This is a genomic window from Paenibacillus sp. FSL R7-0026, from assembly GCF_038004485.1.
In the GTDB taxonomy this organism is placed as follows: domain Bacteria; phylum Bacillota; class Bacilli; order Paenibacillales; family Paenibacillaceae; genus Paenibacillus; species Paenibacillus xylanexedens_A.
Window position 1 is genome coordinate 1,557,132 of sequence record NZ_JBBORG010000001.1, and the last position, 57,671, is coordinate 1,614,802.

The 57,671-nt window shown below is 46.1% G+C and carries 49 protein-coding genes and 1 riboswitch (2 of these 50 cut by a window edge); of the genes, 40 read left to right on the forward strand and 9 right to left on the reverse strand.

The genetic code is table 11. The annotated features are described in order from the left end of the window. From MKY44_RS07090 to MKY44_RS07105, 4 genes are all read left to right on the forward strand, one after another. Positions 1 to 638: the 3' portion of a phosphodiester glycosidase family protein gene (locus MKY44_RS07090; RefSeq protein ID WP_341006574.1), read on the forward strand. 469 nt of this gene lie to the left of the window's left edge; 638 of the gene's 1,107 nt are visible here — the last part of the coding sequence; its start codon lies off the left edge, out of view; the stop codon is at positions 636 to 638. 31 nt (positions 639 to 669) lie between these two features. Beyond that, the gene (locus MKY44_RS07095) at positions 670 to 1,356 is read left to right on the forward strand and encodes an MOSC domain-containing protein (protein ID WP_341006575.1); all 687 of its coding nucleotides are present in this window, start codon (positions 670 to 672) and stop codon (positions 1,354 to 1,356) included. Positions 1,357 to 1,428: 72 nt separating this feature from the next. Then, complete coding sequence (locus MKY44_RS07100) at positions 1,429 to 2,307, forward strand: ROK family protein (protein ID WP_341006576.1); 879 nt, start codon at positions 1,429 to 1,431, stop codon at positions 2,305 to 2,307. Positions 2,308 to 2,483: 176 nt separating this feature from the next. Next, positions 2,484 to 3,485: an HRDC domain-containing protein gene (locus MKY44_RS07105; RefSeq protein ID WP_341006577.1), complete on the forward strand. Its 1,002-nt coding sequence runs from the start codon at positions 2,484 to 2,486 to the stop codon at positions 3,483 to 3,485. A 69-nt stretch (positions 3,486 to 3,554) separates the two neighbouring features. On the opposite strand, the gene corA is transcribed toward MKY44_RS07105, so the two are convergent. Continuing rightward, positions 3,555 to 4,490, reverse strand: a complete 936-nt coding sequence (gene corA / locus MKY44_RS07110; protein ID WP_062833460.1) for a magnesium/cobalt transporter CorA — start codon at positions 4,488 to 4,490, stop codon at positions 3,555 to 3,557. A 451-nt stretch (positions 4,491 to 4,941) separates the two neighbouring features. Beyond that, positions 4,942 to 5,065: riboswitch (SAM riboswitch) on the forward strand. Positions 5,066 to 5,301: 236 nt separating this feature from the next. Here corA and metA point away from each other — a divergent pair. From metA to MKY44_RS07140, 6 genes are all read left to right on the forward strand, one after another. Further along, positions 5,302 to 6,219: a homoserine O-acetyltransferase MetA gene (metA, locus tag MKY44_RS07115; RefSeq protein WP_036610071.1), complete on the forward strand. Its 918-nt coding sequence runs from the start codon at positions 5,302 to 5,304 to the stop codon at positions 6,217 to 6,219. A 24-nt stretch (positions 6,220 to 6,243) separates the two neighbouring features. Continuing rightward, positions 6,244 to 7,431 (forward strand): PLP-dependent transferase, encoded by a 1,188-nt coding sequence (locus MKY44_RS07120; RefSeq protein WP_253507012.1) that lies wholly within the window; start codon positions 6,244 to 6,246, stop codon positions 7,429 to 7,431. Next, on the forward strand, positions 7,428 to 8,600 hold the full coding sequence (locus MKY44_RS07125) for a trans-sulfuration enzyme family protein (RefSeq protein ID WP_341006578.1): 1,173 nt from the start codon (positions 7,428 to 7,430) through the stop codon (positions 8,598 to 8,600). The genes MKY44_RS07120 and MKY44_RS07125 overlap by 4 nt, the downstream gene beginning before the upstream one ends. 241 nt (positions 8,601 to 8,841) lie before the next feature. Beyond that, positions 8,842 to 9,978, forward strand: coding sequence for a cyclic dehypoxanthinyl futalosine synthase (gene mqnC / locus MKY44_RS07130; RefSeq protein WP_074096829.1), 1,137 nt, complete (start codon positions 8,842 to 8,844; stop codon positions 9,976 to 9,978). Positions 9,979 to 10,209: 231 nt separating this feature from the next. Further along, on the forward strand, positions 10,210 to 11,187 hold the full coding sequence (locus MKY44_RS07135; RefSeq protein WP_341006579.1) for an aldo/keto reductase: 978 nt from the start codon (positions 10,210 to 10,212) through the stop codon (positions 11,185 to 11,187). Next, a complete protein-coding gene (locus MKY44_RS07140) occupies positions 11,184 to 12,197 on the forward strand; it encodes a zinc-binding alcohol dehydrogenase family protein (protein ID WP_341006580.1) in 1,014 nt (337 codons plus the stop codon). Before MKY44_RS07135 ends, MKY44_RS07140 begins: the two co-directional genes overlap by 4 nt. An 84-nt stretch (positions 12,198 to 12,281) precedes the next feature. Here MKY44_RS07140 and MKY44_RS07145 read toward each other — a convergent pair whose 3' ends face one another. From MKY44_RS07145 to MKY44_RS07160, 4 genes are all read right to left on the reverse strand, one after another. Then, entirely contained in the window at positions 12,282 to 13,187 is a 906-nt protein-coding gene (locus MKY44_RS07145) for a YitT family protein (protein WP_051447155.1), read from the reverse strand. Positions 13,188 to 13,300: 113 nt separating this feature from the next. Then, on the reverse strand, positions 13,301 to 14,539 hold the full coding sequence (locus MKY44_RS07150; protein WP_036610060.1) for a cation:proton antiporter: 1,239 nt from the start codon (positions 14,537 to 14,539) through the stop codon (positions 13,301 to 13,303). 4 nt (positions 14,540 to 14,543) lie between these two features. Then, positions 14,544 to 15,038 carry a cation:proton antiporter regulatory subunit gene (locus MKY44_RS07155; RefSeq protein ID WP_036610059.1) on the reverse strand — a complete coding sequence of 165 codons (495 nt, stop codon included), beginning with the start codon at positions 15,036 to 15,038 and terminating at the stop codon, positions 14,544 to 14,546. Between the two features lie 293 nt (positions 15,039 to 15,331). Next, the gene (locus MKY44_RS07160; protein WP_051447154.1) at positions 15,332 to 15,736 is read right to left on the reverse strand and encodes a hypothetical protein; all 405 of its coding nucleotides are present in this window, start codon (positions 15,734 to 15,736) and stop codon (positions 15,332 to 15,334) included. A gap of 180 nt (positions 15,737 to 15,916) precedes the next feature. Between MKY44_RS07160 and MKY44_RS07165 the strand changes: the two genes are divergently transcribed. The 16 genes from MKY44_RS07165 to MKY44_RS07240 all read left to right on the forward strand — a co-directional run bounded on the left by MKY44_RS07165 (position 15,917) and on the right by MKY44_RS07240 (position 34,160). Beyond that, the gene (locus MKY44_RS07165; RefSeq protein WP_341006581.1) at positions 15,917 to 16,861 is read left to right on the forward strand and encodes a putative sporulation protein YtxC; all 945 of its coding nucleotides are present in this window, start codon (positions 15,917 to 15,919) and stop codon (positions 16,859 to 16,861) included. A gap of 415 nt (positions 16,862 to 17,276) precedes the next feature. Then, complete coding sequence (gene thrS / locus MKY44_RS07170) at positions 17,277 to 19,214, forward strand: threonine--tRNA ligase (RefSeq protein WP_341006582.1); 1,938 nt, start codon at positions 17,277 to 17,279, stop codon at positions 19,212 to 19,214. A gap of 427 nt (positions 19,215 to 19,641) precedes the next feature. Further along, complete coding sequence (locus MKY44_RS07175) at positions 19,642 to 20,181, forward strand: 3D domain-containing protein (protein WP_081595013.1); 540 nt, start codon at positions 19,642 to 19,644, stop codon at positions 20,179 to 20,181. Positions 20,182 to 20,292: 111 nt separating this feature from the next. After that, positions 20,293 to 20,508, forward strand: coding sequence for a hypothetical protein (locus MKY44_RS07180; protein ID WP_036610057.1), 216 nt, complete (start codon positions 20,293 to 20,295; stop codon positions 20,506 to 20,508). A 198-nt stretch (positions 20,509 to 20,706) separates the two neighbouring features. Further along, the gene (gene liaF / locus MKY44_RS07185) at positions 20,707 to 21,735 is read left to right on the forward strand and encodes a cell wall-active antibiotics response protein LiaF (protein ID WP_341006584.1); all 1,029 of its coding nucleotides are present in this window, start codon (positions 20,707 to 20,709) and stop codon (positions 21,733 to 21,735) included. 3 nt (positions 21,736 to 21,738) lie between these two features. Next, positions 21,739 to 22,764, forward strand: a complete 1,026-nt coding sequence (locus MKY44_RS07190; RefSeq protein WP_036669825.1) for a HAMP domain-containing sensor histidine kinase — start codon at positions 21,739 to 21,741, stop codon at positions 22,762 to 22,764. An 18-nt stretch (positions 22,765 to 22,782) separates the two neighbouring features. Continuing rightward, positions 22,783 to 23,445, forward strand: a complete 663-nt coding sequence (locus MKY44_RS07195) for a response regulator (protein WP_017689597.1) — start codon at positions 22,783 to 22,785, stop codon at positions 23,443 to 23,445. A 148-nt stretch (positions 23,446 to 23,593) separates the two neighbouring features. After that, positions 23,594 to 25,258 (forward strand): S1C family serine protease, encoded by a 1,665-nt coding sequence (locus MKY44_RS07200; RefSeq protein WP_341006585.1) that lies wholly within the window; start codon positions 23,594 to 23,596, stop codon positions 25,256 to 25,258. 176 nt (positions 25,259 to 25,434) lie between these two features. Next, positions 25,435 to 26,124, forward strand: a complete 690-nt coding sequence (locus MKY44_RS07205; RefSeq protein ID WP_036610048.1) for a response regulator transcription factor — start codon at positions 25,435 to 25,437, stop codon at positions 26,122 to 26,124. Between the two features lies 1 nt (position 26,125). After that, entirely contained in the window at positions 26,126 to 27,586 is a 1,461-nt protein-coding gene (locus tag MKY44_RS07210; protein WP_341006586.1) for a sensor histidine kinase, read from the forward strand. 67 nt (positions 27,587 to 27,653) lie between these two features. After that, complete coding sequence (locus MKY44_RS07215) at positions 27,654 to 28,607, forward strand: 4-hydroxy-3-methylbut-2-enyl diphosphate reductase (protein WP_091032713.1); 954 nt, start codon at positions 27,654 to 27,656, stop codon at positions 28,605 to 28,607. 290 nt (positions 28,608 to 28,897) lie between these two features. Continuing rightward, positions 28,898 to 29,962, forward strand: a complete 1,065-nt coding sequence (aroF, locus tag MKY44_RS07220; RefSeq protein ID WP_036610039.1) for a 3-deoxy-7-phosphoheptulonate synthase — start codon at positions 28,898 to 28,900, stop codon at positions 29,960 to 29,962. 414 nt (positions 29,963 to 30,376) lie between these two features. Next, entirely contained in the window at positions 30,377 to 31,801 is a 1,425-nt protein-coding gene (gene glnA, locus MKY44_RS07225; RefSeq protein ID WP_062833480.1) for a type I glutamate--ammonia ligase, read from the forward strand. Between the two features lie 239 nt (positions 31,802 to 32,040). Beyond that, positions 32,041 to 33,129: a 3-phosphoserine/phosphohydroxythreonine transaminase gene (gene serC / locus MKY44_RS07230; RefSeq protein WP_074094319.1), complete on the forward strand. Its 1,089-nt coding sequence runs from the start codon at positions 32,041 to 32,043 to the stop codon at positions 33,127 to 33,129. 141 nt (positions 33,130 to 33,270) lie between these two features. Continuing rightward, entirely contained in the window at positions 33,271 to 33,738 is a 468-nt protein-coding gene (gene trmL / locus MKY44_RS07235) for a tRNA (uridine(34)/cytosine(34)/5-carboxymethylaminomethyluridine(34)-2'-O)-methyltransferase TrmL (RefSeq protein WP_211081130.1), read from the forward strand. Positions 33,739 to 33,905: 167 nt separating this feature from the next. After that, the gene (locus tag MKY44_RS07240) at positions 33,906 to 34,160 is read left to right on the forward strand and encodes an AbrB/MazE/SpoVT family DNA-binding domain-containing protein (RefSeq protein ID WP_036610032.1); all 255 of its coding nucleotides are present in this window, start codon (positions 33,906 to 33,908) and stop codon (positions 34,158 to 34,160) included. A gap of 90 nt (positions 34,161 to 34,250) precedes the next feature. On the opposite strand, the gene MKY44_RS07245 is transcribed toward MKY44_RS07240, so the two are convergent. Beyond that, entirely contained in the window at positions 34,251 to 35,168 is a 918-nt protein-coding gene (locus tag MKY44_RS07245; RefSeq protein WP_341006587.1) for a serine hydrolase domain-containing protein, read from the reverse strand. A 473-nt stretch (positions 35,169 to 35,641) separates the two neighbouring features. On the opposite strand from MKY44_RS07245, the gene MKY44_RS07250 reads away from it, so the two are divergent. The 6 genes from MKY44_RS07250 to MKY44_RS07275 all read left to right on the forward strand — a co-directional run bounded on the left by MKY44_RS07250 (position 35,642) and on the right by MKY44_RS07275 (position 43,305). After that, the gene (locus MKY44_RS07250; RefSeq protein WP_341006589.1) at positions 35,642 to 36,406 is read left to right on the forward strand and encodes an alpha/beta hydrolase; all 765 of its coding nucleotides are present in this window, start codon (positions 35,642 to 35,644) and stop codon (positions 36,404 to 36,406) included. Between the two features lie 11 nt (positions 36,407 to 36,417). Further along, the gene (locus tag MKY44_RS07255; RefSeq protein WP_017689585.1) at positions 36,418 to 37,377 is read left to right on the forward strand and encodes an ABC transporter permease; all 960 of its coding nucleotides are present in this window, start codon (positions 36,418 to 36,420) and stop codon (positions 37,375 to 37,377) included. Between the two features lie 18 nt (positions 37,378 to 37,395). Beyond that, positions 37,396 to 38,298: a carbohydrate ABC transporter permease gene (locus MKY44_RS07260; RefSeq protein WP_341006590.1), complete on the forward strand. Its 903-nt coding sequence runs from the start codon at positions 37,396 to 37,398 to the stop codon at positions 38,296 to 38,298. Positions 38,299 to 38,351: 53 nt separating this feature from the next. After that, complete coding sequence (locus tag MKY44_RS07265; protein WP_074094322.1) at positions 38,352 to 39,947, forward strand: ABC transporter substrate-binding protein; 1,596 nt, start codon at positions 38,352 to 38,354, stop codon at positions 39,945 to 39,947. A 98-nt stretch (positions 39,948 to 40,045) separates the two neighbouring features. Further along, a complete protein-coding gene (gene bglX, locus MKY44_RS07270; protein ID WP_341006591.1) occupies positions 40,046 to 42,211 on the forward strand; it encodes a beta-glucosidase BglX in 2,166 nt (721 codons plus the stop codon). A gap of 77 nt (positions 42,212 to 42,288) precedes the next feature. Beyond that, positions 42,289 to 43,305, forward strand: a complete 1,017-nt coding sequence (locus tag MKY44_RS07275) for a LacI family DNA-binding transcriptional regulator (RefSeq protein WP_341006592.1) — start codon at positions 42,289 to 42,291, stop codon at positions 43,303 to 43,305. A 298-nt stretch (positions 43,306 to 43,603) separates the two neighbouring features. On the opposite strand, the gene MKY44_RS07280 is transcribed toward MKY44_RS07275, so the two are convergent. Further along, positions 43,604 to 44,668, reverse strand: a complete 1,065-nt coding sequence (locus MKY44_RS07280) for a phosphodiester glycosidase family protein (RefSeq protein ID WP_341006593.1) — start codon at positions 44,666 to 44,668, stop codon at positions 43,604 to 43,606. Next, positions 44,665 to 45,075 carry a uroporphyrinogen-III C-methyltransferase gene (locus MKY44_RS07285; RefSeq protein ID WP_017689578.1) on the reverse strand — a complete coding sequence of 137 codons (411 nt, stop codon included), beginning with the start codon at positions 45,073 to 45,075 and terminating at the stop codon, positions 44,665 to 44,667. The genes MKY44_RS07280 and MKY44_RS07285 overlap by 4 nt, the downstream gene beginning before the upstream one ends. 439 nt (positions 45,076 to 45,514) lie before the next feature. Between MKY44_RS07285 and MKY44_RS07290 the strand changes: the two genes are divergently transcribed. From MKY44_RS07290 to MKY44_RS07300, 3 genes are all read left to right on the forward strand, one after another. Continuing rightward, positions 45,515 to 46,171: a response regulator transcription factor gene (locus tag MKY44_RS07290; RefSeq protein WP_341006594.1), complete on the forward strand. Its 657-nt coding sequence runs from the start codon at positions 45,515 to 45,517 to the stop codon at positions 46,169 to 46,171. Between the two features lie 136 nt (positions 46,172 to 46,307). After that, on the forward strand, positions 46,308 to 47,531 hold the full coding sequence (locus MKY44_RS07295; protein WP_338593042.1) for an aminotransferase-like domain-containing protein: 1,224 nt from the start codon (positions 46,308 to 46,310) through the stop codon (positions 47,529 to 47,531). A gap of 190 nt (positions 47,532 to 47,721) precedes the next feature. Further along, positions 47,722 to 48,348: an FMN-dependent NADH-azoreductase gene (locus MKY44_RS07300; protein ID WP_036610012.1), complete on the forward strand. Its 627-nt coding sequence runs from the start codon at positions 47,722 to 47,724 to the stop codon at positions 48,346 to 48,348. Between the two features lie 112 nt (positions 48,349 to 48,460). Here the strand turns inward: MKY44_RS07300 and MKY44_RS07305 are convergent, their stop codons facing one another. Then, positions 48,461 to 49,306: a DUF2161 domain-containing phosphodiesterase gene (locus tag MKY44_RS07305; protein WP_341006595.1), complete on the reverse strand. Its 846-nt coding sequence runs from the start codon at positions 49,304 to 49,306 to the stop codon at positions 48,461 to 48,463. Positions 49,307 to 49,667: 361 nt separating this feature from the next. Here MKY44_RS07305 and MKY44_RS07310 point away from each other — a divergent pair, with 361 nt between their 5' ends. The 5 genes from MKY44_RS07310 to MKY44_RS07330 all read left to right on the forward strand — a co-directional run. Beyond that, a complete protein-coding gene (locus MKY44_RS07310) occupies positions 49,668 to 51,563 on the forward strand; it encodes a PrkA family serine protein kinase (protein ID WP_036610009.1) in 1,896 nt (631 codons plus the stop codon). 243 nt (positions 51,564 to 51,806) lie between these two features. Next, on the forward strand, positions 51,807 to 52,814 hold the full coding sequence (locus MKY44_RS07315) for a globin-coupled sensor protein (protein WP_341006596.1): 1,008 nt from the start codon (positions 51,807 to 51,809) through the stop codon (positions 52,812 to 52,814). Positions 52,815 to 52,943: 129 nt separating this feature from the next. After that, on the forward strand, positions 52,944 to 53,948 hold the full coding sequence (locus tag MKY44_RS07320; protein WP_017689571.1) for a LacI family DNA-binding transcriptional regulator: 1,005 nt from the start codon (positions 52,944 to 52,946) through the stop codon (positions 53,946 to 53,948). 273 nt (positions 53,949 to 54,221) lie between these two features. After that, entirely contained in the window at positions 54,222 to 57,044 is a 2,823-nt protein-coding gene (locus MKY44_RS07325) for an endo-1,4-beta-xylanase (RefSeq protein ID WP_341006597.1), read from the forward strand. Positions 57,045 to 57,465: 421 nt separating this feature from the next. Continuing rightward, a protein-coding gene (locus MKY44_RS07330; RefSeq protein ID WP_445670678.1) for a diguanylate cyclase domain-containing protein crosses the window boundary here: on the forward strand, positions 57,466 to 57,671 show its start. It continues 1,303 nt past the right edge of the window; 206 of the gene's 1,509 nt are visible here — the first part of the coding sequence; the start codon lies at positions 57,466 to 57,468; the stop codon falls past the right edge of the window.

Consider the following 57,671-nt stretch of genomic DNA (forward strand, 5'->3'; position numbering starts at 1 on the left):
AATCACGGAGTTGGTATGCAACCTTTATTAATCGAACACCTTCAGCGAACGCAAGCATCACGATGCTGTATACGCCTGAACGAGGTGCCACAGTTGGATTCAAAGGTGGCACTGCGGTTGTTATGGAGAAAGGTATTGTGACCAAAAAAGTGCCCAATACAAATGTAGCGATTCCTAAGAATGGCTCGGTACTGGTCTTCACAGGTAACCAGAAGTCTTCTTCGGATCGTTTCACCGTTGGTTCGACCGTAGAAATGAATTATAAGTATACGAACGCAGCAGGCAAAGAGATCCCTTGGCAAGATGTAGTGACTGCTGTGGGAGCAGGACCCCGTCTGGTGAAAGACGGCAAGGTAGCTGTAAATCCGACGAGCGAAGGTTTCAAGGATGCCAAGATTCTTAATGCTTCCGGAGCCAGAAGTGGTATTGCGATCATGGCGGACGGTTCTGTTATGCTGGCTACCGTTTCCGGGGCAACAATCAAGGAGTGGGCAGCGGTTATGCAGAAGCTTGGTGCCAAACAGGCCATGAATCTGGATGGCGGTGCTTCCTCGGGTATGTATGCCGGGGGCAAAATGCTGACTTCTCCAGGCCGGCTCTTGAGTAATACACTCGTATTTGGTGGCTCTGTGCGTTAAAAGAAAGTGATTATGGGAGGTATGATGCCAAATGACACTCACATCTGATCGAAAGCCAGGGGAGGGCAATACAGCTGTTCTGGCCATTAATGTAGGACTGCCGCAGCCGCTCCCTGGGCAGAAGCGTGAAGTGCTGAGCGGCATTGTGAAACATCCTGTATCCGAGGCGGTTTTCCTGTCATTCACTGGAATGACAGGGGACGCGCAGGCGGATCTGGTGCATCATGGCGGCCCTGACAAAGCCGTTTGTGTATACGATTACAGTCGTTATCCGGCGCTGGAACAACTGATGGATCGCCAGCTGGATTGGGGAGCTTGTGGAGAAAATCTGACGGTTGAAGGCTGTGCCGAAGAAGACGTCCGGATTGGTGATGTGTACGAGTTGGGCGAAGCCACAGTGCAGGTCAGTCAGCCCAGACAACCTTGCTTCAAGCTGGGTGCGAGGTATGACTATAAGGAGCTACCTGTTTATTTTCAGGAGAGTGGATATACCGGCTTTTACTTTCGTGTACTGCAAGAAGGTGAGGTAGGGCCTTCATCGATATTTCGACGGATCAGCACCGATCCAGCCTCAATGACGGTTCTTGAAGCCAATCGAATCATGCATCAGGGGAAAGAAAATGTCGAAGGTATTCAGGCGTTGCTAGCCATTCCTGCGCTGTCAGACAGCTGGAGGCAAACGTTAATGAAACGATTGTCCAAGCTGGAGAACAAGTAGCAGGGTAATTATAGTGTCATCAAGTAAAGCAATTCGAATTCCTTTTTAAACTAACTTGGGAGTGTGACTAACATGACGATCTTAGGCGCAATTGAAGCAGGCGGAACCAAATTTGTATGTGGTATTGGCACAGAAAACGGAGAAGTTCTGGAACGCGTAAGTTTTCCAACAACAACACCGGAAGAGACCATGGCTCAAGTGATTTCATATTTTGAAGGCAAAGGCATTGAAGCTCTGGGTGTAGGTTCATTCGGTCCGATTGATCCGATTGAAGGAAGCCCAACATATGGCTATATCACAACAACACCAAAACCACATTGGGGACAGTATAACGTGATTGGCAAGCTCAAGGAGCATTTTGATGTGCCGATGACATTTGATACGGATGTGAATGGTGCGGCACTTGGAGAGGCAACCTGGGGCGCTGCACAAGGTCTTGAGAGCTGTCTGTATATCACTGTGGGTACAGGTATTGGTGCTGGTGCTGTGGTTGGCGGTAAAATGGTCCATGGATTGTCACATCCAGAGATGGGACATATCATTGTGCGGAGACATCCGGAGGATACATACGAGGGTTTCTGTCCGTATCATGGTGACTGCCTCGAAGGCCTTGCAGCAGGACCGGCCATTAACAAACGTTGGGAGCAACCGGCTTATGAGCTGCCTGCGGATCATAAAGCTTGGGAGATCGAAGCACATTACCTGGCACATGCACTGATGAATTATGTTCTCATTCTCTCTCCGCAGAAAATCGTCATGGGTGGCGGAGTAATGAAGCAGGAGCACCTGTTCCCGATGGTTCGTAGCAAACTGCAGGAGTTGCTGGCTGGATACGTTCAGCATCCTGCACTTCAATCCGAGATTGACCAGTATGTTGTTTCACCAGGACTAGGTGACAATGCGGGCCTGTGTGGTTCGCTGGCGCTTGCCAAGTTGGCATTGAATAAGTAGGTCATTAAGGGATTGACGAATTTTACCATTGTGGTATGATATGGGCAACAGCATAGTACGGTTAATGAGGAAGCACCTCTCTTGCATGGATTTTGCAGGAGAGGTGTTTTTTGTGCTGCCTGCAGGTAGCGTAACTAACCCGTATAGGCTGAAATGTTAAAGGGAGGGAACGGAGAATGGAAGTCATTTTCATGAACAGATTGTCCAGAATGTCAGATCAGAATGCAGAGTATGCACAGTTATGGATTGGGGAAGAGGAAGATAGTTGGCAACTGGGATGGAGTCGCTACGAGGAAGGAGAGCGTGAGGACAGCATCTGGTATGAAGGAACTTCTTGGGAGGAGCTGCTTCATATTTACCGTCATCAGCTTGCCACACAGATGAGTGAGGGGTACCGACCGCAGTTGCAGGGGTTATTTCATGAGAATGATGATCTGAAGTCACGCAGTTATGGTGGACAGCGGCTCCATTGTTACAGTGAGTTATACGGCAATGAGCAATTATATATGGATCTGTGCACATGGCGCAGGAAGAGAGCTGTGTCTGACCGGAAGGCACCGTATTTTATTGCAACAAATCGTCTGCTGCGTTTGATCAGTGCCTTTGTTCCGCAATCGCTGGATGAACTGATGCAACTGCCGGGCGTAGGAGAGAGCAAAGCAACTGAGTATGGTACGGAATGGATGGAGATTACAAACGGGTTGGAACGTTCAACGACATTCCCGCTGGACTGGGTATACACGGCACTGAAGGAAGAAGAGTATGAGAGTTGGTTATACAAGCAGAGAGAGCAGAAGTACAAGCAGGAACTTGATAAGTTCACCACGCGTAAGCAGGTGCTTGAAGGCATGAAGGAAGGGTATACGTTAGAGGAGATTGTTAATCGATCTGGATTATCCCGACGCGAGTTGGTTGAGCTGTTAGAGGCACTGGATCACGAAGGCTATGACACCGATTGTCTTCTTGATGTAGAGCTGGCAGTGATGCCAGAGAACGAACAAGAGGCCGTATGGAGTGCGTATGAGGAGCTGGGAGATACGTTCCTGAAGCCAGTATTACATAAGGTGTATGGAGGAGAGAAACCCGAAGGAGGAAGTCTGGAGCAGGTCTATGAAAGACTGCGCATGATTCGAATCCGCTTTCGTCGGCACGCAGAGACAGAGAAGAATGTTGGTTAATAATCAGAAATGAAAAAAGACGAGGCGTTTCCCCGGAGGAGCGCTTCGTCTTTGTTATTTCATACGAGTTTATACCCAGTCTTTCTTGCGGAAAATGAAGAACATGCTCAGGCCCAGGGTAACCATCAGGCCAATCACAACAAAATAGCTGTATTTCCAGTTAAGCTCTGGCATATTCGTAAAGTTCATGCCGTATATACCGGTAATGACTGTCAGCGGCATAAAGACCGTGGTAATGGCGGTAAATACACGCATGATCTCATTCGCCCGGTTCGCAATACTGGATTGGTAGGCTTCTCGCAAGTTGCCCATCAGGTCGCGATAAGTCTCAAAGGTTTCAGATATTTTTACAGCATTCTCATAGATGTCACTGAAATACTTTTGCAGTTGATCATCGATGAGACGCAGATCTTTTTTATTCAAGGTGTTAATGACCTCTTTCTGAGGTCCAAGGACTTTTTTCAGCCACAGAATCTCACTGCGTAGCCCGATAATTTCATTCAGATGTGACTTTTTGGTGTGCATCAGAATGTCTTCCTCAAGCTTCTCGATCCGTGCTTCAATTCGGTCACCTACGGTGAAATAATTATCAACAATCAAGTCAACCAGCAAATACAGCAGACGATCCGGTGTACTGATTTCCTGTTCCCACAGGATGGGTTTCAGTGTGCGCAATTCGCTGACCTTTTGCTTCGTAACACTAATAATGAAATGTCTGCCGAGGAATAAGTTCACCGCACGTAGAAATATCTCTTCATCATCAAAACGGATGCTATTAATCACAATAAAATAATGGTTCTCATAAATTTCAATCTTCGGACGTTGTTCTTCGTCACTGAGACAGTCTTCCACAGCCAGATCATGCATCAAGAACAGCGGCTGAAGTACCGCCAAATCGTCTACGTCTGCATCAATCCAGTAAAATCCTTCCGCTGGTGGAGTCAGCGCCTGCTGAATGTCGTCCACCGGAATAAATACACCGTTGTTTACCAACCGGATTTTCATCGTTAATCTACTCCTTCTGCACCCGCCAACTTGGCGGATATTATCATAATGGGCGCAAAAAGAACAAATCAGCCGGTCGGCAGCGGAGCCTGGAGATCAGGGCTGCGTTCACTATATAATCAAACGGAAGTCACGTCCCGCTGCCGGCATGCTAATGTCAATTCTCTATGCAGTTTGTCGGAATTCGGCTGCCAGTCAGGCCTCGGGTCGCCATCCATTTAATATGTCACCTCTCACATAAGGGTTTATAACACCTTGTTTAGTATACCGCTGCTACAAGGTGCTTTCAAGCGCAAAAATGTGTCTATTTCGCGCCCTGAGGCAGTGTATGACGACGGATGATGAACGGTTCCGATCTGGGAAGCAGACATCGAACTGCAACTTGACGTGAGGGCATTAATGTAATAAAGTAGACGGTGAACCATATTAAATTACAATCTAATACAGCGAAATCTTATCAAGAGTAGGTGGAGGGACTGGCCCGATGAAACCCGGCAACCGGCGGTATACCGCACGGTGCTAATTCTTGCAGCGACTAAGTGTCAAGTGGCACTGTTGTAACTGAGAGATGAGAGAGGCGCATATCTATTTTACATATGACCTTTCTCGAAATCCGAGGAAGGTCTTTGTCATATGCCCCGACTTCTCAGCAGTGATTTTCGCTAAGGAACTTGAGGTTGTTTGTAACGTTGGATGAGAGCGCAATTCAATGTTTTTACAAGCTCAAGGCAGTCTATAACTGTATTGATGTGAAGACATCAAGCCAGGGGTGGCTGCATCTATTTATGCACAAGGAGGAGTTAGACTTACTATGCCAATCAAAATACCCGATACTCTACCAGCAAAAGAAGTACTTGAAGGAGAGAATATCTTCGTCATGGATGAAACTTCTGCATATCAGCAGGATATTCGTCCACTCCGTATCGCTATATTAAACCTGATGCCCACAAAGGAAACGACCGAAACACAATTGCTTCGTCTGGTGGGAAACACGCCTATTCAGGTGGATGTCGTTCTTGTACATCCCAAATCCCATACGTCGAAGAATACGTCTCAGGAGTATTTGGATCTGTTCTATAAAACCTTCGATGAGATTGAGCACCGCCGTTTCGATGGAATGATTATTACGGGTGCCCCGGTGGAACAGATGGATTTCGAAGACGTGAACTATTGGAATGAAATCCAGGAGATCTTCGAATGGACCAAAACCAATGTGACTTCAACCCTCCACATATGTTGGGCTTCCCAGGCAGGTTTATACCATCATTTTGACGTACCTAAGGTTGCACTTGATGAGAAGTGTTTTGGCGTTTTCCCACATACCATCAATAAACCACATGTTCCGTTGTTGCGTGGATTTGATGAAGTATTCAACGTTCCACATTCCCGTCATACGGAAGTGAGACGCGAAGATATTGAAAAGAATGAGAATTTAGAGATCTTGGCTGAATCCGAGGAAGCGGGTATCTTCCTGGTTGCTACCAAAGACGGTAAACAGATTTTTGCCACAGGACATGCCGAGTATGACCCGTTCTCATTAAAGTGGGAGTATGACCGGGATGCAGCCAAAGGGTTGGATATCGCATTGCCTAGACATTATTATCCGAATGATGACCCTTCCCGTGTGCCACCAGCTACTTGGCGCGCTCATGCCAACTTATTATTCTCTAACTGGCTCAATTACTATGTGTATCAAGAAACACCTTACGATATTGGCCCGCAAATCTAATCGAGATTACAGGAGGATGCAGCAATGGAAGACAACAACAAGTTGAAAATCGAAAGCCGCTTAGCACAAATTGGGTCCATCAATGAACCGGTAACAGGCGCCATTAACTTTCCGATCTATCAATCCACTGCGTTTCGCCACCCGAAGCTTGGACAAAGCACGGGGTTTGATTATATTCGTACGACTAATCCAACCCGTAAAGTATTGGAAGAAGCCGCCGCAGCACTGGAGTCCGGTGATGCAGGGTTTGCCTGTAGCTCGGGAATGGCCGCGCTGCAAACGATTTTTGCCATGTTTGGTCAAGGGGATCATCTGATTGTATCGCTGGATCTGTATGGTGGAACCTATCGTCTGCTTGAACGCATCTTGTCCCGTTTCGGCGTAACTGCAAGTTATGTGGACACGAATGACCTAGCAGCACTGGAGAAGGTTCGTCAACCGAATACGAAAGCTGTATTTATTGAGACACCAACCAATCCACTGATGATGATCACCGATGTGGAAGCCGTTGCTTCCTGGGCGAAAAGTTACAACCTGTTGACCATTGTTGACAACACGTTGTTGACTCCATTTTTCCAACGTCCGATTGAACTGGGTGCCGATATCATCATTCATAGCGCTACCAAATATCTGGGCGGACACAATGATGTGCTCGCTGGACTAATTATTACCAAAGGTGAGGCGTTATCTGCAGAGATGGCGTTCCTGCATAATTCCATTGGAGCGGTATTATCTCCAAGTGACTCCTACCAGTTGATGAAAGGTATGAAAACGCTGGCTCTTCGCATGGAGCGTCATGAGCACAATGCAATTACTATTGCCAAATACTTGCTTGAGCACCCAGCGGTGGTTGAAGTGTATCATCCAGGTCTATCCGATCACCCGGGGTATGAGATACAGAACAAACAATCCACGGGTAATACAGGTATCTTCTCTTTCAAAGTGAAGGATGCACGTTATGTTGAACCGTTGCTGCGTCATATCAAACTCATTGCTTTTGCCGAAAGTCTCGGCGGAGTCGAATCACTTATGACTTATCCGGCAGTACAAACTCATGCGGATATTCCGCTTGAAATTCGTGAAGCCGTAGGTGTGGATGACCGTTTGCTCCGGTTCTCTGTAGGCATTGAACATGCGGATGATTTGATTGCAGATCTCGGCAATGCTCTGACAGCTGCACAACAGGAAGTGGAAGGAGGCGTGCACTCATGAGTGAGTCCAATAACAAGCCCAATTCCGAGTTGAAATTTGATACCAAATTGCTCCATTTTGGCGATGAAATTGACAAAACGACTGGAGCCTCCAGTGTACCGATCTACCAAGCATCAACCTTCCATCATTTTGATATCTTCAATCCGCCTCAACATGATTACAGTCGTTCAGGTAATCCGACACGTCAGGCTTTGGAAGATTACATCACATTGCTGGAGGGCGGCGCACGAGGCTTTGCCTATTCTTCGGGGATGGCTGCGATATCAAGCGTGTTCATGATGTTCTCCGCAGGGGATCACATGATTGTAACGGAAGATGTATATGGAGGTACGTATCGTTTGCTTACTTCCATATTAAGCCGTATGCAGATCGAGACAACCTTTGTAGACATGACCAATATAGATGAAGTAAAAGCGGCACTCAAGCCAAACACCAAGGCAGTTTATATGGAAACACCGTCGAACCCTACACTGCGAATTACGGATATCGCTGCTGTAACTGACTGGTCGAAGGAACATGACCTGATCACGATTCTGGATAACACCTTTATGACACCGTACTATCAGCGTCCAATTGAGCTTGGTGTGGACATCGTCGTACATAGTGCTACGAAGTTTCTTGGAGGTCACAGTGATGTACTGGCAGGGTTAGCCGTTGCTCGCACGGAATCACTTGGCGTACAACTGAAACAGTTGCAAAATGGACTTGGAACTGTACTCGGGGCACAAGAATCCTGGCTTCTGATGCGCGGGATGAAAACCTTGGGGGCTCGCATGGCTCATAGTGAACGGAGCACAGACAAACTGGCGGCATGGCTTAATGAGCGCAGTGATATTACCGCTGTCTTTTATCCTGGACTGGAGGATCATCCGGGCCGTGAGGCACATGAGCGCCAGTCCACAGGATATGGAGCTGTCGTTTCTTTTGACGTCGGCTCAGGTGATCGTGCAAAAGCAGTTCTTAACCGGGTGAAGCTACCCATAGTTGCTGTAAGCTTGGGAGCTGTGGAGAGTATTCTGTCCTACCCAGCGATGATGTCTCATGCGGCAATGCCGGCTGAGGTTCGCCGTGACCGTGGCATTACAGATGGGTTGCTGCGCTTCTCCGTAGGTCTGGAAGATATCGAAGATCTGATTGTAGATTTGGAGCAAGCACTTCAGGAATCCTAACAAAAGAGGATGCCCGAATACGCCGACCCGTATCACTTAAGTTCGAATAAATTCCATTCCATATGTAAAAATTTTTACTTATTTTTAAAGCACCTGAACATAAGGTGCTTTTTTTCACATGTAACCTGTGTTACGATATGTGGAGTACAGAAATACGATGTTGCCACCAGAACTTGCTTCTCTTGAACAAGTTGGGACGGATCGTTATATAATTTCTCTTCATGAGGGAGGCTTTTTTACGATGAGTACGGTAGACCGTATCTTAGATAAAGCCCTTCGGGGCGAACGTTTGGACTTGGAAGACACGATTCAGTTATTTGAATCCAATGAAGTGGACAAAATCGGGGCAGCTGCTAATGTCATTATGAAACGCATGCACCCTGAACCATACAGAACATTTGTAATTGGGCGTAACGTCAACTACACAAACGTGTGTGATGTGTACTGCCGTTTTTGTGCTTTCTACCGCAGACCTGGTTCGGATGAAGGTTATGTGCTTCCAGACGAAGTTATTTTCCAGAAGATTCAGGAAACGGAAGATGTGAATGGTACCGAAATTTTGATGCAAGGTGGAACGAATCCAAACCTGCCTTTCAGCTATTATACAGACCTGTTGAAAGCCATCAAAGAGCGTTTTCCAAACATCACGATGCACTCTTTCTCCCCAGCGGAGATTATGAAAATGGTTGAAGTATCCGATGGCCTTACATTGGAAGAAGTTGTTCGTGCCATTCACGAAGCTGGACTGGATTCCTTGCCTGGCGGCGGCGCTGAAATTCTGGATGACCGCACACGTCGGAAAATCAGCCGTTTGAAAGGTTCATGGCGTGATTGGATGGACGTTATGCAAACTGCACACCGCATCGGTATGAACACCACGGCAACGATGGTTATCGGCCTTGGTGAATCGATGGAAGAGCGTGCATTACACTTGCTCCGCGTACGTGAAGCTCAGGACGAATGTATTGCGAACAAGTATGACTCCGAAGGTTTCCTGGCGTTCATTCCATGGACTTTCCAGCCAGACAATACAAACCTTAAGCTGGAGCGTCAGACTCCGGAAGAGTACTTGAAAACTGTAGCTATCAGCCGACTGGTGCTGGATAATATCAAGAACATTCAATCCTCTTGGGTAACGATGGGTCCTGAGATCGGTAAGAAGTCGCTTGAATTTGGCTGTAATGACTTCGGTAGCACGATGATTGAAGAGAACGTTGTATCTGCTGCTGGTGCAACATATAAAGTTAACATTGAATCCATTCTCCGTTTGATTCGGGAGTCCGGTTATATCCCGGCACAACGTAACACCCGATATGACATCGTGCGTATGTTCGACGAAGAGAATGCCGTGCATGAAGATTTCGTAATGCAGAACTAATCCTGATTATTTCAATACTACTCTCATAAATGCTGATCGTTAGATAAGTATTTATGAAGCCAAGCCCGCTGACTACTCCGTTTGGAGAGACGGCGGGCTTTTTGATTTGTTTCTGCAGATCGAGGTCATCAAACAGTACATGTTACGCAATTGGCGATATTTTATATTGAAATTGAACTGTTACAATGAAAGGGAACTTGTGTAGTCAGACACGCTGGAAGGGGTAAACCGATGAAGAGAAGAATACTTGGCAAGACGGAACTGGACGTACCTGTATTGAGCTTTGGAGCATCCTCACTCGGTTCTGTATTTCGTGACATTGACCGGGACGAAGGGATTCGCACTGTACATGCAGCCGTAGATGCGGGGATGAATTACATAGACGTTTCGCCTTACTACGGGCTGACAAAAGCGGAGACCGTGTTGGGTGAAGCCATCCGCAGCTTGCCGCGTAGTTCATATATGTTATCAACCAAAGCTGGACGGTATGGGGAAAATGAGTTTGATTTTTCACGTCAGCGGATTCTGGAGAGTGTGCAAGAGAGCCTGGATCGATTGCATACAGACTATATCGACATTCTGTTTCTGCATGATATTGAATTTGTGCCAGCAGAGATCATTATCGAAGAAGCTTTTCCAACGTTGCTGCGTCTGAAAGAGCAGGGAGTTATACGACATGCGGGCATTTGTGGATTGCCCTTACCGTTGTTCGAGGAGGTTCTGCCACAGATCGATGCGGATGCGATCATCTCGTATTGTCATTATTCATTGAATGATACCTCATTATTATCTTTATTGCCCTTGTTGGAAAAAAAAGAAATTGGCCTTGTGAATGCTTCGCCTCTTTCTATGGGCTTGTTGAGTACCCGAGGGGCTCCTGCCTGGCATCCGGCAGATGATCGGGTGAAACAGCTCTGCCTGAAGGCTGCCCGCTTCTGTGCAGAACAAGGCAGTGACATTGCCAAGCTGGCCGTGCAATTCTCCACATCGAATGAACGGATTCCGACAACACTGGTGAGCAGTGCCAGCCAGCGCAATATTCTCAATAATGCAGCTTGGATAGAGGAACCGATGGATCAGAGCCTGCTGGATGAAGTGCTGCGCATTCTGGCTCCATTGCATAACGAGACGTGGTCAAGCGGACGACCTGAATATAATACGAAGCCAAGCAACACGACAGCAGAAGCATCCAAGGGGGAACAACGATGAGAGCCATTGTATGTGAAGATATAGATCAATTGAAGCTCCAGGACCTGCCTCAACCGGAACGAGCAGAAGGAGAGGCGTTGGTTACCATTCGGCGGATTGGGATCTGTGGAACGGATCTGCATGCGTACAAAGGCAACCAACCTTTCTTTACCTATCCTCGTGTTCTGGGTCATGAACTGGCGGCTGTTATTGAAGAGATCGGTCCGAACGAGGCAGGATTACAGCCTGGGGATCAGGTAAGTATTATTCCGTATCTGCACTGCGGTCACTGTATTGCATGTCGCAGTGGAAAAACCAATTGTTGTGCGTCCATGCAAGTCATGGGTGTGCACGTAGACGGAGGCATGAGAGAAAAAATCAGCGTGCCTGTCTCACATCTGCTCTCAGCAGAAGGTTTGACGCTGGATGAGACGGCAATGGTAGAACCATTAAGCATTGGAGCCCATGCCGTCAGAAGAGCAGGAATTAAACCTGGTGAGCATGTGGTTGTGATTGGAGCTGGACCCATTGGATTGGGTGTGATGGCATTTGCCAAACAGGCGGGGGCGCGTGTTATTGCCGTTGATCGTAATCTGGACAGGCTGGAGCTTAGCCGGACTTGGGCTGGAGCGGATGACCTGGTACAGGCCAATGAACATTCTGTACAAAAAGTGGCTGAAATTACGGGAGGCGACTATGCTACAGCTGTCTTCGATGCAACAGGTAATGTGAATTCCATGAATGAGGCCATTCAATATGTGGCGCATAGTGGTCAACTTATTTTCGTGGGACTGGTGAAAGCGGATATTACCTTTCATGACCCCGAATTTCACAAGCGGGAGATTAGCATCCTGGGTAGTCGAAACGCAACCCGTGAAGACTTTGAACAAGTCCTGTCGACCTTGCGTCAAAAGAAATTAAGCATGGATGGGTATATCACACACCGCGTGGAATTTGATGAGTTACCTACTGCAATAGATCAATGGTTATTGCCAGATTCACATGTAGTCAAAGCTATCGTTGAACTATAATATCAATTAATTATAATAACAGAAAAAACGCTCTCTGACCTTGTTGGACAATACTGTCCATCCATAGGGGAAGAGAGCGTTTTTTTATTTTTCCGGATTTGTCACAATACCCGCATGTGGATCTATGTGACGTACAATGGACTTCAACCAGATCATCTCCAGCACATGTACCTCATAATAAAGTGCACCCGGGATTTGCCTGATCCATCCTTCCGCCATCGCGAGTTGTGTTGAGTCAGAAGTGGCTTCCAGAATTCCAGGTTCACGGCGAAGCCGTTTGCGTACAGCTTTTTCAACTTGAGAGCTTTGTGTGGTCAAAATGCATACTTTGCGTTTGGAAGAGAAACCCCTGAACGCAATGTACACCATTTCATAAGCAATAAGGTAGGCGATTACGGAATACATCGCTTGGTCCCAGCCAAAGACAACACCAGCGGCTGTCAGTATCAACAAGTTAAGCAGCATGATTATTTTTTCGATAAGCATCCGTTTTCCGCTAAATACACGTTCAGGTGGGCGGGAAGACGGATCACCGATTTCCAGCGTATCCAGTGTCCCGCCATACCGCACGACGAGCCCAATTCCGAGTCCGAGGCATAATCCGCCAAACATGGCGGCAGCCAGCGGATGCTCTACAAGTGGCGGCATGGGATGAAGCACAATGGCACCGATCGAAAAGACAACCAGACCTAGAACAGTAACCAGTACAAATTTCTTCTGCACAATCTTGTAAGACAGAAATATAAACGGAACATTGAATAAAAATAGGAACAATCCAATCCTCATTTCGGTCCAGTGGGCGAAGAGTGAGGAAATGCCTGTAATGCCTCCAATAATAATCTTATTGGGGTGTAAGAACAATTCAAGTCCCACGGAGGCCAGAATTCCGCCCGCAATAACGAGAAACAGGTTTAACCAGCGGCGGGTAGATGATATCCTGGTCTTGGCGGTGTTTGGCACCGGATTAGCCGATATCAGAGGTGCTTTCATAGGTCATCCTCCTTAGTGCGGCTTTCGAGCCATTCTCCCTGGGTTAGTCACAGAAAGATCGGCGTAAGAGCCGCGAAGTACGTTAGTATGTCTGTTCTGTACAGACATAGGTGTTATCCTTCTTTCTGCAGCACCTTTGGTTCTTCTTTCTTTTTCCGAGGATCTTTGAACTTGAATATTTTATCCAATAAACGGAATACATGTTTGGACTCTTTGGTTAATAAAGGACCCAGAATGGCCAGAATTAGGACATACAGCGCGGCAAACGGTTGAATCATTGGCAGCAGTCCCCCGGCCTTTCCCATGTTGGCCAAGATGATGGAGAACTCACCCCGTGACACAATGGTTAATCCGATATTCGCCGATGCTTTGGGTGATAGTCCTGCACTGCGCCCGGCCAGCATACCCGCCAGGAAGTTACCGAACAATGTAATAACAACTGCAATCAGAGCTAACCATACGGCATCGCCACCCAAGGACAACGGATCAATGGACAATCCAAAGCTGAAGAAGAAGATTGCTCCGAAGAAGTCACGGAACGGTAGAATCAAGTGCTCAATCCGTTTCGCGTGTTCTGTTTCAGCAAGCACCAGACCAACCAGTAATGCACCAATTGCTTCGGCAACATGAATAGTTTCAGAGAAACCAGCTACCAGGAACAAGGCTCCAAATACAACGAGAGAGAATAGCTCATTCGATCGAATTTTAAGCAATTTGTTTAGTAGCGGTGTTGCTTTGCGTCCAAGGATAATCACGATAAGCATGAATCCGAGGGCAATAAGTGCAGACATGATGACGCCTCCGATGGAGGATGAATCACTAAGCACAAGTCCGGACAAGATCGAGATATATACAGCGAGGAATACATCTTCGAACATAATAATACCCAATATCATCTCTGTTTCCGGGTTGGCCGTTCGTTTCAAATCAACGAGTACCTTGGCCACAATGGCACTGGAAGAGATGGTAGTTATACCTGCGATAATAAGTGCTTCTGCAACTGGGAAACCGGACACAAAACCGAATATTAATCCCAGCGTAAAGTTAATGCCGATGTAGATCGAGCCGCCAACTGCAATAGAGCGACCCGATTTAATTAAACGACCTACCGAGAATTCAAGTCCAAGGTAGAAGAGAAGGAACAGGATACCGATCCGACCCATAAATTCAATAAAAGGCTGACTCTCAATAAAACGGAAGTCCAGATGCCAGATTTTCATGGCATGTGGCCCAACGGCCATCCCGATCAGAATATAAAATGGAACGACCGAAAATCTTAGTTTTGCCGATAAAAGGCCGGCTGCTGCAATGAGCACAAGGGCCAGACCTACTTCGAATATCAAATGATCCATCTATTTACCCCCTTCCAGTCAGGAGGAGGGATTTAAACAGTTTCTGCTGATTGCGTTCGCCAACGGCTACCACCGTGGATTCTGCACTGATAACTACCTCCGGACCTGGGCTGATATGTTTTTTGTGATTTTTCTCTACAACGGCGATAACCGTTGCCCCAGAGTTTTGACGTACGTCCAATTCACCGATGGATTTACCGATACTTCCGAAGGATGGTTCGATTTTGTACCACTCGATAATCAGGTCGTCAAACGTTACTTCAATATTTTCAAGCTGTTTTGGTTTGTAAGTTAATCCGCCAACAATAGCAGCAATCTGTCGTGCTTCGTAATCGTCAAGTGTGATCATCGAGATGCTTTGATCGGGATCATCATACTCGAAGTGGTACATTTCCCGGCGACCGTCATCGTGAATAATAATGACAATTTTATCACCGCTGCTTGTTTCAATCTGAAATTTTTTGCCGATTCCCGGCAAGTCTGTTTCGCGTACATCCATGGATTGTTGCCTCCTTATAATTAGGGGCTGGCCATAGAAGACAGGCTTATTTCCCGAAAATGATTAATCTGCTGCTCAAGGGAACATCAAAAGATGCGGGTAAACAGAGCCAGAAATTCCTGACACAGCCATATGATTTGAATTTGTCGGTGTGGGTACAACAAAGACAGGTACTGTCATAAACATTGGTTCATCTAACGTGTGCTAAAAGGGTTATAAGTTATGCACAAGCGCACCGTCTTTAATTACAGAGGTGTCTCCATGCAAAAGCAACCTGTAATACGTCGTAACGGCTAGTGAAGAGCGTTCACGTATTTTGGTGCTATAGGGGTGAGGGATACATACATGCTGGTAAACTTAATAGGTAGCAGAAATAATCTGCGTTTAAACAGACAATACCACGGTTTAAAGGACAGACCCGTTGTAGGGATTCGCAGCATCAATAACAATGCGAGGACAAGAAAGACAGGCTTATTATGCGTAACCGCAATCAGCTTGGACATAACTTGTGGATATTTGCGAATGACAGGTTTCTGCTGGGATTCGGGTATTTGCAACAGCACTTCCTTGTTGGAAGTTGCTTCTACAGACACCCCAACGGCAGATTCGGACTGCATCGGAATAGGGAAGCACAAGGCTTGAAAAACGCACAAAATGATAATGATAGTGTAGTGGAGTATTCTAGGTTGTTGTCTCATTTTGGCTTCCCTCCTTTCCCGTGAAACATACTGTTATTAAAATAATAACACATTTTTGTCTTAACTCCAAACCTCTTCATAATATACTGAGAAATCATGACACGCTTTCCATCAATCCGCTTCGTATATCCCCATCGGCCTTGCCATATACTTTGAACAGGAAGGAAAGGAGTGATTCTTGTGGAACTGTTTGCTGTATGGACCGATGTATCGGGGCAAGAGGAAGCGGATCAATTTTATCGTTGTGTCAAGGAAAAAACCAAAGGTTTACATATAAGTAAAAGAGGATTTCGGCTCACCTTCAAACATAATGATGGAAGAGCAACCTGGGTGTGCAGAGGGAATGAGAATCACGAAGACTTCCAGCAATGGCTTCCCCGGATCAGTGATCTGCTCTCCCTTGGACTCGCCGACTTCATTATGGAGACACAAGAACGGAGCATGGTGGAGGATATGATCGCCAAGGCGTGTTCTGTCATGGATGAGCATGAGGTGGAGAAGGTCAATCGAATCTGCATGCCACTTCTATTAAATGGTGATCTGGATCAGCCCGGACTTCGGGAGCGCCGCCGTACTACGTTAGCCAGTGGACTACGGCAGGATTTGGAGGATGTTCACTTTTTTCACCTTGAAGGCATTATCAACTTCCGCATACGGCCATATAAACAGGAGCTTCAGGAATTAGTGGAGTATGCGCTCGATGAGTTCTGGATGGATCGGCAGTATGAAGAGTTTATGGGGTTGTTAAAATATTTTGTGTTTTTTCAAGAAGCCAAAGTACCTCTGATTCATCTTGTACACAAGGGAATGCATGAATTTCAGGTCCTGGATGCTGGACTTAATCTGTTACCCGTGCAAAAGGATGAACAGGTTGTTGTGGAAATGCCGGGTCTGGAACTGGAGATGGATATCGAAGATATGATTGTAAGTACACTCATCTCGATCTCTCCTGAGAAGGTCATGCTTCATACACGCACCCCGGATTTGCCAATCATCTCGACCATATGCCAGATCTTTGAAGACAAAGTGCAAATATGTCATCATTGCCCGGAATGCGAAGTGCTGCGCTCAGGATTGTTGACAGGTCTTGACGCAAGTGATCTCGGCAATTATAATAACTGTTGATCCATGAATTTTTCATGTGAACCATTGAACCAAAAGCGTTGACAAAGACAACAACCACACGCAAGATCGGTGCAGAGAGAGGAACCTAGGCTGAAATTTCCTCCGGATATCACGTATGGTTTACCCCTTTGTAGCTGCAATTTTGAAAGTGGAGTTAGAATATCGCCTTTATTGGGGATTATCCGCGAGTAAGGATCTGCCGGGTCATGCCCGTTATCGTCATGCCAATGAGGGCTGTATTTCCTAATATGGATGAATCAGCTGAATTAGGGTGGAACCACGAGTATATATCACTCGTCCCTTTGCCGGGACGGGTGTTTTTTGCGTTCCTTTGCAAAATGACTGGAATAGCAATAGATAATCAGTCCATAAATATCTGGACACGAAGGTTACATTAACAGGAGGAATGAGACAAATGGCAGTGAACATTAAACTACCGGATGGTTCGGTACGTGAGTATGCGGATGGCAGCAGCATTGAGGACGTAGCCGCTTCAATTAGCAGCGGATTGCGCAAAAATGCCGTAGCCGGCAAGCTGGATGGTATCGTGGTGGACTTGTCCACAACACTTCATGAGGGAGCATTGGTGGAGATCGTAACTCTGGATTCACCAGAAGGACTTGAAGTGATGCGTCATAGTACAGCTCACTTGATGGCTCAAGCAGTGAAACGTTTATATGGTAACAAAGAGGTACGCCTCGGTATCGGCCCTGTCATTGAAGATGGTTTCTACTATGATATGGATCTCGAACATGCGCTCAATCCTGAAGATCTGCAAAAGATCGAGAAGGAAATGGAACGTATTGTGAACGAGAACTTGCCAATTGTACGTAAGGAAGTTAGCCGCGAGGACGCGATCAAAACGTTCGAAGAAGTGGGCGATCCTTACAAACTTGAGTTGATTCGTGATTTGCCAGCGGACAGCGTGATTACGATTTATGAGCAAGGTGAATTCTTCGACTTGTGTCGTGGCCCTCACGTACCATCAACTAGCAAAATCAAAGTGTTCAAACTGATGAATGTCGCGGGTGCTTACTGGCGTGGAGATAGCAAAAACAAAATGCTTCAACGTATTTATGGTACGGCTTTTGTGAAAAAAGCACAGCTGGACGAGCATTTGCATTTCCTCGAAGAAGCTCGCAAACGGGATCACCGTAAGCTCGGTAAAGAGCTCGAAATGTTCACATTCTCCCAACTGGTCGGCCAAGGCCTGCCAATCTGGTTACCTAACGGTGCGAAGCTGCGCCGTACTCTGGAGCGTTATATTGTGGATCTGGAAGAAAGCCTGGGATACCAGCATGTATACACACCAGTTCTGGGTAACGTGGAATTGTACAAAACATCTGGACACTGGGAGCACTACCAGGAAGATATGTTCCCGAAAATGGTAATGGATAACGAGGAACTTGTTCTCCGTCCAATGAACTGTCCTCACCATATGATGGTGTACAAGTCCAGCATGCACAGCTACCGTGATCTGCCAATCCGTATTGCAGAGCTTGGTATGATGCACCGTTATGAAATGTCGGGGGCATTAACAGGTCTGCATCGTGTACGTGCAATGACACTGAACGACTCACACATTTTTGCACGGCCGGATCAGATCAAAGAAGAGTTCGCTCGTGTTATCGAGTTGATTCAAACAGTCTATAAGGATTTCGGTATTAACGAATACCGTTTCCGTCTGTCCTATCGTGATCCGCAGGATACCGAGAAATACTTCCAGAACGACGAGATGTGGGAGATGTCCCAACGCATGCTGCGTGAAGTTGTGGAAGAACTTGACCTTCCATTCTATGAAGCTGAAGGTGAAGCGGCGTTTTACGGTCCGAAGCTGGATGTACAGATCAAAACAGCTCTGGGCAAAGAAGAGACATTGTCTACGGTTCAATTGGACTTCCTGTTGCCTGAGCGCTTTGAACTTGAATATGTGGGCGATGACGGACAGAAACATCGTCCAGTCGTTATTCACCGCGGTGTAATTAGTACAATGGAACGTTTCACAGCATTCTTGCTGGAGAACTTTGCAGGAGCTTTCCCATTGTGGTTGTCTCCGGTACAGGCAAAAGTGATCCCGGTATCCGGAAACTTCGACGATTATGCGCGTGAAGTGGAAGCGAAACTGAAACGTGCGGGAATCTCTGCTGAAGCCGATCTGCGGAACGAGAAGCTTGGATATAAAATCCGTGAGGCGCAGCTTGAGAAAATGCCTTATATGTTTGTTGTCGGTGAGAATGAGCGTAATGCAGAAGCCGTATCCGTGCGTAAGCGGGGAGAAGGCGATCTGGGCATGAAACCGGTCGATGAAATTATCGCTCAATTGAAAGAGGAAATTGCAACACGTTTGGTATAAATGAACAAATGATCTATCAGATAACCAGTGCATAAGTTGCGCTGATCACTCTGAATAACGCCTGGATAACATGGGATTGACCTATGTTATTCAGGCGTTTTTTCGTAGTGTTTGCAGTAAAAGTATAGATTAATTGCTTTTTGGAAAACCTTTGCAGTGAGGGGGAGGTTATACAATGAAAAAGCAATTCTCAATTCAAAAGAAACATATACGGGGTTTATTGGTTGGCTGTGTGATGTTCGCCGGGATGATGATTAACCTGAATCAGGCAGATGCCTATACATTTGAAGAGGAAAGTACAGTAGTGCATGTCGAGAGTCAGAGCAGCGGCAGTGAAAGTCTGATGATTGAAGCTTCGAGCAAGTCTGATCATGAATTTCCGGAACAGGTCAGCCATCAATACAGCGATGAGGCCCAGCTGACGACCATGGTGTATATGGCTTTATTGTGGTCACCACAACCAATGGTCATTCCAAGACCTGAGCTTCCAGAAAAACAAGTGGCAGATCCGTCTATGCCGGTGCTTGCTCCGCGTTCAGAACAAATCCTGGGTACACAAAAGGTTACAGCAACGGGGTATACGGCAGGTGTGGAGTCTACAGGAAAAGGACCCAAACATCCTCAATACGGAATTACGTATTCCGGTGTCAAAGTACGTCGTGATAAAGAAACAGTTTCCACAATTGCAGCTGATCCAAAATTATTCCCGATGGGTTCCATTCTGTACATTCCGGGCTATGGTTACGGAATTGTTGCAGATACGGGTTCAGCGATCAAAGGCAATAAAATCGATCTTTATTTCCCGACAACCAAGCAAGTGTACAAAGAGTGGGGCAAAAAGGATGTGGAGGTACAGGTGATCAGGCAAGGCGCTGGAAAGTGTACAGAAAAGATGCTCAGCGAGTTGGCCGATGCGATCGATGTTTACAAATCCGTACCGGACTCCTGGCTGGACAAGGCCATTTAATTTCACACGTGAACATGAATAACTGAAGTGCTCTCTTCACATAATACTGACTGGGGACGAACCCCGCGGTGCAGCAATGCATCGTAAATATGAAGAGAGAGGTGATTCGTTGTGGCTAAAAAATCACAAGGGTACCAAACGCCAAACGAGAAGTACAATGCAGAGTTTGGAGAAGAGAATGCAGCAGCAAAAGTGAAGCAATCCGCACAAAACAAAGTACAAGATAATTTCCAAACACCTGATGAAAAATACAATGCCGAGTTCGGTGTAGAAAACACAGGCCAAACTGGCCAAGGTCAAGGCAAAGCATCAAAATACAAAAAATAATTGAAGATTCATTAATCAAATGATGATTCAGCACCCTGGAGCAGCAGCTCTGGGGTGTTTTACATATGCGAAGTTTTTTACAATAATATCCTCCCATCTCAGTCTCGAGACCGAGATGAATTCCATCTGCCGCCGCTGTTCTCATTATCTTGTCTGAGTTACACTGGATACATAATACAGACAAAGGAGACATGAGCGATGAAACGATCGACGCGTGACCGCTGGTGGGTTGGCATACCTCTTATTGCTATTGGTGCGATGATCTTGTTCAGACAATTGGGATATGACATTGATGTAGGATATATTTTCAGAACATATTGGCCGTTATTTCTAATCTGGTGGGGGGTCAAAGGAATATCCGAGATTCGTCGCAACGGGGGTTACGCCTTTATTGGACCAGTAATTGTACTGGCGATTGGTGGTTACTTTCTTGCCCGTAACCTGGGATGGATTGATTACTCCATGGGGGAGTTCATTCGTTATCTGATCCCGGTTATGCTGATTGGCGGAGGATTATTTGTACTGATTGGGCCACGTCGTCGTGATCGGAAACATCATGACAAGATGCAGCCACCTCCAGCACCTGAGCAACCTTATAAACCGTTGGCTCCGGAGGATCTGGAGATGCCGTCGTCGTTTGACGAACAGTTCGAGAAAACATTTGGCAAACCAAAACAGGAACAGAAGAACGATGCACATGGCCCTCATTTCACAGGATCAGCGGATTCATCATCACAAGGGCATCAATATAAGAAGAAACATCAATCGTATAACTCTAACGATACTGGATATGGAAACCATTATGATGATGGCTACGGAAATGGTTATGGGGATTATGGCAATGGCAATACCATTAACAAATCGGCGTTCATCGGGGATCTGTACATGGGGCAGGAAGTGTTCTCGTTAAAACCAATGAACATCTCGGCTTTTATCGGAGATACCGTAATTGATTTGACCAAAGCACAGATTCCTTATGGGGAGACGAAGATTGTCATTTCTTCATTTATTGGGGATGTGAAAGTATTTGTTCCAGAAGATATGGATCTGGGTGTGACGGTGACGACAAATTCCTTCATTGGAGATATGTCACTGTTGAACCAGAAACGCGGCGGATTCCTGAGTAGTGCCCAGGCTGAAACTGCCCATTACCATGAAGCAAGCAAAAAAGTACGGATTATTGTAAGTGTGTTTATCGGAGACGTCAAAGTGAATAAGGTGGGTTAATGCATGATTCGAACAATTCTCAAGGCCAATAAATGGGAACTGATGATGTATTTTGCGCTAACCGGTCTGATTACGCTGGGCGGATTCTATCTATTGTATGGAGAGGTGTTGATGGGGGCTGGTCGTCAGCGGGCATGGACCTATGTTGCCGTTGTTGTGCTGGCCACCGTTATCACCGGATATATCGCTGCATTACGACTCCAACGCAAGATCGACCTGCTAGATCTCAACATGTTGAAAGTGTCCAAGGGTAATCTGGCGGTGCGCATGCCTGAAGCGGATGACGCTTCGTTTGGTCGTGTCTATCAGGAGTTCAATGTCATGATGGATTCGATTGAGAAAAAGATGAGACTGCTTCAGCGCCTCGGTGAGCAGGAAGTCATTGAGAAGGAGCAAGCCTCGGAGCGGGCTGTGCTTGAAGAGCGCAAACGAATGGCAAGGGACCTCCATGACACGGTTAGCCAGCAGCTGTTTGCCATGCATATGTCGGCTTCGTCCTTACCTCGTCTGCTGGAGATGAATCCTGAACATGGTGGTAAAGTACTGGACCAGTTGATCCAGATGTCACATATTGCACAGCGTCAGATGCGAGGATTGATTGCCCAACTTCGACCGGTGGAGCTGGAAGGGCGTGACCTCACCGCAGCACTGGATAGTTGGTTTCCTGATTATTGCAGGCAGAATGGTCTTAAAGGTGTGAAAGAGCTGGAACTGGATGGCGGAATCTCGGATGCCATTGAGCACCAGCTGTTTCTTGTTATTCAGGAGGCGGTTGCCAATGTTGTGAAGCATGCAGAGGCGGGGGTGGTTAGTCTGTCCATACGGGAGAGTGAACATCAGATCAGCATGAGCATCAGCGATGATGGTCAGGGATTTTTGCAGCAAGCGGAGCGTCCGGGTTCATACGGGTTATCTACCATGCGTGAACGGGCGGAGAAGCTTGGGGGGCAAGTTCAGATTATATCGAAACCGGGAGCGGGAACGACGGTGCGGGTATTGATCCCGAAATTCCCGAACGTTCCTGAGTGAACCAGAGGGGGAGACGGAATGAGTGGTAAAGTAAACGTGATGATTGTGGATGACCATGATATGGTGCGCATGGGGTTGAAAACATATCTGATGCTGGAACCTACTTTTCATGTGATGGGAGAAGCGGGCCACGGGCAGGATGCGCTTGATCAGTTACGTAAGTTAAATGATAGTGAAATGCCGGACCTGATTCTAATGGATCTGATGATGCCTGTAATGAATGGCGCTGAAGCAACAAAAGCCATCATGACTGAATTTCCAGGGATGAAAATTGTGATGCTCACCAGTTTCCTGGAGGATGATCTGGTTGTGCAAGCGATTGAAGCGGGTGCGGTAAGTTATGTACTCAAGACAGTCTCTGCTGAAGAACTGATCTATGCTCTGCAAGGGGCCTATAGAGGTATGCCTGTTATGACAGGTGATGTGTCGCAGGCGTTAACCCGGGGAATCAGACAACGTACAGCGAGAGAGAGTGAATCGGGTCTGACTGAACGGGAGAAGGAAGTGCTGCTGCTTATTGCAGAGGGAAAGACCAACAAAGACATTGGAGAAGAATTACATATCAGTATCAAAACCGTCAAAACACATGTGAGCAACCTGCTGATGAAATGTGAGATGGATGATCGTACACAATTGGCCATCTATGCGCATCGTCAGGGTTGGGTGAAAACGAAAGGGTAAAATGCTGTCATGACGGGGAAAAGAGTCTATTCTTACGTGCTTTTATCTCCTTTTTAATTGTTTTTAAGGTACGGTTAAGGTTTAAAGTACAAAATAAGGACAGTTAAAGAATATCTCTTGGGAATAAGAGATTGGGAGGTAGAGAGGCATGGACGAACGCAACTATAGATCGAACCGTCAAGACGAGGAAAACGAAACCAAACAAACGGAGAATCGCAATTCTTCCGGAACGGACGAATCCTCCTATTATTATTCTTATGGACCTTTTCAGTCCGTGAATCAGGAAGATACAGCAAATCACATGGGAAGCACTAATCAGCGTGAAGAAGGAAATGTAGAGATTACAAAACCTGATCCGGTGAGACCCGTACCTACTTACTATAATAGTGAATCATCTGAACAAGCGAAAAGATCATCAGCAGGCGGCGGAAATGGCTCAGGTAACGGTGGAGATCAAGGAAATGGCGGCAAAGGCAACTGGAACTATAATAACCGCAAGCCACGTTCTTCCGTAAGATCACTTCTATTTTCCTTTATTGCCGGCATGCTGGTCATCACCGTTCTGATGTACACAGCTGATAGAACAAACATGTTCACACCGGAGACGGCACTGACGAACACGGACAATCAAAGTTCAGGACAGGAAGCATCCACAAACACAGGCGGAGGCAACAATGTCACAGCGTCGTTACTGCCAACAGGCAAAGAAGATGTGTCTTCCGTAGTAACAAGTACAAGTCCGGCTGTCGTCAAAATCGAAACACTCGCGAAGCAGTCCTCACGTACAGGATTGGGTCAGGGTGGATCAAATACAAGTGATCCGTTGTACCAATACTTTTTTGGTAATGGCGGCGGAACAGAAGGCAATCAAGGCCAAAGTCAACAACCACAAAGCAGTAATCAGCTTGTGCCGATGGGCATTGGTTCCGGGTTCATTTTTGACAAAGAAGGATATATCCTGACGAATCAACACGTTGTTCAGGGTGCAGACGTGATCCAGGTAACCCTGGAGAACAACAGCAAGCCTTATGAAGCTAAATTGCTGGGAAGCAGCTTTGATCTGGATTTGGCTGTATTGAAAATTGAGAAAAACAGTGGTGACGATGCGTTCCCTGTAGCTCCACTGGGTGATTCCAACAGTACTCAAGTCGGTGAATGGCTTGTAGCTATTGGTAACCCGGAAGGGTTTGAACACACCGTTACAGCAGGTGTACTGAGTGCCAAAGAACGTACGATCAGCATTCCAGATGAAGAAACAGGAAAAACACGTGAGTACAGCCATTTGCTGCAAACAGATGCTTCGATTAATCCGGGTAACTCCGGTGGTCCGTTGCTTAACCTGAATGGGGAAGTTATTGGAATGAACGTTGCAGTAAGCGCAGATGCACAGGGTATTGGTTTTGCAATCCCGTCGAGCGTCATTTCTGAAGCTGTTAAATATCTTAAAGAAAACAAAGAAGTTCCCAAAGAGCCAGTACCCTTTATCGGTGCGTCTCTGATGGCTCTCACGCCTGAAGTTGCTAAACAAATGGGAACAGACGTTACCGAAGGTTCTGTTGTAGCCAGCACGATCTTCCAATCACCGGCTTACCAAGCAGATCTTCGTGCATATGACATCATCACAGGTGCCAACGGTACGCCGTACGCGACAAGTCAAGATCTGATTGATTTTATCAAGAAACAGGAAATCGGTAGTGAAGTTACACTGAACGTGGTGCGTGATGGTAAGAAGATGGATCTGAAAATCAAAATCGGCAACAAAAATGATTTTGATACTTCACAAACAACAGATACACAACAGCAGCAACCATAAATATCGGGCAAGGATTAACAGAACGGAAGGGTTTGAAGGCCCTTCCGTTTTTTTTGCCCTGATGAAGCAGAGTTACAATGGACCAGGACGGATTGGAGACGCCTACTTGAAGATGCAGATTGTGCTTCTGCCTGTTACAATGGGATAAAACGTTAGGATAAAGGAGAAAGACCACCATGCGCTCAACTATTTTGATTGTGGATGATGACGAAAAAATTGTATCCATGCTCCGCCGGGGGCTGGCTTTTGAGGGATATGAGGTACAGACGGCTTCCAATGGAGCCGAAGGCCTCAGCAAACTGATGGACAAGGAGCCGGACATCGTTGTGCTGGATGTGATGATGCCACAGATTGACGGATTTGAGGTATGTCGCAGATTGAGAGAAGCAGGCAGTAAAGTGCCTGTGCTGATGCTGACGGCCAAGGATGAAGTACAGAGCCGGGTGACCGGACTGGACACAGGAGCCGATGACTACCTTGTAAAACCTTTTGCGCTGGAAGAATTATTGGCACGTGTCCGTGCATTGTTGCGCCGCAAGTCAGATAGTGCGGGTACGCCGGACAACCGCTTAATGTATGAAGATATCATTTTGGACAATGACTCACGTGAAGTATTGCGAGATGGGCAGCGTCTGGAGCTGACTGCCAAAGAATTCGAACTGTTGAATCTGTTCATGCAAAATCCAAGACGGGTACTGTCCCGTGATCTGATTATGGATAAAATCTGGGGTTATGATTACAGCGGTGAGTCTAACGTGCTCGAAGTGTACATTGCCATGCTCAGACAGAAGACCGAAGAATACGGTGGCAAGCGTCTAATCCAGACCATCCGGGGAGCCGGCTATATCCTGAGAGGTGACTCCTGATATGTCCATCCGGTTAAGACTAACCGCATGGTATTCTGGCATTTTGGCGGCTGTTCTTATCTTTTGGGGCGTTGTAATCTATGCCTTTGTGTATTTTAACTCCTATCAGGAAGTCGAACAGCAATTGAAGGTGAAGAGTACCCGGATTACGGAGCAGATCGGTGTTAATCCTCTTTCGCAGTCGTTGGATCTGGACCCATTTACAGAGAGTCAGCTTCAGGAGGCTCAAATCTATATTCAACTCTGGGATTATCAGAGTCGCTCAGGCAGAATTTCGGGTAATATGGAGAAACTGCAGATTCAGTTTCCGGTATTAAAAGCCAATGAGATACTTAAAGAGCGAGGCATATCCAAGATCTATGTGGATGGAACGCCGTTTCTGGTGAATCAGCTTCCCCTTTCTCTTCAGGGTACCAATGAAGTACGTGGAATTCTTCAGGTTGGTGCGAATGTAAGTTCACAGGAGCGATTGCTGGAGGCTTTGCTTAATATTTTGGTTTTTGGCTGGCTGGTAGCGATGGCCCTCGCTATTACCTCAGGTCTGGTCTTGGCTCGCAAGTCGATGCGTCCGCTCGTGACTGTCATTGATGCCGCCAATCAGATTCAATCTGGAGATGACTTAAGTGTACGTATTCAATATGCTGGGCCGAAGGATGAGATCGGGCGTCTGATTGAAACGGTGAATAATATGCTTGAACGTACAGAATTGTCATTCCGTGGTTTGGAGGAGACGAATGCTGCCCAGCGCCGCTTTGTATCCGATGCATCGCATGAACTGCGTACGCCGCTGACCACCATTCGCGGGAACGTAGACTTCTTGAAGAAGCTGTGGGATCAGGAGGGAACCGACCGACCGAATCTGGATGAGGAGACTGTCAAACAAATGTCGCTGGAAGCCATTGAAGATATGGCGGACGAGGGAAAACGTATGAGCAGGCTGATCAGCGACATGTTATCGCTGGCGAGAGCGGATACGGGGCAGAAAATTGAACTAAATCCGATCCCGCTGCAGATTCTCGTACAGGAAGTGGCACGCAGAGCACAATTTCTGGATCGTCATGCAGACTGGCTTCCAGGAGATTTCTCCATCCTGAACGGCATTTATGTGAATGGTAGCAAGGACTATCTGCAACAGATGCTGTTTATTTTCATCGAAAATGCGTTTAAATACACACCTGAAGGCTCTGTGACGCTGGATGCCGTATTATACAAGGGCCAGGTGGGACTACGCATCAGCGACACCGGTATTGGGATGGATCGGGACGAAGTGCCGTTCATCTTTGATCGCTTCTATCGGGCAGATGAATCCCGCGGGGCTACACCTGGCATCGGTCTGGGACTTTCGATTGCAAAGTGGATTATTGAGGAACACCATGGATCGGTTGAGGTTGTGACCAGACGTGGAGAAGGAACCACCTTTATTATCTGGTTGCCGGTTGTCTTTGCTCCGCCTATCGAATAAAGGTATAATAGACAGGACTGCAATTACATCGGCAACGTTGCCGAGAAAGAAAGCGGGTGGCAACCAAGTGGAAGTACTGCGAATTTCGCCGCGTGGATATTGTTACGGCGTTGTGGATGCGATGGTGCTCGCGCGTCAAGCGGCACGCAATCTGGATTTACCACGACCTATTTATATATTGGGTATGATTGTGCATAACCAACATGTGACGGATTCCTTTGAAGATGAAGGTATTATTACATTGGATGGTCCGAACCGGATGGATATTTTGAGCCAAGTGGAGAGTGGCACGATTATTTTCACAGCTCATGGTGTATCTCCTGAAGTGCGCAAGTTGGCACGGGACAAAGGATTGACAACAGTGGATGCAACATGCCCTGATGTTACCAAGACACATGATCTCATTCGGGAGAAGACGGCAGAGGGTTATCAGATCATCTATATCGGCAAAAAGAATCACCCTGAACCAGAAGGTGCCGTAGGTGTTGCACCAGATCTCGTTCACCTGATCGAGAAGGAAGAAGAGATCGAAGAACTGAATGTATCTCCAGGCAAAATCCTTATTACGAATCAGACAACGATGAGCCAGTGGGATATCAAACACATTATGAGCCGTCTGCTGGAGAAGTTTCCGGGCGCAGAGATTCATAATGAGATTTGCCTCGCAACTCAGGTTCGTCAGGAAGCTGTCGCGGAACAGGCGGGTCAAGCGGACCTGGTTATCGTGGTGGGTGATCCTCGCAGCAATAACTCTAACCGTCTGGCACAAGTGTCGGAGGAGATTGCGGGTGTTACGGCCTACCGTGTATCCGATGTTTCCGAGATTCAGCAAGAATGGCTGAAAGGTGTAAATAAGGTTGCGGTTACTTCGGGTGCATCAACACCAACACCGATTACGAAGGAAGTCATCCTATACCTGGAGCAGTATGAACATGACAAGCCGGAGACGTGGGAGATCAAACGTACCGTGAACATGAGCAAACTGTTGCCTCCAGTTAGAGAAAAAACACGTACACCTTAGGGCAAAGGAAATGTAAAAGTAAGTCTAAGTGTATGTGAAATAAAAACGAGATGTGAATGAGAAGAATCCTGTTATGCAGATCCGAATGTCGGAGCCTGTGGAGCAGGATTCTTTTTGTATATGGATAAGGAATGTGTACCTTGACGCAATCAGATAACTATGGTATATTCACTTTAACGGATAAAAGCTTAAAAGCGAACAAGCGTTTAAGCGTGACAGAGTTTTTATATTTAATCAGACGCACGTTAAGAAATGATTGTGCTCTCATACAAGGAAGGATGGGAATTAATATGATCGTTATTGCAGGCAAGGCTACACCGGAGGAACAGATTCAGGATATCGTTGCAGTTATTGAAAAAGAAGGGCTTCAGGTGCATATCTCTCGCGGAGAGGATCGTACTATCATTGGTTTGATTGGTAAAGTTGAACCTAAAATGCAAGAGCATCTTCGCCAAATGAAAGGTGTCGAGAATGTCGTTAAGATCTCGAAGTCTTACAAGTTGGCAAGCCGCGACTTCCATCCGGAAGATACGGTGATCTCCATCAAAGGTGTAGATATCGGCGGAAAAGAACTTGTTGTCATGGGCGGACCATGTGCGGTTGAATCCGCTGCACAGATTGATGAGATTGCCGGGCTTGTGAAAGCTGCTGGTGGGCAAGTGTTACGTGGTGGAGCATTTAAGCCGCGTACGGGTCCTTACAGCTTCCAGGGAACGGGCGTAGAGGGATTGATCATGATGGCGGAAGCAGGCAAGAAACATGATCTGCTGACCATTACAGAAGTCATGACACCTGAGTATGTGGATATTTGCGCCGAGTACGCAGATATTCTGCAAGTAGGTACACGTAACATGCAGAACTTTGACCTGCTCCGCAAATTGGGCGAGTGTGGCAAACCGGTATTGTTGAAACGTGGCTTCAGTGCGACATACGATGAATTGTTGAATGCGGCTGAATACATTCTTGCGGGTGGTAACCCAAATGTTATGCTGTGTGAACGTGGTATTCGTACGTTTGAATCCTACACACGGAATACGCTGGATCTGTCAGCAATCCCTGTTCTGCAGTCTCTGAGCCATTTGCCGGTTATTTCTGACCCGAGCCATGGTACTGGACGACGTGAACTGGTGGAACCGATGACAAAAGCTTCCGTTGCTGCGGGTGCCAATGGCCTGATCATTGAAATGCATACCGATCCGGATAACTCCATGACAGGAGATGGTGTGCAATCCTTGTTCCCTGACCAATTCGCTAACCTATTGCAGGATCTGGAGAAATTGGCACCAATCGTGGGTAAATCATTCAGCACAGCCAAACAACCGGCAGAATTTTTCCCGGCACGTGTAGGCGTGTAATAAAAATTTCTATAGTCAAGGTCTGGATCATCATCCGGGCATCTCCTCTGATCTCGTTCATTGCAACGGAATCAGATAGATGCTCGGTTTTTTGCATATTTTGCAGTTTTGAACGTATTTATTAATCAATAGTGATAAGAAACATTTATGATGTGAAGTTTTTCCCATGATTTAGGTTAAAATAGGGGTCGCTTTACCGCATTAAACCAGTTAAATGTATATGAAAATAGTTGTTATATGAATTTATGTTATTTATAAAGTGTGAGTATATCTAACATCCCTTCAAAAAATACCTTACATAAGTATTGACGATGTCATGTTTTAAAATTTATAATGACGACAGAAAAAAATTCGAATTTAGACATTTTCTTAGTGGGGTTGTTTAATGTTCGGAATATTTGGGAGGACGAATACATGTCGGTTGAAAACGTATTGAAATCAATTCAAGAGAACAACATCGAGTGGGTAGATTTTCGTTTTGTAGATTTAGCTGGTCGTGCACATCACATCTCGTTGCCAGCTTCGGCTGTTGATGCAGACACGTTCGTAAATGGAGTAGCTTTTGACGGTTCTTCTATCCAAGGTTTCCGCGGAATTGAAGAGTCCGATATGGTTATGATGCCAGACCCTGAAGCGACTTATGTCGATCCGTTCACTGCACACCCTACATTGAATGTTATGTGTGATATCTTCACTCCGGATGGCGAGCGTTATGAGCGTGACCCACGCAGCATCGCTGTTAAAGCAGAAGCATATTTGCAAGAAAGCGGTGTAGGTACAGCGGCATTCTTCGCACCTGAATCCGAGTTCTTCATCTTCGACGATGTACGTTATGAGAGCGGCACGAACAGCTCTTCCTACTTCGTAGATTCCGAAGAAGCTTCATGGAACACCAACCGCAAAGAAGAAGGCGGAAACCTGGGCTTCAAAGTTCGCACTAAAGGTGGATATGTTCCAGTAGCGCCAGTGGATACACAACAAGATATTCGTAGCGAAATGTGTCGCCTTTTGGAAGAAGCAGGCCTGTCGATCGAGCGTCATCACCATGAAGTGGCGACAGCAGGTCAAGCCGAAATCAACTTCCGTTTTGATACATTGAAGAAAACAGCAGATAACCTGCTTGCATACAAATACATCGTGCACAACACTGCACGTCAATATGGTAAAGTAGCAACATTCATGCCAAAACCATTGTTCGGTGATAATGGTAGCGGAATGCACGTTCACCAATCCATCTTTGATGGCGATTCCCCATTGTTCTATGACAAAGCGGGATATGCTAACCTGAGTGAAATGGCTCTGCACTACATCGGAGGTATCTTGTACCATGCTCCGGCACTGATCGCTTTGACTAACCCTAGTACAAACTCATTCAAACGTCTTGTACCTGGTTACGAAGCACCAGTTAACCTGGTTTACTCCAAAGGTAACCGTTCCGCAGCAGTTCGTATTCCGGTTGCAGCTGTGACACCAAAAGGTTGTCGTATCGAGTTCCGTACACCAGACTCCACAGCTAACCCATACTTGGCATTCTCCGCAATGTTGATGGCTGGTCTGGATGGAATCAAGCGCAAAATCAACCCAACTGAGCTTGGATATGGTCCGCTCGACAAAAACATCTATGACCTGTCTGATGCAGATAAAGAAAACATCCGCAGTGTGCCAGCTTCCCTCGAAGAAGCACTTGATGCATTGGCAGCTGATAACGAGTTCTTGACTGAAGGCGGCGTATTCACAAAAGAATTCATTGAAAACTACATCAACCTCAAACGTGATGAAGCGAAAGCAGTAGCGATCCGCATTCATCCGCACGAGTACAGCCTTTACTTCGACTGCTAATCGGTCGGGGTCGGAACAGTTCTTGTTCCAACTTAAAGCCTCCGGGACACGCTCTCGGAGGCTTTTCCTTGAATTAAACAATGTAGTGCTTTAACTTTGCAGGGTGATAAAGGAATTTGATGACCTGAATTCAACACTTCAGTGCATATTGCCCTTGAAGCAGATAGAGAATACTGATATCATAGCGATAATATTCACTTTGTATGTCAGAGTTACGGATGGAAAGGGCGGGGGATTTTGTGACAAAAAGAGCGTATAACTTTAATGCAGGACCTGCGGCGTTACCACTTGAGGTACTGGAGCGTGCACAGGCGGAATTTGTAGATTTTCGTAATACAGGCATGTCGATTATGGAGATGTCTCACCGTGGAGCGGTGTATGAGTCTGTACATAATGAAGCTCAGGAGCGGTTGTTGTCGCTTCTAGGCAATCCAAAAGGATACAAGGTTCTCTTTCTGCAGGGCGGTGCAAGCACTCAGTTCGCGATGTTGCCAATGAACCTGCTTGGGGCAGGGCAGACTGCAAGTTACGTGATGACTGGCAGCTGGGCGAAGAAGGCTCTGTCTGAGGCGAAGTTGATCGGCGAGACACATGTTGCTGCATCTTCGGAAGCAGAGAAGTTTATGAAATTGCCGGATGTTTCGAATCTGAGTTTGCCTGAACGTACGGCTTATGTGCATCTGACTTCCAACGAAACGATTGAAGGTACGCAATTCAAGTCGTTCCCGGATACCGGTTCAGTACCTCTGATTGCGGACATGTCGAGTGATATTTTCTGTAAACCATTTGATCTTAATCAGTTTGGCATGATCTACGCGGGTGCACAGAAGAACCTGGGTCCATCCGGAATTACGGTTGTAATTGCTCGTGAGGAACTGGTGAGCGAATCGCCTAAAACGATTCCAACCATGCTTCGTTACAGCACACATGTAGATAACAACTCCCTGTACAATACGCCGCCATCCTTCTCGGTATATATGGTGAATGAAGTATTGAAATGGATTGAAGAACAGGGCGGACTGGCTGGTATTGAGCAAAAAAATACGAAAAAAGCGGAATTGCTCTATAACACAATTGATGCTTCCGGTGATTTCTACCGTGGTTGTGTTGAACAAGAAGATCGTTCCCTCATGAATGTAACTTTCCGTCTTGCTTCTGAAGAACTGGAGAAAAAGTTCATCAAGGCTTCGGAGGAAGAAGGATTTGTAGGTCTGAAAGGACATCGCAGTGTGGGTGGTCTCCGTGCCTCTATTTATAATGCTGCTCCTTATGAGAGTGTTAAGGCACTGACAGACTTCATGAGCCACTTCCAGAAGACAAATGGATAATTAAAGTATAGGTACGGTGTAATGGACCTTTGTGTCTAATCCTGTGCCTTACCAGAGCCTTCCACATTGACGTGTGGAGGGCTTTTCTTTAAGATTAGAGGGTTGTCGTCAACATGAAAATGAAAAGGAGATTGAACACATATGGCTTTACACATCGTTCTGGTTGAACCAGAAATTCCGGCGAACACAGGCAATATTTCGCGTACTTGTGCGGCAACCGGTACCCATCTGCATCTCGTACGCCCACTTGGATTTCGAACAGATGATGCTACATTGAAACGTGCAGGGCTGGACTACTGGCATGCCGTTCATATTGAATACCACGATTCATTTGCTGAGGTTCAGGAAAAATATTCGGAAGGTCGTTTCTTCTACGCAACTACGAAGGCCAAGAACCGATACAGTGATTTTAATTTTCAGGATGGAGATTTCCTCGTTTTTGGTAAAGAGACTAAAGGCCTGCCACCTGAATTAATTGCTGCGAATCCCGATACATGCATGAAAATGCCAATGACTGGTGACGTTAGATCATTAAATCTGTCCAATTCGGCAGCAATTATTGTATATGAAGCGTTGCGCCAGCTCAATTTCCCCGGGTTAGAAGGATAAATTTAGGTTATAAATGACGGCTAGAATTCGGTAAAAAAACATTTTTCAAAAAAAAGGACAAAAAATGTTTATTTCCAGCAGGATTCGACAAAATCTTGGCGAATCTATAAACATAGTACAAATGTACCTAGAAATTTAGAGTAAGATAGGAGAGGTGTGCCGTAGCTATGAAGCCAGCTGGAGTAGTTCGCAAAGTTGACCAATTAGGTAGGATCGTATTGCCTAAATCTTTGCGTAAAAGGTATCAAATGAATGAGGGAGATCCTGTAGAGATCTTAGTACAAGGGGACCATATTATCTTGGAGAGATATCGTCCAAAATGTATTTTCTGCGGATCCATCGAGGAAGTCAACGAGTTCAAAGAGCGTTACATATGCGCACAATGTTTAGATGAAATGACTCAGCTTCCACAACACGGATAAGAAATAACGTCATGGGGTCCATTGACCCCGTGGCGTTTTTTTGTTTTATTATCAATTGGATGGCATAATTGCAGATTGAAAAAAGATAGACTATCCCTTGGTGTAGAGGGGTAATACCTCATTCCATACGGCATTCAAGATGCCTTGCATATTTTCTTCCTCACTATTAATACATATGACAGCTTCCTTTGAGGGAATTACGATACACAACTGACCATAGGCGCCATCGGCGCGGTAAGCGTCATGAGAACACATCCAGAACTGATACCCGTAACCTTTTCCCCAATCACCGTCTCCAGTCGTTTCGATCTGCGGGGACGTAGCCTGTCGAATCCAATCTGCAGGTACAAGCTGTCTGCCTTCCCAAAAGCCCTCCTGCAGCAGTAACTGTCCAAATCGACTCAGTTCCTCATTGCTTATCCAAAGACCTGCACAACCAAGCGTTACGCCGAGTGGAGAGGTTTCCCACTCTACATCATGAATGCCAAGTGGATCAAATAACCGTGGAGTCAGGTAATCTTTCACGGTTTGGCCGGTAGCAGCCTGTAGCATGGCTGAGATCATAAATGTATCCCCACTGCTATATGTAAATTGTTCTCCAGGTACCCGGTCCAGAGGCAGAGACATATAATATTTCGCCCAGTCCTTTTCGGTCAATGAAGCTCGTTCATCAGCCCAAAGAGGGGGAGAGTCATGACCCGAAGACATTCGGAGCAGATCACGTAACTTCAATTCCCGTGGAGATGGGAGATTGTGCTGTGCAATGAGTACATGATCATAAGAGAAATAATCACCAAGTGTCGCATCCAGATGTAACAGACCTTCTTCAAGCGCAAGTCCAACGGCCATACAGGTGAAGGATTTGCTGATGGAATGTTGTACCCTGCGCTGATCCTTATCCCGGTCCCAATGGGCAAGCAGATGCCCTTTTTGTAATATGCGAATGGAAAAAACGTTCAATTGTTGCTCCGTAATCGTATGAATGAAACCTTTGAGTTGCTCAGACATATTAACCTCCCTAATATCAGGTGAAACCTGAGTAAAATCGGTTGGTGAAACGTTTCCGTAATTCGAATGCAAAATCAGAACCCATGTTAGTATAAACCTGGTTTGGTGTCAATTAAAGTTGTAATAGCACTTACTAAATTTTCATTTTTTCGTAATAATAGTGTCTTTGGACGCAAATTTAGACTTAAAAGAGCATTTTTTCGAGAAAAAAACGCGAAATTTGTAAAAAGGTTATTGACAGGATTTACTCATCGGGCTTATGATTTATTCGAAACGATTCGAAGAAATCGCTTCCACATTAAAAGTGTTGTAATGAAGTCCATGTGAATCAACGTTGGCTATGTTTTGAAACGATTCGAGAAAATCGTTTCGATAACCCATCGTAATACAAGGGAATCTACAACAGCCTGCAATCCAACGCCAGAGAAACGAATGAGTAAAGACAGCAGGCGATGATGAGAGGGGTTACATTTATGGCGCATATAACGATCGAAACTGGATCGCCAACCTTATGCATGAATACCAGCATACATGTTGTGTCCAGTGACTCCGGAGAGACTTCAGGCGGTACACTATATCTGTTGCACGGGGCAGGCGATAATGCGAGTACCTGGCAGCGGTTAACCACAATTGAGATGTATGCAGCGCAATATGGCTGTACGATCATTATGCCGGAAGCGAATCGAAGCTATTACACCGATATGGAATACGGCCTGGATTACTTCCACTACATCACTCAGGAGTTACCTGAAATATGCAAGCGTCTGCTCAATCTGAATCCTGATCCGGAGAAAACATACGTCGCCGGTTTATCCATGGGTGGATATGGTGCACTGAAATGTGGACTAACTTATCCAGAGCGATATCGCAAAGTAGTGTCTCTATCCGGCGTAACGGATATCCAGACACGACTCCATGATCCCCATATGCCAGCGACCATGATCAAGGAAATGAAAGCGGTTTTTGGAGAACGTTTACAGGTGAAAGCCGATCAGGATATTTACGCACTGTCGGCCAAGCTGCTGGAACAGGGTGTTGCTTTACCGGATATCCTCAGTTGCTGTGGCGATAGTGACCCCTTCGTAGAGATGAATCGCGACTATGCGAGATACATGCAGGGGACTGCCTTTGATTTTCGGTATGTGGAGACGCCGGGGGCTCATGAATGGAAATTTTGGGAGCACCACCTGAGAACGATGTTTGATTTTCTGTACAACGACAAGACCATAGTAGAGTGAGGAGATGCAATGTGAAACCTGCAGCCGAAGGACCTAGCAAAAAGCTGAAGGGAAACGTGAAGGGCAATTCGCTCTGGACTGAAATCTGGAAGCACCGAATGACATACACCCTGCTTATTCCGGGGCTTGTCTGGCTAATTCTGTTTGCCTACATGCCGATGGGTGGCCTGTCTCTGGCATTCAAAGATTACAAGGCCAACCTGGGCATCTGGGGAAGTCCATGGAGCGGATTCGAGAACTTCAAATATGTTTTCCGTGATCCAACCTTTATCGACGCAGTATGGCGTACGCTGTACATCAATATTCTGAAACTGATTATTCAGTTCCCGTTCCCGATCATTCTGGCGCTGTTGCTGAATGAATTGCGGATGCGCAGAGGGAAAAAATTATTCCAAACCGTTCTTACGTTCCCGCACTTCCTGTCCTGGATCATCGTATCCGGGGTAGTCATCAATGTGCTGGCATATGACGGACTGGTAAATAGCGCGCTCGGATTACTCGGATTGCCAACGATTAACTTCCTGGGGTCTGAATCCAACTTTGTACCAATGTTGCTGTTGACTGATATCTGGAAATCAAGTGGATGGGGCGCGATTATATTCCTGGCTGCCATCTCCGGTATTGATCAGGATCAGTATGAATCAGCACAGATTGACGGGGCTTCCCGTATGCAACAGATGTTCAAAATTACTTTACCGAACATCCTTCCAACCATCACAATCATGTTTATTCTGTCGGTTGGTGGATTGATGTCTTCCGGGTTTGACCAGATCTTCAACTTGGCAAATGCCGCTACCAAAAATGTATCGGAAGTACTCGATGTATATATCTATCGGATTACGTTCCAGTCATCTACCGATTTCTCATTCTCGACAGCGGTCAGCTTGTTCCGTTCCCTGGTGAATATGGCCTTGCTGCTTCTTGCTGACAGATTTGCCAAGTGGCTTGGCGGAGACGGTTTGTTCCGATAAGAGAGGAGGAAAAATGAGATGAGCAAGAAAGCTAACAAAAAACCGAGAATTGGTACAGAAAAAATGACACTTCTCGATTACATTATTTTCGCCGTATTACTCGTGCTTGCCCTGATGATCCTGATTCCGTTCTGGAATGTCATCATGATTTCGTTTGCAACACAAAAAGAATATGCTGACAATCCATTTTTGATGTTCCCTAAAGAATGGACATTGGATTCCTACAAGGCATTGTTCGCTGACGGAACGATTCTGACAGGGTACAAAAATACAATTATATTGCTAGTCATCGGCTTGCCACTCAGCTTGTTCCTGACAACAAGCATGGCATACGGCCTTAGTCGCAACAAATTTCCGTTTAAGAAATTTATATTCTTCCTGGTACTGTTCACCATGATCTTTAATGGTGGTATCGTACCACTGTACCTGATCATGAAATCACTTCATCTTACAGGTACGTTGTGGTCCGTTATCCTGGCGGGAAGCTTCAGTGCGTTTAACATGATTCTGATGATGAACTACTTCTACACCTTGCCTGAATCGCTGATGGAATCGGCGAGACTGGATGGAGCAGGAGAGTGGAGAATTTTGTTCTCCGTTGTTCTTCCGCTTGCTACACCAATTATGGCTACAATCACGTTGTTCTACGGTGTGGCTTATTGGAACAGTTGGTATGATGCGATGATATTCCTTCGAAAAGCGGATCAGTTACCGCTCCAGAATGTACTCCGAAATATTATCGTGACATCTACGACGAATGCATCCAATGCATCCAGTGTGGATGCTGCCCAGGCAAGCAACTTCTCAATGGGCATGAAGATGGCGGCCGTATTTGTCACCATGGTACCAATTATGTGTTTCTTCCCAATGCTGCAAAAACACTTTGCCAAAGGGGTATTAACAGGGGCAATCAAGACCTGATATACGTATAGGATTTTGCAATAAAATTCTACTAAAAAACATGGGGGTAAAACATGAAAACGAACAAAAAGTTGTCAGTAAGAGCTCTCTTTGCCATCACGCTTAGTGTAGTTATGCTGATGGTGACCGCTTGTTCCAGTCAAGGAGCTTCAGGTGGTAACGAAAAAGATGCAGAGGGAAATTACAAAGACAACCTGACCATCTCTGTAGCTAACCTGACAGAAATCAAAAACGGGAACCTGGATAATGACTTCCACAAGTTCTGGACAGACAAATTTAATTTAACATGGGACTACAACTATATCGATTGGGATTCATGGGGCGAGAAGCTTCGTCTGTGGATCAACTCTGGCGACTTGCCGGATGTAGCGGTATGGAACTACGTACATGGCGATGCCATTAACAGCATTGAACAAGGTTTGTTCTACAAATTCCCGGATGACTGGAAAGAACGCTGGCCTAACGTGGCAGCAGCTTACAATTTGACGGGTCTTGGAGACAAGTTGGAAGAATTGACAGGTGGAACATATGTCCTGCCTAGACCAATCTATTTCGAGAACAAACCGGCTGACCCACTGACGAACCAAATTGGTGTCATTGCGCTTCGTAAAGACTGGGCTGAAGCAGTTGGTTTTGAACTGAAAGATGCTTATACAACAACCGAATTGAATGAATATGCTGCGCTAGTGAAAGAAAAAGATCCAGGCAAAGTGGGTAACAAACTTGTACCTCTGTCCTACAATGCGGCAGATGCCATGACAAACATGATTATGCCAAACAGTGTGCATGCCATGACTGACTCTCCGTTCTACAAAGGTGAAGATGGCCAATTCCACTGGGGACCAGCAGATCCTGAAACGCTGACAGGACTTAAATTGATGCAAAAAGCCTACAAAGATGGACTGCTCAATCCTGAGTTCTACACATGGAAAAACAATGAAGGTCAAAACAACTTCAAAGTAACAGGTACAGCTGCTGTAACAAGTCTGGGCGGACTGGCTTCGTACAGACAAGGTCTGGATTCCGATATGAAAAAAAATCTGGGTGTAGATAGTGATGAACTGGTACACACAGCAATCGTAGTAGGCGATGACGGTAAATACCGTAACATGGAGCAAGCCAACTTCTGGTCGGCATTGATCTTCAATCCGGAAATTAGTGACGAGAAATTCGAACGGATCATGGATCTGATCGATTACTCTGCAACAAAAGAAGGACAGTTGCTCATCAACATGGGCTTTGAAGGAAAAGATTGGAAATATGATGAAAACAACGAACTCGTTAGCTTGTTGCCAGAAGGAACGGTATTGGAAGATAAATATCCAGCACGTTTCGAAGGTCTGTACCTGCTCGGTGACGACTTCAGTGTTGTAAACCCTGCAATCAAAAAAGATTACCGTGATAGAGCCGTGAAATTGTTCGAAGAAAAAGCAAAACTCGGTACAGAAGGCAAATCGCTTGCGCCATACGATTGGGATGTCAACCTGTACGATTCCAAAGCTAAGAGTCAGGCTTCATTCGACTACCAGAATGAATATGCCAACTTGATCCTCAAAAACGGAGATCTAGAGGCAAACTGGAAAGAATGGGTAAACAGTAAAATGTCCCTGGTTCAACCTTATCTGGATGAGCTAAACGATAAATTCTAGTAATCATTCAGTAATAAATTTTGAACCCGGTGCGCGGTCTCTCCCCGAACGCAGCCGGGTTCTTTATTTCAACAACTTATAGTGGAGGATACGATCAGATGAATAACGAGCAGTTGTTAGACCTGGTAAAACAGATGACGTTGGAGGAAAAAACAGCTCAGCTTCTTCAGTTGACCGCCAACTTTTATGAAGGAACAAATGTCGAAGGTCAGATCACAGGGCCGATGGAAGAGATGGGAATTACGGAGCAGTCCGTGGATGCTAGTGGGTCCATTCTAGGGTTGTCCGGTGCGCAGGCCATCATTGATGTACAGCAAGCTTATATGAAAAAAAGCCGTTTGGGCATTCCGCTTTTGTTCATGGCTGACGTAGTTCATGGATTCAAAACCATTTTTCCGATTCCACTGGCGATCGGTTGTTCATGGGACACAGAACTGGCTGAGAAAAGTGCTGAAATTGCAGCACGTGAATCAGCTGTATCCGGTTTGCATGTTACCTTTGCACCTATGGTGGATCTGGTTCGTGACCCGCGCTGGGGCCGTGTGATGGAAACGACAGGAGAAGATCCTTATCTGAACAGTTTGTTCGCGGCTGCGTTTGTACGTGGATATCAGGGCGACAGCTTGAAGGATGAGCCAGATCGTCTTGCAGCCTGTGTTAAACACTTCGCGGCGTATGGAGCGGCTGAGGGTGGTCGGGATTACAATACGGTGGACATGTCTGAGCGTAACTTGCGTGAGTACTATTTGCCAGCGTACAAAGCAGCGTTGGATGCGGGCGTGGAAATGGTCATGACTTCGTTCAATACGGTTGACGGTATTCCGGCAAGTGGCAATGAGAAGTTAATGCGCGGCATTTTGCGTGAAGAGTGGGGCTTTGATGGTGTATTAATCTCGGATTGGGCTTCCATTCGCGAGATGATTGCGCATGGTGCTGCAGAAGATGATCGTGAAGCGGCATATCGTGCCATTCGCGCAGGAGTAGATATGGAGATGATGACACCTTGTTATGTGCATCATTTGCCTGAATTGATTGAGAGTGGTGAAGTGGATGAGAAGCTCATTGATGAAGCCGTTCTGCGAATTCTGCAACTAAAAGAAAAGCTGGGATTGTTCGACAATCCGCTACGTGCAGCTGATCCGGTTCGTGAACGCGAGATTGTGTTCTCCAAAGAGCACCGTCAGGTATCGTATGAACTGGCAACCAAATCGGCTGTCCTGTTGAAGAATGATGACAGCGTGCTTCCGCTTCAGCCTGAAGCTAATGTAGCCCTTATTGGTCCTTTTGCACAGAGTCCTGATATTCTCGGCTGGTGGTCTTGTGAAGGAGTTAAGGAAGATGCAGTCAAGCTCGGAACAGCTCTGCAAGAACGCTTGACGGATGGGAAAGTTCAATTTGCTCAAGGCAGTAATGTTCATACGATTACAGCTGAGCAGATTGCCGAAGCCCTGGAAGTGGCAAGCAAAGCAGACCTGATTGTCCTTGCTCTTGGTGAAGACTCCGAGATGAGTGGAGAAGGTGGCTCGCGCACGGATATTCGTCTGCCAGCAGCCCAATTGGAATTGGTTAAACAGCTCAAAGCAGCGGGAAAACCGATTGTCAGCGTTATTTTCAACGGCCGTCCATTGGATCTGCATGGTGTAATCGATGAATCGGATGCCGTTCTTGAAGCCTGGTTCCCAGGTAGTGAAGGCGGAGCAGCGATCGCAGATGTTCTGACAGGTGTAGTGAATCCATCTGCACGTCTGACGATGTCTTTCCCGCAGTCCGTAGGTCAGATTCCGGTCTATTACAACCATTTCAATACAGGTCGTCCACTGAACCCGGAGAAGACGGAAGAACGTTATGTCTCCAAATACATTGACAGCCCGAATGAACCTTTGCTTCCGTTCGGTTATGGTCTCTCCTACACTTCTTTCTCTTATGGTGATCTTGAAGTGTCAAGTAACGAGATGACTGCCGAAGATTCCCTGAGCATCCAAGTACGTGTAACAAACACGGGTGAGCGCGCGGGCGTGGAGACTGTTCAGTTGTACGTTCGAGATGTAACGGGTGAAGTCGTTCGTCCTATGCGTGAGCTGAAAGGATATGTGAAGCTTGCACTTGCGCCAGGCGAGACGGGTACAGCCACGTTTACATTAAATGAAGAACAGCTTCGTTATCACCATTCGGACTTAAGTCATCGCAGTGATCGAGGCGAGTTCCATATTCTTGTTGGTGCAAACAGTCGGGATACCCAGAAGAAATCATTCAGACTCGTTTAATCCGGGGGATGGAAAGAGTAATGTGTCAGGCCTTTCACTATGGAGGGCCTGATAAACATAACAGGGGAGCGAAGAATGTGGTCAGTATCAAGGATATCGCCAAACAGGCGGGAGTTTCCATCTCTACTGTGTCATATGCGCTGAATGGCAGCAACAAAGTGACCGATGAGACGAGTTCCAAAATTTTGGCCATTGCCAAAGAACTGAACTATGTTCCAAATGCCGCAGCAAGAACACTGAAGAAGAGGGAATCCAAAATTCTAGGTGTATTCTTGACCGATTTTAGAGGAGATGTGTATGGAGACTTGCTGAGTGGCATGAAAGCCGTATGTAATGCTCAAGGCTATGACCTGATCGTGTGCAGTGGTAAACAATCCCATCGCATGCTTCCAGAGAGGATGATTGATGGTGCAATCATTCTGGATCATACGTTTGCAAGTGAGGAACTAATGCAGTATGCCGATCGTGGGCACAAAATCGTTGTATTGGACCGTGAGATGGATCATCCCAACATTAATCAGGTTCTGCTGGATAATAAGGCAGGGGCGACACTTGCGATGGAACATCTTATTGAACAGGGACATAAGAAAATCTATGTGGTGACAGGACCGGAAGGTTCGTTTGACTCTGTGCAGCGGTTAAAGGCAGTAAGACAGGTTGCGGAACGTGAAGCCGATGTGGAATGGATTGAGATCACGGGAGATTTCGAGAAGAGTGGTGGAGAACAAGCCGCAGATCAGATTGTGCAGGTGTATGATGGACCCGCAGCGGTATTCTGCCTCAATGATGAGATGGCTATTGGCTTGTGTGATCGTCTGGCAGACAGTGCATTTGGCGTTGGTCAAGAGATTGATGTCATTGGATTCGACAATATTGAATTGAGCAAATACGTCCAGCCGAGATTGGCAAGCATTGATTATTCCAAGCGCAAGTGGGGATCGCTCGCTGCTGAACAATTGATCAAGATTATTGCTGGAGAACCCGTTGATCATGAACGAATTTATGTGACATTAGTTGAGGGTGGGTCGGTGAGTGGGCCTATTCCGTCTGATTCGGTTATATCCATGCGGAATGACCGGGCGGTTAGCTATTGATCCCGAATACAGCAAGAGACAAGGCTTAGAAGAATCGAATCATTCTTTTAAGCCTTGTCTCTTGTTATTTCGAGGATGAAGCAATAGAAAAAGCCTCTCCGGAGAGAGGCTTGGCCTTTACAAGCCTTTTGTTTTGTCATTGTTGTAGGATGAAGTGAGAATGCCTGTAATGAAGAGAGTCAATACGATTGCAATAATCCAGAATGTCAGTGAAAATGACATACCCTTCGCACCTCCTGCACAAGCTCATTTTCTTCTATTATAACCATTATAGGTAGAAAAGAAATGCTTCACCCTATTATTTGTAAAATAAAAAGTGTGTGGGCACCGGTCTGAGGCTGCCATCTGAAGGGTTATTCACGACCCGATTATTCAGAATAAGTGAGGATGATCCACCGCCATCCAGATTATAGGCATCGATCACCCCAAGCTTGTACAACCGCCCTTGCAACTCTTCAAGGGTAGCACCGGAACTTCCGCCCTCATTATATCCGTCAACTACAATAATCAATAACTGATCATCTTTATAATTGCCAATGACTGTACGTGGTGCTCGTTTGGGTGATACTTTCCATTTGTCGGGAATTGCGGTTTTACGTCCATTCTGTAGCAGCACGGGTACAAACGTAGCCCCAAATTGTGGTTGCAGGCGATCCAGTGAGTTTTTGTCGAAGAACTTGCCTCCAACCAGTTTGCCGGCATCGTTAAGCCCTACAAAAAACAGATCTTTGAAACTGGCCTGGAAACCGTTCACGTATTTCCCGTCCATGACGGTTGTGCTAAGTGGATAACGTTTGCCGCCACTGTCAGCAAATCCACCTGCGTTGATTCCGGCAATTGCGCCGTTACGCTTCACAGCCTGCATGGTCGTTTCAGAACGCCCAGGTTCACTGTCTAGAGCCATCTGCATGGCCGTAGGGTCTTTTAACTTGATCTTCATGGCATAGCCCTTATAGCTGCCAGGATTCACTCTGTACATTTCAATCGTTAACCGGTCACTGTCTACCCGTTCAAATGGAACGCCAAGCTTGGATGAAATCCGTTTGTTGTAGATCATTTCCGGACGATCCGCTTGGGCGGAAGCCTTCTGCACAAGTGTAGACATCGTACTTGTTGTTTTATTATAGAGCTGTGTCGTTCTTTTAATAGAAGAAGAAGTCTGGACAGCAGCATCTTTTGCCCCCGCAAGCTCTTGGCTAATTGCTTGGGTCCGGGGTGTAATCGTATCCTCTGACAGTTCGGTAGGCATCAAATCTCCGGGTTCAAGTGGAGGACGAAGCAGCAGCAGGCATAATATCAATCCAACAAAAGGAGCGAGTGCAAGCATAAAAAAACGATTAACCTGTTTGACGGGTGTAATCATTTGAGCAGGTCCATCTTTTTCTGGAGTGTCTCCAGTTGTTTTTTGACTTCGCTAAGCTGGGTATACAGTTTGTTGCTGTTATCCGTTTTGTCACTTGCATTATCCTTGGTGAAAGTCAGCAATTCATTGAAGGATTGAACCTGTCCCTGCAGGTCTTCTACTTCCTTAGATATCGTTGTTAGCTGATTTTCGTAGTCGGTTTTTAGCGCTGCAATCTGCTGCTGATTATGGGCTTGAAGCTGGTTAATCATCTGTTGCTGGAGATGGTTACTATAATAGTAGGTTCCAACGACTCCTAGTGCAATGAGAACAATCCACATTACCAGAAACAGCTTGATTGAAGATCCAGCCTTGCCTTTGGCGCTCCGGGTGTGATGGATGTCAGAGGACGGGGCAGATGGTTTCATATCATCACTCCTGGTCATTTATAGGTACAAAAAAATTTCCAGTTCTCATTCTATCATGCCCCTTTTGATTACGCAAAAATGAAATTCTTTACTTAATAGAGTAAAAAGAGATTGCATCGGAAGGAAGTCCTAGGATACAATTTCTTATAGATGCAATAAGTAGGAACTTTGGGCAGGTTTTTCGACTTTTTTAGATAGAAATGCAGGAAATTTATACTATATTTTGACCTTTCCGGGGATGGGAAGAGGGACGTCATGGTGTTTTTATAACAAAATACAGTGAAAATAGAGCTTTTTTATCGGCTTCCTCCTGTATTTTTCTGTTTTTCGACATAATCCGACCTATGCTTCTTCTATACTCGGACTGTCGCATAGACGATGGAATTATCATGACAGAAGCTAGAAGTTATTTGTCCAATACATAACAGGGGGAACAACAATGAAAAAAGTATGGCAGGTGGTCATCATAGATATCCACCCCACCAGCATGCTCGGTACAAAATTGATTTTGGAAGAGCAGCAAGATCTGACGGTACGTGGCATGACTTCGACCGGAACAGAAGGGCTCGAACTGGTGAATATTCACCAGCCTGATCTGATTCTGATGGATTATCGTCTTCCAGAGGGCCAGGCAGATCAATATATTTCCCAGATGAAGAATCTGTCAGCTCACAGTCACATCATCATTTTGACGGATGAAGACAATGTGAAGCTGTTTCGTCATCTGATGAGCCTTGGTGCAAGCGGCATGTTATCCAAACAGGCTTCCCCTAGCCAGCTGATTCATCTGATCTCTGGATTACGTGAGGGCCATGTGTCCATTCCATTGTCGTGGTTAAACAGTGCGGAGTGGGCGCAACCTGTGGAGTCTCCGACAGAAGCACGTGTCATTGAATTAACAGAAACCGAAACTTTTATCATGGAAAGAATTGTTCAGGGTGTAACCTATGATAAAATAGCGAATGAGATCAACGTTAGCAGACGTTCCATTGATAATTACCTGCGTAAAATATACGTGAAGCTGGAAGTAAGCAGTAGAGCACAGGCCATTGAACGTTATGCCTTGCATGCAAGACAAGTGAAGACGGGATCCTGACGAAACAGGTTTGTTCTTCCCATGATCACAACAGTTCTGTATGCATCCGGTCATATTCGATGGCGCGCAGGAATAGGTTGTAGGGCTGCGGACTGCGAGTACAGTTTCGGAATAGGGACGAAAGGGGAACGGATCGATGAAATATTTCTTTGCTTCCCGTACCAACAGGCTTTTGTCATCACCACTGAGGGATATACGTGAGATGTCTGGCAGGGATTATTTCATTTCTCTGGCAGAAGAATTGCCTGCGGAGGAGTTGTTTCCTTTCAAATTGTTGGAAGAAGCAGCGGTGTCTGTCTTTAGTTCAGGCCCCTCCGCATTGCAATATGGAGAGCCAGCAGGCTATACGCCCCTAAGAGAGTGGTTGAACAAAGACTGGAATGCACGCAAAGGCATACGAACGGTACCCGAGCAGATTCTGTTGACCACTGGTACCCAGCAGGCCATCGATCTGGTGATGCGTCTATTACTTGAGCCCGGAGATTCTGTACTGGTTGAACATCCCACATCCCCAGGCTGTCTTGAGGTTCTGGAGATGCAAGGAGCCAAGATTGTGCCCGTAATGGGTGATCGGGACGGCATATTGCCAGACCTTTTGGAGCAACACATGCAGCAGGTTAGACCGAAGCTGCTTTTTGCTGCACCCAGTTTCTCGAATCCGACCGGTGCTTTGTGGAGTATGGAACGGCGGGAGGCTGTCCTTGAGCTGTGTTCGCGCTATGGTGTACTGCTTGTGGAAGATGATTCTTATGGAGAGCTCCATTTCGATGGCCTTGAGCCAACGGAATTCTATCGTAAATATCCTTCACTCTTTGCACTGGATACTGCCGATCAGGGTGGACATGTTCTCTACATTGGTTCATTTAGCAAAACGGTAGCGCCCGCTCTTCGAACCGGATGGGCCGCTGGACATCCTGCGCTGATTCAGGCGATGGCCTCGGTTAAACGGATTGCAGATGGTCAGTCCAGTCCGATGAATCAGCGGCTGTTGTATCAACTGCTTGCCCATTCCCCTTTTCGTTGGAGTGATCACCTATCCATGTTGAATCGGGAGTATAAGACAAGACTCAAACTGATGCTTGAACTGTTGAAGAGGCCGGGCTGGAAAGGGTGTCAGTACAATATCCCTGAGGGCGGAATGTATCTGTGGGTACAGTTGCCGGAAGGATTGGATAGTGGCGCTCTGCTTAAGGCGGCTTTGCCCAAAGGTGTATCTTTTCTTCCTGGATCACTATGCTCCACAGGTGTACAGGATCAACGTTACATCCGATTGAACTTTAGCCATCCGGGCCGGGATGAATTGCTACTTGGCATGAACCTGATCAGTGAAGCCATTTCCGAATTTACGGCTCGTAGCTAAGTCAGATCAAAATAGATTTTATAGCAAAAATTAAAATTGGTTCATGACCAAAGTGATTACGTTATTGCATCCACTAACATTTTTATATATAATATGAATTAATGAGTTGTTGGTTTCTTTATATAAGCTACAATGGTGGCCAGTTCAGAAAAAGCACTCATATATTTTATCTAACGGGGGAAAATTCAACATGTCTAATATTTTATTTGTTAAAGCAAATGACCGTCCTGCAGATCAAGCAGTCAGCGTTAAATTGTACGATGCATTCTTGAGCGCATACAAAGAGTCCCACCCAGGTGACACAGTTACTGAGTTGGATCTCTACAATACAGAATTCCCATTCTATGGTAACACTGCTATCACAGGCACTTACAAAGCAGCTAACGGTTTTGAACTGACAGCTGACGAGCAAAAAGCAGCTTCACTTGCAGCACAATTGCAAGATCAATTCCTGGCAGCTGACAAAGTTGTATTTGCATTCCCACTGTGGAACTTCACTGTTCCAGCTCCATTGGTAAACTACATTGCTTACCTGAGCCAAGCTGGTAAAACATTCAAATACACTGCTGAAGGTCCTGTAGGACTTGCTGGCGACAAAAAAGTAGCTTTGCTTAACGCACGTGGTGGCGTTTATTCCGAAGGCCCAATGGCAGCTGCTGAAATGTCCCTGAACTTCCTGAAAACAGTTCTCGGCTTGTGGGGCATTCAAAACCCTGAAGTGGTTATCGTTGAAGGACATAACGCTTCTGCAGATCGTGCTGAAGAAATCGTTACTGCAGGTCTGAAATTGGCTTCCGAAGTAGCAGTAAAATTCTAATAACAATCTTCTATATAGAACACATCAAAACACCTGTAGTCTCCAGTGGAGATTACAGGTGTTTTTTTGCCTTCTCATTTTTTTCACATCCGTTACTTCAGATGATTCCATATCAGATATGGCCTGTATTTTTTAAGTACTGCTCCGCTGTTTCAGCGATGTGTGCAAGGTCGTCCTTATTTTCACCAGATACAGAATACGTTACATCAAGTTCATTAATGGTTCGTTCGATCATATCATTATCCTCAAGCATGTGTGCATGCTCGGTTAACGCCTGTACTCCCTTAATCGTCAAAATATACTTTCCACGGGAGAGGCGTTCAAACCAGCCGTAATAATTTTTTTGCAGAATTGCTGCTGCAGAACCTACGCCTGTCTGTCTGGCAAGGTTGGCCGGGGAGGCTTCTCCGTTCGTTCGTAGAGCGGATGCGACACGTAAAGCCTTCTCACGATATGCTGTGACCAGCTGTCTTCGTGTACTGCCTCCCGTATTGTAGTCTCCGCTGCGTTCGTCGAATTCTTTGAGCAATCGTTTCCGCCGAACACCGCTTTTGCGGGCAAATTGATTGGCGCTAGTAAGGGGCGTCTGGGCGGAAGGTTCGCACAGTACATCAATCAGGGGGGCTTTGGTTTTGTAAAATGTGACAGTCAGCAGCCCCAGACCAAGTTGTCTGCATAGTGCAGTCAGTTCGCTCCAGCGTTGGTTCACGGCACCGCGTTTGCTACGATTGCGCTCGACGGCTAGATACACGAACGGGCTAAGCTTCAAGCGCTGCATGCCCTGCAACAACAGGGAGAGGTTAAATGTTTTTTTCATCTCCACAATCAGTGGTTCGTCCTGGTCCGATCTGACTCCGACGAGGTCACAATGTCTGACTTCCGCCTTGACGTCGAAGCCGCGCTGCTCGAAGAAAGCCTTCACAGGCGAATATAATTCGGTTTCGTATTTCACTGCCATCGTCCGTGCTCCTTTCCTGAAGTGGCCTGTCTCTGACCATGTGTTGTCCGGTTTCCTGAATTTAGAACCCTCATTATATCATATTCGTTCTTTTTTTTCTGAAGGCACAAGATGTCTGATAGAACAGGGAAAAGCCAAAATTCGAAGCGGTTGATTGAAAAAAAGAGGTCAACTTATCCGAATTGCCGCATAGGTATGTAATACACTTTTCACAACAAAACAAGACGTTTGGACAGAGGGTGGCGGGACTACACAGGACCGCAAGATTGGTATTCAAGCAGGAGCCGCAATTCTATTGATTTCTTCATACCATTCGGAATGGTTGACAATCACACTAAAGGAGCCATGGGAGGTACCAAGCATGAATATTTTTGAACGCGTTGCGGAACATCGGGCAGAGAGTGACCGTTTGACATGGAACGGAACATTTGAAGATTATATTGCACTGCTGAGAGAGGACCCGACTCCGGCAATGACGGCTCACGCCAGAGTGTATGAGATGATTGAATCGTTTGGCGTGGAAGAAGTAGGTGGGCATAAGCGGTACAAGTTTTTTGAACAGGAGATCTTTGGACTGGATCGCTCGATTGAGAAGCTGGTTGAAGAATACTTCCACTCGGCAGCACGTCGTCTGGATGTACGTAAGCGGATCTTGCTCCTGATGGGTCCTGTAAGTGGAGGGAAATCAACGCTGGTGACGCTGCTGAAGCGAGGGCTTGAACAGTTCTCGCGGACAGAGAAAGGTGCCATATACGCCATTGATGGATGCCCGATGCATGAGGAACCGCTGCATCTGATTCCACTGGAGCTTCGCCCTGAAGTGGAAAAGGAAATTGGAGTCCGGATTGAGGGTAACCTTTGCCCATCCTGCCAGATGAGGCTCCGTACCGAATACGGTGGTGATATCAGCAAGGTGCCTGTGGAACGCGTCATTGTTTCCGAAGATAATCGCGTGGGAATAGGAACGTTCAGTCCATCCGATCCGAAATCGCAGGATATTGCCGATCTGACGGGTAGTATCGACTTCTCCACCATTACCGAGTTTGGTTCCGAATCCGATCCACGTGCCTATCGTTTTGATGGGGAGTTAAACAAGGCGAACCGTGGGTTAATGGAGTTCCAGGAGATGTTGAAATGTGATGAGAAATTCCTGTGGAATCTCCTGTCGCTCACGCAGGAAGGGAACTTCAAAGCAGGACGCTTTGCCTTAATCAGTGCGGATGAAATGATTGTGGCGCATACGAATGAATCGGAGTATAAGTCTTTTATCTCCAACAAGAAGAATGAGGCGCTACAATCCCGGATGATTGTCATGCCGATTCCGTACAATCTGAAAGTGTCCGAGGAAGAGAAAATCTATGCCAAGCTCATTCAGCAAAGTGACATGAAGCATGTTCATATTGCACCGCATGCACTGCGGACTGCAGCCATTTTTTCGATACTTACCCGCTTGAAGGAAACGAAGAAACAAGGCATGGATCTCGTTAAAAAGATGCGCATGTATGATGGTGAAGAAGTGGAAGGATACAAAGAAGCCGATCTGCGCGAGATGCAAAATGAGTATTTGGATGAAGGGATGTCCGGCATTGATCCACGGTATGTCATTAACCGGATCTCCAGTGCTTTGATCAAGCAAAATCTTCAGTGCATTAACGCGCTGGACATTCTGCGGGCGATCAAGGACGGTCTGGACCAGCATGCCTCGATCACAAAGGAAGAGCGGGAGCGTTATCTGAACTTCATTGCTCTTGCACGCAAGGAGTATGATGAACTGGCCAAGAAGGAAGTGCAGAAAGCATTTGTGTACTCATTCGAGGAATCCGCAAGAACGTTATTCGAGAATTACCTCGATAACATTGAAGCATTCTGCAACTGGTCCAAGATTCGTGACCCGCTCACGGATGAAGAGATGGACCCGGATGAGCGTCTGATGCGATCCATAGAGGAACAGATCGGGATCTCAGAGAACGCAAAGAAAGCGTTCAGAGAAGAGATTCTGATCCGAATCTCGGCATACTCCCGCAAGGAGCGCAAGTTCGAATACAGCAGCCATGACCGTTTGCGTGAAGCGATTGAGAAGAAGTTGTTCACCGATCTGAAAGACATCGTCAAGATCACAACCTCAACCAAAACACCGGATGCAACACAATTGAAACGTATGAATGAAGTCATTAAACGCTTAATTGAGGAACATGGATACACCGCAGCTAGCGCGAATGAACTGTTACGTTATGTGGGTAGTCTGCTTAATCGCTAATCGGCAACGAACCATTCCGGATCAGGCTCCTGATGCCTGTTGTGAGGCTCCTTCACAGCAGGGTCAGGGCCTTTTTAATTACATGAAGGTCATATTAGTCTAAAAAGCTGACAAATAAGGTTAATTTTAAAGAGAATTAGTTCTAATGGTATATGTATATTTAGGTATTTTAGTCTATAATCAATACATATATTTACAATTTAAAGTAATTTAGTGTTTATTAAGGAGCTGACTGAACCAGATATGAGCAGTATTTCCGCAACAAGACAGAAGCAACTTGATTACATGGGACTAACCGCAGGGGATCTAAAACTGCTTGCCGATCATCGGCCTGTTTTTAAAAAAGTCGTTAATGAAGTGGTAGATCATTTCTACAATCATGTGGGGAATTATCCTGAATTGGTAGATCTGATCGCAAGATTCTCTACCATTGATCGTCTAAAAGAAACACAGAAGATGTACTGGTTATCAATGACAGACGGAATCGTGGATGACGCATATATTGAGCAACGGATTGCAATTGGACTTGTGCATTCACGGATTGGTCTGTCTGAAGATTATTATCTGGGTACCTATATGGTCTACCTGGATATTGCAACGAGCATATTCCAACAGGTTATCCCTGATTCCTGGCATCTTGTCATTCAGGCGCTCAGCAAAATGTTTAACCTGGATTCACAACTTGTCCTTGAGGCCTATGAGAAGAAAGAAAAAGAAAAGTTACATCAGCTTGCCGATGACCAACAACATACATTACAGGCAATTACGCAGATTACCCAAGAGCTTACAGGCATGATTAGTGAATTAAATGAAAGTGCAATGGCTATATCAAGTGTAGCCAAAGAAACAGCGGCTTCTCAGGATCAGGCTCAGGTTATGCTTACCGAATTAACAGGAGAGATCCAGCAGATCGGAAAAATGGGTGAACTCATTCGCGAGATATCGGATCAGAGTCATCTTGTCGGTCTGAACGCAGCGATTGAAGCTGCTCATGCAGGAGAGTTCGGACGTGGCTTCGAAGTAGTTGCCAGTGAGGTGCGCAAGCTTGCAGCCAGTTCCCGGGATGCCCAGGGTAAGATTCAGTCTAATCTGGAGCAGATCATGAAGAAACTGAGCAGTGTGCAGCAGGAGTCGGATCATACGTCTCGCGGAGCACGTAGCCAAGCTTCACGCTCGGCTGAACTCGCTGTATTTGCAACAACAATGGAGAAACTGTCTCTGGATTTGAAGAATCTGGAACAGCAGGAATAGAGCTTAAAAGCATTAGGAACCTTCCATACCGTTTCAGGCTGTTTTAAGCTATAATGGGTAGACAAACCTGCCGATGTTATAGAAAATGCAGCCGGAGACAGGGGATTTGAAAGAGGTTGAGGTGATCAGATGGCTTCTATCCATGATGTAGCCAAGGAAGCGGGAGTATCTGTTGCAACCGTTTCCAAAGTGATAAACGATTATCCTGATGTAAGTGAAAAAACACGCAAAAAAGTCAATATAGCCATCGAATTATTGAAATATCAACCCAATGTGGTCGCACGTGGACTTGTCAAACGCCGTTCATGGACGGTGGGAGTACTGTTAACGGTTCCGTTTACGAACCCTTTTGTATCGGAGTTGCTGGAAGGGATCAAGACAGCGCTGGAGAACAGTGGATATGACCTGGTCCGGTTGTCTACTCGATTCGATGATCCGGCGTACTCGTTCATCAAACATTGCCGCAGTCGTAATGTGGATGGCGTTGTGGTATTCGGGGAAGGCAGAGAAAACGCGAGTATTCAGGAACTGGTGGATGCAGAGATTCCAACGATGTTTGTTGATACGGACATGTTGGGCAAACGTGCCGGTTACATTACTACGGATAACGCGAACGGGATTTCGATGGGTGTCAAACATCTGCATGAGCTTGGGCACCGCAAAATTGCCTATATCTCAGGGACACTTGGACCTGCTGTAGCCAATCTGCGATTGGAAGGATATCGGGAAGGACTGCGAGAATGCGGCATCCCGTATTCTACGGTATATCTGGAGATCTGCGATTATTCCTTCGACGGAGGAAGCAAGGCTGCCCGGCGATTGCTGGCACTTCAGGATCAACCAACGGGAATTGTCTGTGCATCAGACATGTCTGCCTTTGGTGCGATTCATGAAATTGAAAAGCATGGACTGAGTGTACCAGAAGATATCTCGGTTGTCGGGTTCGATAACACGTATTATGCTGAGGTATTTAAACCGGGGTTGACCACGGTGAATCAGAATATCTATTCCATTGGTATTAAGTCCATTGAATATCTGATTGCCATGATCGAGAATCCATCTTATTCTCCTCCTGTGGTTACGGAACCTTCCAATCTGGTCATCCGTCAGACGACAGCACCTTTAAAAGCTTAAAAACGTAAATAGTAAAGATGTTTACACGAAGCACAGCTAATAAGCTGTGCTTTTTGTCGTTATACATCTCATTTGGAAACATATGGTTTATGGAGTGGTGCAAGTCCTATAGTTTAACGGGTAAACAAAGTTTACTGGCAATCGTATAATGAAAGTGCTTACAATTTTCTGTCCATTTGCATCTATCCATCCTGTATAACGATCTTGTAAAGGGCTGGCACATGGCAGAGCAAAGGTTATTCTTCACAAACAACGAACCAAGGAGGAGATCGGATGCATTTGAGAAAATGGTGGAGCTTGTGCTTGTCGGCTGTATTGATCTTCAGTTTGTTCCCAAGTGTGGGAACAGGAGGGACACGTGCTTCGGCAGCGGACGTTAAGACTGGCGATGATGAAGTACTGTTCAAGGCTGATTTTGAAGATGGTGTGTTGGGACAATGGCGTCCACGTGCAAGTGAAAAGCTTGATATCGTAACGCAAGTAGGTCATGACAGTACACGCAGCCTGAGAACCTCTTCACGTACCGAAACGTTCCATGGACCCTTAGTTGAAGTGCTGGATCATGTACAGAAGGGTAGCACAGTTCATATTTCATTTTGGGCCATGTACGATGAAGGGCCGGACAGTCAGGTCCTTAACGGTGCACTCGAGAAAGAATACAATAAGGACGCTTCGAGTCTTGAATATGCTACCTTTGCCTCCGCTACCTTGAACAAAGGACAGTGGAAAAAAGTCGAGGCCGATGTGGTGATTCCCGAAGAAAATAGTGGCATCACCGGATTCCGCATGTATGTGGAGACACCATGGAAGACGTCAGAGGAAGTGACGCCGGCAGATACGATTTCATTTTACGTGGATGATGTTCTGATTACGGCTGCTCAGAAAATTGAAATTGAGAAGGATATTCCGAATCTGGTCGATATCGTGGGACAAAATTACGCAATGGGAGCTGCCATCAACCAGTCTGCACTAGACGCGGAAAACCAGCATTCCCAGTTGTTGACGAAACACTTTAATAGTATTACAGCGGACAATTTTATGAAAATGGATGCGATGCAGCCCAAGGAAGGAGAGTTTGTCTGGTCAGAGACAGATCGCCTGGTGAAGTTTGCCGAAGCAAATGACATGGAAATCAGAGGTCATACGCTGTTATGGCATAGTCAGGTGCCGAATTGGTTCTTTACTGATCCGAATGATGCATCGAAACCTGCCACGCGGGAACAGTTGCTTGCACGGATGAAAACCCATATTCAAACCATCGTGACCCGGTACAAAGGAAAGGTTCATACATGGGATGTCGTCAATGAAGTCATCTCAGACGGAGGCGGCTTACGGAATGAGGCCAGTAATTCCAAGTGGAGAGATATTATTGGGGATGTAGATGGCGACGGAGATGACAGTGATTACATTGAGCTGGCTTTCCGTTATGCACGTGAGGCTGACCCCGATGCTGTACTGGTGATTAATGACTATGGAATGGAGGGCAATGGAAACAAGGTGAATGATATGGTGAAGCTTGTAGAGAAGCTGCTTGCCAAAGGAACACCGATTGATGCGGTTGGATTCCAGATGCATGTATCCATGTACGGACCGGATGTAAAGCTCATTCGTGAGGCTTTTGAGAAAGTGATCGCTCTTGGTATAAATGTACAGGTTACAGAGCTGGACGTTTCGATCTATTCGAGTAATTCTGAACTGGAGATGCCTGTCACAGATGAATTAATGCTGCAACAAGCTTACCGTTATCGTGAACTGTTCGACCTGTTTGACGAGCTGGGAAAACGCGGCGTAATGGACAGTGTTACAGTATGGGGACTTGCGGATGATGGTACATGGCTTGACAATCATCCAGTCAAAGGACGCAAAGATGCACCATTGTTATTTGATCGTAAATTAAAAGCAAAACCGGCATTTTGGGCACTGGTGGACCCTACCACCCTTCCGATCTATCGTAATGAATGGACAGCATTGAAGGCCAGCCCTTCTTTCCCGAACCAAAAAGGACAGGAAGATATTCTTTGGGGTGCTGTGAAAGGACTCGAAATTAATCATCTGGCAGATGGTACATCTGCGGTTACGGGTGAGGCTCGTATGATGTGGGATGCCAAAAAGGTGAATTTAAGAGTGGAAGTGAAGGATACCACACGTCGCAAAGGGGATCAGGTGCAGGTTTTCCTCGCGGAAGAAGTCAAGGGGACAGGCGCTGCAACTTCTGAAGCTGATCTGTCTGCCAAGAAGAAAAATCCGCCGTCTGCAAATGGTCAATATACATTTAAACGGGATGGCGGTAAAGGCAAAGATAAAAATACTTACAACGTACAGGAGACAAAAACCGGGTATGTTGTATACGCATCACTGCCTATGTCAGCCGCTTTACTTACCGAAGGCCAGGTCTTGTCTCTGGATTTTCGGATTACGGATGAACATGCTGCTGGAAAGACAGCGACCATTGTTTGGAATGATATTTCCAATCAACAGCCTGACAAACCAGCTAACCGGGGCAAACTGAAGCTCGGTTCTGTCTTGAAACAAACCAAGGTCACTTATGGCAAACCTGTCATTGATGCAAAAAAGGATAACGTTTGGAAAAAGGCTGCATCTGTTAAAACGGATGTCTGGGTGGTCGGAAAATCCGGTGCAACGGCGACTGCACAGCTGTTATGGGATGAGAAATACCTGTACGTATTGGCAGATGTGAAAGATCCTTTGCGAAGCAAATTAAGTTCTAATGCACATGAGCAGGATTCAATTGAAATTTTTATCGACCCGAGCAAAGATCAGACAACATTCTATCAGGAGGATGACGCCCAGTACCGGGTCAATTTTGATAATGAGACTTCTTTTGGTGGAAATGCACGGAAAGAAAGTTTCAAATCAGCTACCCGATTAACAAGCGGAGGGTATACAGTTGAAGTGGCAATCCCACTAGACAGCGTTCGTGCTGAAGGGCAAAGATGGATTGGATTTGATCTTCAAGTTAATGATGATGGCGCGGGGGATGGCAAGCGAAGCAGTGTGTCCATCTGGAGTGATTCATCAGGTAATTCTTATCAAGATACTTCCGGTTTTGGCAGTCTGTTATTGACTCGTAAATAGAATATTTAGTTGTGAATTAGAATATGAGAATGTTAGCTGTTCAACATTGTATATCTGGAAATAAGTGTTGATTTTAAAGGCTGGGACGTTTAGACTATATACATTCAAATAAACGGGTTCCAATGTATGACAACGGCTTCAACTAAGTCTGTTGTCACGAGTCAAATGATGCGGAGGGAGTGCCTGTCATCCAGACAGCGCACTCGCTTCTTTTTTACATTTTTGCATACATACAAGGCATTTCCCGGTTGAAAGGACAGAGTGAGTGGAGCACCTACATGGCACGTACAACTTAGAACTTGTTATTTTATCCTATATTATTGCATCGTTAGCTTCATACGCTGCCCTTGACCTTGCAGGCCGTGTAAGTCAGGCTAGCGGGATGGCGCGGAATGTATGGCTTACCTGCGGTGCAGTATCGATGGGGCTGGGAATCTGGTCCATGCATTTCGTAGGTATGCTGGCTTTTGTTCTGCCTACGCAAGTCTCCTATTCCACCGGTAAGGTTGTTTTATCTGTTCTACTTGCTATTGTCGCATCGGGGGTGGCCTTGAACATTGCGGGTAGACAATCGGGCAGGATAAGTAAGCTCATGATTGCTGGAGTACTGATGACAGCAGGGATCAG

Coding starts and splice junctions, on each gene's coding strand:
- MKY44_RS07095 (WP_341006575.1), top strand. CDS start 670: ATGACACTCACATCTGATCGAAAGCCAGGGGAGGGCAATACAGCTGTT.
- MKY44_RS07100 (WP_341006576.1), top strand. CDS start 1,429: ATGACGATCTTAGGCGCAATTGAAGCAGGCGGAACCAAATTTGTATGT.
- MKY44_RS07105 (WP_341006577.1), top strand. CDS start 2,484: ATGGAAGTCATTTTCATGAACAGATTGTCCAGAATGTCAGATCAGAAT.
- corA (WP_062833460.1), bottom strand. CDS start 4,490: ATGAAAATCCGGTTGGTAAACAACGGTGTATTTATTCCGGTGGACGAC.
- metA (WP_036610071.1), top strand. CDS start 5,302: ATGCCAATCAAAATACCCGATACTCTACCAGCAAAAGAAGTACTTGAA.
- MKY44_RS07120 (WP_253507012.1), top strand. CDS start 6,244: ATGGAAGACAACAACAAGTTGAAAATCGAAAGCCGCTTAGCACAAATT.
- MKY44_RS07125 (WP_341006578.1), top strand. CDS start 7,428: ATGAGTGAGTCCAATAACAAGCCCAATTCCGAGTTGAAATTTGATACC.
- mqnC (WP_074096829.1), top strand. CDS start 8,842: ATGAGTACGGTAGACCGTATCTTAGATAAAGCCCTTCGGGGCGAACGT.
- MKY44_RS07135 (WP_341006579.1), top strand. CDS start 10,210: ATGAAGAGAAGAATACTTGGCAAGACGGAACTGGACGTACCTGTATTG.
- MKY44_RS07140 (WP_341006580.1), top strand. CDS start 11,184: ATGAGAGCCATTGTATGTGAAGATATAGATCAATTGAAGCTCCAGGAC.
- MKY44_RS07145 (WP_051447155.1), bottom strand. CDS start 13,187: ATGAAAGCACCTCTGATATCGGCTAATCCGGTGCCAAACACCGCCAAG.
- MKY44_RS07150 (WP_036610060.1), bottom strand. CDS start 14,539: ATGGATCATTTGATATTCGAAGTAGGTCTGGCCCTTGTGCTCATTGCA.
- MKY44_RS07155 (WP_036610059.1), bottom strand. CDS start 15,038: ATGGATGTACGCGAAACAGACTTGCCGGGAATCGGCAAAAAATTTCAG.
- MKY44_RS07160 (WP_051447154.1), bottom strand. CDS start 15,736: ATGAGACAACAACCTAGAATACTCCACTACACTATCATTATCATTTTG.
- thrS (WP_341006582.1), top strand. CDS start 17,277: ATGGCAGTGAACATTAAACTACCGGATGGTTCGGTACGTGAGTATGCG.
- MKY44_RS07175 (WP_081595013.1), top strand. CDS start 19,642: ATGGTGTATATGGCTTTATTGTGGTCACCACAACCAATGGTCATTCCA.
- liaF (WP_341006584.1), top strand. CDS start 20,707: ATGAAACGATCGACGCGTGACCGCTGGTGGGTTGGCATACCTCTTATT.
- MKY44_RS07190 (WP_036669825.1), top strand. CDS start 21,739: ATGATTCGAACAATTCTCAAGGCCAATAAATGGGAACTGATGATGTAT.
- MKY44_RS07195 (WP_017689597.1), top strand. CDS start 22,783: ATGAGTGGTAAAGTAAACGTGATGATTGTGGATGACCATGATATGGTG.
- MKY44_RS07200 (WP_341006585.1), top strand. CDS start 23,594: ATGGACGAACGCAACTATAGATCGAACCGTCAAGACGAGGAAAACGAA.
- MKY44_RS07205 (WP_036610048.1), top strand. CDS start 25,435: ATGCGCTCAACTATTTTGATTGTGGATGATGACGAAAAAATTGTATCC.
- MKY44_RS07210 (WP_341006586.1), top strand. CDS start 26,126: ATGTCCATCCGGTTAAGACTAACCGCATGGTATTCTGGCATTTTGGCG.
- aroF (WP_036610039.1), top strand. CDS start 28,898: ATGATCGTTATTGCAGGCAAGGCTACACCGGAGGAACAGATTCAGGAT.
- glnA (WP_062833480.1), top strand. CDS start 30,377: ATGTCGGTTGAAAACGTATTGAAATCAATTCAAGAGAACAACATCGAG.
- trmL (WP_211081130.1), top strand. CDS start 33,271: ATGGCTTTACACATCGTTCTGGTTGAACCAGAAATTCCGGCGAACACA.
- MKY44_RS07240 (WP_036610032.1), top strand. CDS start 33,906: ATGAAGCCAGCTGGAGTAGTTCGCAAAGTTGACCAATTAGGTAGGATC.
- MKY44_RS07245 (WP_341006587.1), bottom strand. CDS start 35,168: ATGTCTGAGCAACTCAAAGGTTTCATTCATACGATTACGGAGCAACAA.
- MKY44_RS07250 (WP_341006589.1), top strand. CDS start 35,642: ATGGCGCATATAACGATCGAAACTGGATCGCCAACCTTATGCATGAAT.
- MKY44_RS07260 (WP_341006590.1), top strand. CDS start 37,396: ATGAGCAAGAAAGCTAACAAAAAACCGAGAATTGGTACAGAAAAAATG.
- MKY44_RS07265 (WP_074094322.1), top strand. CDS start 38,352: ATGAAAACGAACAAAAAGTTGTCAGTAAGAGCTCTCTTTGCCATCACG.
- bglX (WP_341006591.1), top strand. CDS start 40,046: ATGAATAACGAGCAGTTGTTAGACCTGGTAAAACAGATGACGTTGGAG.
- MKY44_RS07280 (WP_341006593.1), bottom strand. CDS start 44,668: ATGATTACACCCGTCAAACAGGTTAATCGTTTTTTTATGCTTGCACTC.
- MKY44_RS07285 (WP_017689578.1), bottom strand. CDS start 45,075: ATGAAACCATCTGCCCCGTCCTCTGACATCCATCACACCCGGAGCGCC.
- MKY44_RS07290 (WP_341006594.1), top strand. CDS start 45,515: ATGAAAAAAGTATGGCAGGTGGTCATCATAGATATCCACCCCACCAGC.
- MKY44_RS07295 (WP_338593042.1), top strand. CDS start 46,308: ATGAAATATTTCTTTGCTTCCCGTACCAACAGGCTTTTGTCATCACCA.
- MKY44_RS07300 (WP_036610012.1), top strand. CDS start 47,722: ATGTCTAATATTTTATTTGTTAAAGCAAATGACCGTCCTGCAGATCAA.
- MKY44_RS07305 (WP_341006595.1), bottom strand. CDS start 49,306: ATGGCAGTGAAATACGAAACCGAATTATATTCGCCTGTGAAGGCTTTC.
- MKY44_RS07310 (WP_036610009.1), top strand. CDS start 49,668: ATGAATATTTTTGAACGCGTTGCGGAACATCGGGCAGAGAGTGACCGT.
- MKY44_RS07315 (WP_341006596.1), top strand. CDS start 51,807: ATGAGCAGTATTTCCGCAACAAGACAGAAGCAACTTGATTACATGGGA.
- MKY44_RS07320 (WP_017689571.1), top strand. CDS start 52,944: ATGGCTTCTATCCATGATGTAGCCAAGGAAGCGGGAGTATCTGTTGCA.
- MKY44_RS07325 (WP_341006597.1), top strand. CDS start 54,222: ATGCATTTGAGAAAATGGTGGAGCTTGTGCTTGTCGGCTGTATTGATC.